This window comes from Arenibacter palladensis (assembly GCF_900129275.1).
GTDB lineage: Bacteria > Bacteroidota > Bacteroidia > Flavobacteriales > Flavobacteriaceae > Arenibacter > Arenibacter palladensis.
In genome coordinates this window covers 519041-576711 of the sequence record NZ_FQUX01000001.1, presented here as the reverse complement: position 1 = coordinate 576711, position 57671 = coordinate 519041, and the positions used below count along the sequence as shown (strand labels likewise).

General features: G+C 37.6%; 52 protein-coding genes (2 of these 52 running past the window's edge). 24 read left to right on the top strand and 28 right to left on the bottom strand.

Annotated features, from left to right (window positions below; all coding sequences use genetic code 11):
- The 4 genes from BUA60_RS02290 to BUA60_RS02275 form a co-directional block, all read left to right on the top strand.
- Positions 1-516, top strand: the 3' portion of a protein-coding gene (locus BUA60_RS02290; RefSeq protein WP_072860117.1) for a TIGR04282 family arsenosugar biosynthesis glycosyltransferase. 180 nt of this gene lie to the left of the window's left edge; only the last 516 of its 696 coding nucleotides appear in the window; its start codon lies beyond the left edge, outside the window; it ends in the stop codon at positions 514-516.
- Positions 517-716: 200 nt separating this feature from the next.
- Positions 717-1052, top strand: a complete 336-nt coding sequence (locus BUA60_RS02285) for an arsenosugar biosynthesis-associated peroxidase-like protein (RefSeq protein ID WP_072860116.1) — start codon at positions 717-719, stop codon at positions 1050-1052.
- 25 nt (positions 1053-1077) lie between these two features.
- Positions 1078-2133 (top strand): arsenosugar biosynthesis radical SAM (seleno)protein ArsS, encoded by a 1056-nt coding sequence (arsS, locus tag BUA60_RS02280; protein WP_072860115.1) that lies wholly within the window; start codon positions 1078-1080, stop codon positions 2131-2133.
- Between the two features lie 212 nt (positions 2134-2345).
- Entirely contained in the window at positions 2346-2960 is a 615-nt protein-coding gene (locus BUA60_RS02275) for a TetR/AcrR family transcriptional regulator (protein WP_072860114.1), read from the top strand.
- A gap of 251 nt (positions 2961-3211) precedes the next feature.
- Here the strand turns inward: BUA60_RS02275 and BUA60_RS02270 are convergent, their stop codons facing one another.
- The 3 genes from BUA60_RS02270 to BUA60_RS02260 form a co-directional block, all read right to left on the bottom strand.
- Positions 3212-4210 carry a glycosyltransferase family 9 protein gene (locus BUA60_RS02270; protein ID WP_072860816.1) on the bottom strand — a complete coding sequence of 333 codons (999 nt, stop codon included), beginning with the start codon at positions 4208-4210 and terminating at the stop codon, positions 3212-3214.
- Between the two features lie 162 nt (positions 4211-4372).
- A complete protein-coding gene (locus tag BUA60_RS02265; RefSeq protein WP_072860113.1) occupies positions 4373-4975 on the bottom strand; it encodes a DUF4254 domain-containing protein in 603 nt (200 codons plus the stop codon).
- A gap of 167 nt (positions 4976-5142) precedes the next feature.
- A complete protein-coding gene (locus BUA60_RS02260) occupies positions 5143-6081 on the bottom strand; it encodes a hypothetical protein (protein WP_072860112.1) in 939 nt (312 codons plus the stop codon).
- Positions 6082-6120: 39 nt separating this feature from the next.
- On the opposite strand from BUA60_RS02260, the gene BUA60_RS02255 reads away from it, so the two are divergent.
- Positions 6121-6342, top strand: coding sequence for a DUF6341 family protein (locus BUA60_RS02255; protein ID WP_072860815.1), 222 nt, complete (start codon positions 6121-6123; stop codon positions 6340-6342).
- A 152-nt stretch (positions 6343-6494) separates the two neighbouring features.
- On the opposite strand, the gene purD is transcribed toward BUA60_RS02255, so the two are convergent.
- From purD to BUA60_RS02150, 21 genes are all read right to left on the bottom strand, one after another.
- Positions 6495-7766, bottom strand: coding sequence for a phosphoribosylamine--glycine ligase (gene purD, locus BUA60_RS02250; protein ID WP_072860111.1), 1272 nt, complete (start codon positions 7764-7766; stop codon positions 6495-6497).
- Positions 7767-7813: 47 nt separating this feature from the next.
- Entirely contained in the window at positions 7814-8791 is a 978-nt protein-coding gene (locus BUA60_RS02245) for a UDP-glucuronic acid decarboxylase family protein (RefSeq protein WP_072860110.1), read from the bottom strand.
- A gap of 10 nt (positions 8792-8801) precedes the next feature.
- Positions 8802-10169 carry a sugar transferase gene (locus BUA60_RS02240; protein WP_072860109.1) on the bottom strand — a complete coding sequence of 456 codons (1368 nt, stop codon included), beginning with the start codon at positions 10167-10169 and terminating at the stop codon, positions 8802-8804.
- A gap of 183 nt (positions 10170-10352) precedes the next feature.
- Entirely contained in the window at positions 10353-11546 is a 1194-nt protein-coding gene (locus BUA60_RS02235; protein ID WP_072860108.1) for a glycosyltransferase family 4 protein, read from the bottom strand.
- A gap of 7 nt (positions 11547-11553) precedes the next feature.
- A complete protein-coding gene (locus BUA60_RS02230; RefSeq protein WP_072860107.1) occupies positions 11554-13146 on the bottom strand; it encodes an alginate lyase family protein in 1593 nt (530 codons plus the stop codon).
- The gene (locus BUA60_RS02225; protein ID WP_072860106.1) at positions 13128-15245 is read right to left on the bottom strand and encodes a bi-domain-containing oxidoreductase; all 2118 of its coding nucleotides are present in this window, start codon (positions 15243-15245) and stop codon (positions 13128-13130) included. Before BUA60_RS02225 ends, BUA60_RS02230 begins: the two co-directional genes overlap by 19 nt.
- 130 nt (positions 15246-15375) lie before the next feature.
- Positions 15376-16749 (bottom strand): O-antigen ligase family protein, encoded by a 1374-nt coding sequence (locus BUA60_RS02220; protein ID WP_143153107.1) that lies wholly within the window; start codon positions 16747-16749, stop codon positions 15376-15378.
- A gap of 456 nt (positions 16750-17205) precedes the next feature.
- A complete protein-coding gene (locus BUA60_RS02215) occupies positions 17206-18204 on the bottom strand; it encodes a glycosyltransferase family 4 protein (protein WP_072860104.1) in 999 nt (332 codons plus the stop codon).
- Positions 18205-18221: 17 nt separating this feature from the next.
- Complete coding sequence (locus tag BUA60_RS23480) at positions 18222-19202, bottom strand: glycosyltransferase family 4 protein (RefSeq protein ID WP_394333316.1); 981 nt, start codon at positions 19200-19202, stop codon at positions 18222-18224.
- Between the two features lie 97 nt (positions 19203-19299).
- Complete coding sequence (locus tag BUA60_RS02205) at positions 19300-20523, bottom strand: O-antigen ligase family protein (protein WP_178346951.1); 1224 nt, start codon at positions 20521-20523, stop codon at positions 19300-19302.
- Between the two features lie 13 nt (positions 20524-20536).
- Entirely contained in the window at positions 20537-21835 is a 1299-nt protein-coding gene (locus tag BUA60_RS02200; RefSeq protein WP_072860101.1) for a lipid II flippase MurJ, read from the bottom strand.
- A gap of 28 nt (positions 21836-21863) precedes the next feature.
- Entirely contained in the window at positions 21864-23075 is a 1212-nt protein-coding gene (gene wecC, locus BUA60_RS02195) for a UDP-N-acetyl-D-mannosamine dehydrogenase (RefSeq protein WP_072860100.1), read from the bottom strand.
- Positions 23076-23191: 116 nt separating this feature from the next.
- Positions 23192-24325 carry a non-hydrolyzing UDP-N-acetylglucosamine 2-epimerase gene (gene wecB / locus BUA60_RS02190; RefSeq protein WP_072860099.1) on the bottom strand — a complete coding sequence of 378 codons (1134 nt, stop codon included), beginning with the start codon at positions 24323-24325 and terminating at the stop codon, positions 23192-23194.
- A 19-nt stretch (positions 24326-24344) separates the two neighbouring features.
- Complete coding sequence (gene rfbD / locus BUA60_RS02185) at positions 24345-25145, bottom strand: dTDP-4-dehydrorhamnose reductase (protein WP_072860098.1); 801 nt, start codon at positions 25143-25145, stop codon at positions 24345-24347.
- Positions 25124-25669: a dTDP-4-dehydrorhamnose 3,5-epimerase gene (rfbC, locus tag BUA60_RS02180; protein WP_072860097.1), complete on the bottom strand. Its 546-nt coding sequence runs from the start codon at positions 25667-25669 to the stop codon at positions 25124-25126. Before rfbC ends, rfbD begins: the two co-directional genes overlap by 22 nt.
- Positions 25670-25698: 29 nt before the next feature.
- Entirely contained in the window at positions 25699-26556 is an 858-nt protein-coding gene (gene rfbA, locus BUA60_RS02175; protein WP_072860096.1) for a glucose-1-phosphate thymidylyltransferase RfbA, read from the bottom strand.
- 57 nt (positions 26557-26613) lie between these two features.
- Positions 26614-27621, bottom strand: a complete 1008-nt coding sequence (gene rfbB / locus BUA60_RS02170) for a dTDP-glucose 4,6-dehydratase (RefSeq protein WP_072860095.1) — start codon at positions 27619-27621, stop codon at positions 26614-26616.
- Positions 27622-27624: 3 nt separating this feature from the next.
- Entirely contained in the window at positions 27625-28683 is a 1059-nt protein-coding gene (locus tag BUA60_RS02165; RefSeq protein WP_072860094.1) for a hypothetical protein, read from the bottom strand.
- A gap of 3 nt (positions 28684-28686) precedes the next feature.
- Positions 28687-30372, bottom strand: coding sequence for a DUF6909 family protein (locus BUA60_RS02160; protein ID WP_072860093.1), 1686 nt, complete (start codon positions 30370-30372; stop codon positions 28687-28689).
- A 147-nt stretch (positions 30373-30519) separates the two neighbouring features.
- Positions 30520-32028, bottom strand: a complete 1509-nt coding sequence (locus BUA60_RS02155; protein WP_072860092.1) for a GH3 auxin-responsive promoter family protein — start codon at positions 32026-32028, stop codon at positions 30520-30522.
- Positions 32029-32034: 6 nt separating this feature from the next.
- Positions 32035-32904 carry a M23 family metallopeptidase gene (locus BUA60_RS02150; RefSeq protein WP_072860091.1) on the bottom strand — a complete coding sequence of 290 codons (870 nt, stop codon included), beginning with the start codon at positions 32902-32904 and terminating at the stop codon, positions 32035-32037.
- 198 nt (positions 32905-33102) lie between these two features.
- Here BUA60_RS02150 and BUA60_RS02145 point away from each other — a divergent pair, with 198 nt between their 5' ends.
- The 3 genes from BUA60_RS02145 to BUA60_RS23420 all read left to right on the top strand — a co-directional run bounded on the left by BUA60_RS02145 (position 33103) and on the right by BUA60_RS23420 (position 37106).
- Complete coding sequence (locus tag BUA60_RS02145; protein WP_072860090.1) at positions 33103-33288, top strand: Sec-independent protein translocase subunit TatA/TatB; 186 nt, start codon at positions 33103-33105, stop codon at positions 33286-33288.
- 584 nt (positions 33289-33872) lie between these two features.
- Positions 33873-36521: an OmpA family protein gene (locus tag BUA60_RS02135; protein WP_084532454.1), complete on the top strand. Its 2649-nt coding sequence runs from the start codon at positions 33873-33875 to the stop codon at positions 36519-36521.
- A 414-nt stretch (positions 36522-36935) separates the two neighbouring features.
- Positions 36936-37106 (top strand): DUF6747 family protein, encoded by a 171-nt coding sequence (locus tag BUA60_RS23420; protein WP_317043175.1) that lies wholly within the window; start codon positions 36936-36938, stop codon positions 37104-37106.
- 225 nt (positions 37107-37331) lie between these two features.
- Here the strand turns inward: BUA60_RS23420 and BUA60_RS02130 are convergent, their stop codons facing one another.
- The 3 genes from BUA60_RS02130 to BUA60_RS02120 all read right to left on the bottom strand — a co-directional run bounded on the left by BUA60_RS02130 (position 37332) and on the right by BUA60_RS02120 (position 41279).
- The gene (locus BUA60_RS02130; RefSeq protein ID WP_072860089.1) at positions 37332-38324 is read right to left on the bottom strand and encodes a DUF4837 family protein; all 993 of its coding nucleotides are present in this window, start codon (positions 38322-38324) and stop codon (positions 37332-37334) included.
- A 12-nt stretch (positions 38325-38336) separates the two neighbouring features.
- Entirely contained in the window at positions 38337-39974 is a 1638-nt protein-coding gene (locus BUA60_RS02125; RefSeq protein ID WP_084532453.1) for a lytic transglycosylase domain-containing protein, read from the bottom strand.
- A gap of 114 nt (positions 39975-40088) precedes the next feature.
- The gene (locus BUA60_RS02120) at positions 40089-41279 is read right to left on the bottom strand and encodes a phosphoglycerate kinase (protein ID WP_072860088.1); all 1191 of its coding nucleotides are present in this window, start codon (positions 41277-41279) and stop codon (positions 40089-40091) included.
- Positions 41280-41510: 231 nt separating this feature from the next.
- Between BUA60_RS02120 and BUA60_RS23505 the strand changes: the two genes are divergently transcribed.
- The 3 genes from BUA60_RS23505 to BUA60_RS02105 all read left to right on the top strand — a co-directional run bounded on the left by BUA60_RS23505 (position 41511) and on the right by BUA60_RS02105 (position 44283).
- Positions 41511-42662, top strand: coding sequence for a DNA polymerase III subunit (locus BUA60_RS23505; protein WP_072860087.1), 1152 nt, complete (start codon positions 41511-41513; stop codon positions 42660-42662).
- Between the two features lie 29 nt (positions 42663-42691).
- A complete protein-coding gene (locus tag BUA60_RS02110; RefSeq protein WP_072860086.1) occupies positions 42692-43090 on the top strand; it encodes a DoxX family protein in 399 nt (132 codons plus the stop codon).
- A 407-nt stretch (positions 43091-43497) separates the two neighbouring features.
- Positions 43498-44283 (top strand): patatin-like phospholipase family protein, encoded by a 786-nt coding sequence (locus BUA60_RS02105; protein ID WP_072860085.1) that lies wholly within the window; start codon positions 43498-43500, stop codon positions 44281-44283.
- A gap of 47 nt (positions 44284-44330) precedes the next feature.
- On the opposite strand, the gene BUA60_RS02100 is transcribed toward BUA60_RS02105, so the two are convergent.
- Positions 44331-45380 (bottom strand): ferredoxin--NADP reductase, encoded by a 1050-nt coding sequence (locus BUA60_RS02100; RefSeq protein ID WP_072860813.1) that lies wholly within the window; start codon positions 45378-45380, stop codon positions 44331-44333.
- A 128-nt stretch (positions 45381-45508) separates the two neighbouring features.
- Between BUA60_RS02100 and BUA60_RS02095 the strand changes: the two genes are divergently transcribed.
- The 13 genes from BUA60_RS02095 to BUA60_RS02035 form a co-directional block, all read left to right on the top strand.
- Complete coding sequence (locus tag BUA60_RS02095) at positions 45509-46981, top strand: DUF5687 family protein (RefSeq protein ID WP_072860084.1); 1473 nt, start codon at positions 45509-45511, stop codon at positions 46979-46981.
- Positions 46982-46993: 12 nt separating this feature from the next.
- Entirely contained in the window at positions 46994-47689 is a 696-nt protein-coding gene (locus BUA60_RS02090; protein ID WP_072860083.1) for an ABC transporter ATP-binding protein, read from the top strand.
- A gap of 246 nt (positions 47690-47935) precedes the next feature.
- On the top strand, positions 47936-50479 hold the full coding sequence (gene porW / locus BUA60_RS02085; protein ID WP_072860082.1) for a type IX secretion system periplasmic lipoprotein PorW/SprE: 2544 nt from the start codon (positions 47936-47938) through the stop codon (positions 50477-50479).
- A gap of 19 nt (positions 50480-50498) precedes the next feature.
- The gene (locus BUA60_RS02080) at positions 50499-50930 is read left to right on the top strand and encodes a bactofilin family protein (protein WP_072860081.1); all 432 of its coding nucleotides are present in this window, start codon (positions 50499-50501) and stop codon (positions 50928-50930) included.
- Complete coding sequence (locus BUA60_RS02075; RefSeq protein WP_072860080.1) at positions 50908-51138, top strand: AtpZ/AtpI family protein; 231 nt, start codon at positions 50908-50910, stop codon at positions 51136-51138. The genes BUA60_RS02080 and BUA60_RS02075 overlap by 23 nt, the downstream gene beginning before the upstream one ends.
- The gene (locus BUA60_RS02070) at positions 51138-51524 is read left to right on the top strand and encodes a DUF6168 family protein (protein WP_072860079.1); all 387 of its coding nucleotides are present in this window, start codon (positions 51138-51140) and stop codon (positions 51522-51524) included. Before BUA60_RS02075 ends, BUA60_RS02070 begins: the two co-directional genes overlap by 1 nt.
- A 124-nt stretch (positions 51525-51648) precedes the next feature.
- Positions 51649-52725 (top strand): F0F1 ATP synthase subunit A, encoded by a 1077-nt coding sequence (atpB, locus tag BUA60_RS02065; RefSeq protein WP_072860078.1) that lies wholly within the window; start codon positions 51649-51651, stop codon positions 52723-52725.
- A gap of 32 nt (positions 52726-52757) precedes the next feature.
- Positions 52758-52949: an ATP synthase F0 subunit C gene (atpE, locus tag BUA60_RS02060; protein ID WP_031446173.1), complete on the top strand. Its 192-nt coding sequence runs from the start codon at positions 52758-52760 to the stop codon at positions 52947-52949.
- Between the two features lie 90 nt (positions 52950-53039).
- Positions 53040-53540 carry a F0F1 ATP synthase subunit B gene (locus BUA60_RS02055; protein WP_072860077.1) on the top strand — a complete coding sequence of 167 codons (501 nt, stop codon included), beginning with the start codon at positions 53040-53042 and terminating at the stop codon, positions 53538-53540.
- 10 nt (positions 53541-53550) lie between these two features.
- Positions 53551-54090: an ATP synthase F1 subunit delta gene (atpH, locus tag BUA60_RS02050; protein WP_072860076.1), complete on the top strand. Its 540-nt coding sequence runs from the start codon at positions 53551-53553 to the stop codon at positions 54088-54090.
- 58 nt (positions 54091-54148) lie between these two features.
- Entirely contained in the window at positions 54149-55723 is a 1575-nt protein-coding gene (gene atpA / locus BUA60_RS02045; RefSeq protein ID WP_072860075.1) for a F0F1 ATP synthase subunit alpha, read from the top strand.
- Between the two features lie 108 nt (positions 55724-55831).
- Complete coding sequence (gene atpG, locus BUA60_RS02040; RefSeq protein ID WP_072860074.1) at positions 55832-56692, top strand: ATP synthase F1 subunit gamma; 861 nt, start codon at positions 55832-55834, stop codon at positions 56690-56692.
- Between the two features lie 226 nt (positions 56693-56918).
- Positions 56919-57671: the 5' portion of a lipopolysaccharide biosynthesis protein gene (locus BUA60_RS02035; protein ID WP_072860073.1), read on the top strand. Its footprint extends 711 nt past the window's final position; 753 of the gene's 1464 nt are visible here — the first part of the coding sequence; the start codon lies at positions 56919-56921; the stop codon falls past the right edge of the window.

Here is a 57671-nt window from a genome sequence, read left to right as displayed (position 1 = left end):
CAATATGGAAATTCTTTTGGGGAAAGGTTTGTAAATGCAATCAAATCCATTTTCGATAAGGGATATGATAATGTTATTACCATAGGGAACGATACCCCCCAATTAAAATCCTCCGATATCATTAAAGCGTCTAGGCTGCTTCAAGCTAAGAAAGCTGTTTTGGGGCCTTCCAGGGATGGTGGTTTTTATTTAATGGGACTCCATAAATCCCAATTTGATGTTAGGGCTTTTATTGAACTACCATGGAAAACAAATACACTTACAAAAAAAATAACCATACTAATTGAAGCCTCCAAGGTAGATGTAATTCAACTTCGTGTCTTGTTGGACTTGGATACTAGCGAGGATTTACAGAGGGTTTTAAAAGGGTTAAAAGATACTTCCAAAAAGATATTTCTACTAATCCTCTCCTTGGTTGCACCATTTAGAGAAATTATTGTTCAGGGTTTTGTTCCTTCAGTGTTTAACTTTAACAACACTTATTTTAATAAGGGTTCCCCCTTTCCACTTCATTAACTAGTTTGGTTAAGGAAATCCGTTTCCATAACATTCTTCTCCCATACCCTAAAAAATCTTAGTAGCCGGACATTACCCCGGAATAGTGGCTTGCTGCCCTGATCAAGGTTTTACCATTAAGATATGGGATAAAATAAATTATTAATAGAGGAAACCAACAAAACCTAGGTTTTCTAAAGTAACTATTTAAAATATATATCATGGCAGATTCTTATTATGACCCGGCAGATTTACGCAAGTTTGGAAATATAACCGAATGGAGCGAGGAACTTGGGACCAAGTTCTTTGATTACTACGGAAAGGTATTTGAAGAAGGAGCCCTTAGTGCTAGGGAAAAATCCTTAATTGCTTTGGCAGTGGCCCATGTGGTTAAGTGTCCCTATTGTATTGATGCCTATACTAAAGACGGTCTGCAAAAAGGGATAACCAAGGAGGAGATGATGGAAGCGGTACATGCAGGTGCGGCCATTGAAAGTGGCGCAACCTTAGTACATGGAGTTCAAATGATGAATAAGTACAATAAGCTTTCCATGTAAAAAAGTGCTTTAATACTATGTAAGAATGGCAACAAAATCTTTAAAGGCAAGGCACAATGCCCTTGTCACAGATAATAAACAATTGGAAATCCTTGAAAGCGGTATTTTTGAAAATGGGGAATTACCCTATTTTAAGGATAAAATTGCCCAAATAGGGCAGTTTCCATTGCGCCCAAAAAAATTGGAAATTCTACAGATCAATGTTGGGTATATGTGCAATCAGGTTTGTGAACACTGTCATGTGGATGCAGGTCCCGATAGAAAGGAAATAATGACTAGGGAAACCATGGAGCAATGCCTGGAGGTCATCCGCAATACGGGTGCCCATACTTTAGACCTAACAGGAGGTGCCCCGGAGATGAATCCTAATTTTAGGTGGTTTGTGGAAGAGGCTGCCAGAGCAGGGGTACAGGATTTTATTGTGCGTTCCAACCTTACCATCATTAGGGCCAACAAGAAATATTATGATCTTCCGGAGTTTTTTAAAAAGTATAATATCCATGTTATTTCGTCCATGCCTCATTACACCCGTGGCAAAACGGACAAACAGCGGGGAGAAGGAGTGTTCGACAAGTCGATCAAAGCACTTCAGGAACTGAACGCCGTTGGCTATGGTATGCCGGATAGTTCGTTGAGATTGGATCTAGTCTATAATCCCTCTGGCGCTTTTTTACCAGGAGACCAATCAGCACTGGAGCGCGATTTTAAAAAGGCACTGATGGAAGATTTTGAAATTCAATTCCATAATCTCTTTGCCATTACAAACTTGCCAATAGCCCGTTTTTTGGATTATTTGATGGCTTCGGGGAATTATGAAGATTATATGTATTCCCTAGTCGAGGCGTATAACCCTTCCGCCGTGGAAAATGTTATGTGTACCAATACTATTTCGGTGAGTTGGGATGGATGGTTGTATGATTGCGACTTCAATCAGATGTTAGGGCTTAAAGTGGCCAGTAAGATCAAACATATTAAGGATTATAACGAGGAGGTTCTTACAGATAGGAACATTATAGTTTCGCAGCATTGTTTTGGTTGTACGGCAGGAGCGGGTAGTAGTTGTCAGGGGTCGGTAACCTAAAATCGTTTTTTAATATTGTGCCAAAAAGGTTCCTTGCAAATTGGAGGTGAAAGGACCAATTGGTTTGTTGGGTTTTAAAAATGGGCTTAACTATAGTTTTTTTTAGCATTTTATCGATTTAAACATATTTTTAGCACTTTTTTTTAAATAAAAGGCCGGAATTGGAGTTAGGGTAACAGACTGAAAAGTCTGTTTACCCAAAACCAAATCTTATGGACAAACAATTGAAACGCATGGCTACCATGCAACGCATACAAACCACCGGCTTGGAGATTTTTTACCAAAAGGGATATTTTAATACAAGTATTGATGATATATTAAAAGAGCTCTCCCTTTCCAAAGGAGCTTTTTATTACCATTTTCAATCCAAGGAAGAGTATTTCATAAGTATTGTACAAAATCTACTTTTCAGGAAAGTCTATAGTAGTCTAATTGAGCCAATAGAAGGTCAAGAAGACCCCTTGAACAAGATTGTAGCCTGTTTTGATGATGCGTTGGAAACTGCAGAGCATAACTTTCTGGATTACGGATTCGTTTTGAGTAATTTTATTACTGAATTTAATGGGAAGAACCCCGACATAATGAATTACCTACAGGACATTTTGAAGGTGTGGGAAGTTAATTTGGTAACAGCCCTGCAAAAGGGAAAGACGGATGGATATGTAGACCGGCATATAGATAGTGAAGCCGTGGCTACTTACCTAATTTCGTCCTATATCGGGATAAGGACCTTAATGGTTGAAGGTAATAGTAAGATGTTGCGATATAAGTATATTCAACAGCTTCGTCAATACTTCAAATTAATAGAGTACAAAGAGCCGGCATAGTTTGTTGTTTTAGGGGGTGACTAGATTCCGTTTTGGAAGGTCCACCGATTTGGAGATCTCCAGTTTTACAAAGCGATTAAGAATAGAGGTGAAGTTAAAGCCTACCATGATCAACTTCCCATTATCAGTTTATTTATCTGTCGCATTTAATAGGCATTAGTGGGACTTATTGTCGCTCATGCTTCGCTCTGTCAAAGTGGCGAGGCCAGTCATCCACGCTGCCAAAATCACCCGACTAGTTATTGTGATAATTAATTATTTATCATTTCCTCAATTTTAGAAAGAACATCCTCAGGTGCTATGGTGCGCATTACATTTTCATACCCTGGAGGGTATTTGTTTCCATAGACCGATGTTGGGATCAGTGGAAATTGCCGCCTATCCGCCAACAAGGCATTTTGAGGATCTTGTTTAAACGGATAGAATCCCGCATACGGATGGGTTACACCCCATAAAGTAAGTGTAGGGATTCCAAATAATGCAGCTAAATGGGCATTGCCACTATCCATGGCCAACATTAGATTTAACCGTGAGATTAAAGCCAATTCCTCCTTGAAGGTCAATTTACCTACCAGATTAATACTGTTCTCGAAATTACGTTCCCATTTATCCAATATGGTTTTTTCCCTTTCCCCTCCACCAAATAACAATATTTTGTAGCCACTGGTTTTGTTTAGGCTATGAACTACCTTTTCCATCAAATCCAAAGGATACATTTTGCCGTCAAATGCTGCAAAAGGAGCAATACCTATACATTTCTGTTCCTTGCCCTTTAACAATTCCTTTGTGGAAGGGGCTATGGCCATTTTAGGAAGTGGATTTGCTTTTTCCATATCTATTGGCATGCCAAGTTTCCCAAAAACATCCGCATAGCGTTGGTGGGTAGTTTTCAAAGGTTCAAAAACTTTATGGGTAAGGGAGGTCAAAGCCTTCTTTCCTGCCCTGCCTTTATCCACTTGGACAAACGGAATTGATCCCAGCTTAAAATACAGCCTAAGGATGTTGCTGCGTAGTACATTGTGCATGTCGGCAACCATATCTACATGGAGACCTTTAAGTTCCTTATAGAGCTTCCAAAGTCCAAAAACGCCCTTGTGCTTCCCCTTTACATCTGCCTCATAAACCGTTACATTATTGAGTTCAGAAAAAAGGGGGCTAAAAAACGCTCTGGTAAGCACGGTAATTTTAACCTTGGGATATTGCTCCAATAAAGCGGCTATAATAGGAACTGCCATAGCTACGTCTCCCATGGCCGACAATCGAATTACCAGAATATGTAATCCTTCCCCAGCCGAAGTTGCAGGTTCTTCAATTCCATTTTTAGCGGTCTCAGTAGGGGCAATTGGAATTTTGGGCGCTATTTCCATCTATATATTGGATAATCCCTTAAATGTGGGAAGGCAAATTTGACTTTAGGGGGCTTTACGCAGAACAGGATTTAATTCATTATCATTATACATTTTCATCTGCTTGTACACTTTCATGTATTTTTTCCCAGATTCGATATCCTCTAATAATTGATCGATAGCAGAGCAAAGGTCTTTCTTCTGTTCCAAAAGGACATTCAGTTTATTTTGGCATTTTTGGATATGATCTTGAGAGGCATCCGTTCTATTAACTTCCTCCTGCATATGATATATTTTCAGGGCTAAAATGGAAAGTCGGTCTATGGCCCAAGCCGGACTTTCCGTATTTATTGTGGCATTTTTATCTTTTTCTACCGATTGGTATTTATTTAGGAAGTAACTATCAATAAATTCTACCAAGTCCGTCCTATCCTGATTACTGGCATCAATCAGTCTTTTTAATTTTAGCGCGGCCACTGGTTCAATATTGGGATCACGTATAATATCTTCATAATGCCATTGCACCGTATCTATCCAATTTTTGCGATATAACAGATGGGATATATCTTCCTTTGGATAGGGGTTGTTGAACTCCTGGGATACGTCATCTTTCTGATGATATTTTTCTATGCTTTCTTTAAATATTTTAAAGGCAAAATCACTGAACATATAGACAATATTTTACGGTAAAGATACCCTTTATTTAAAAAACAGGTTTTATTATGGGCCATTTTCTTGCCACTCGCATGACCTAACCAATGGTGTATTGGTAGCTGTTTTATTGATTTTCGATTACAGGACGGCAAATGAGCGTTGAGAAGGACGAGTTTGGTGCCTTACTTCATTAGCGCATTGGTCAAAAAAACTATAAAGGGAACTACAACGGATACCATTAAAATAATTTCACGGACACTGTCCTTTTTAATAGATTGAACATAGGTAGTTATAAAAACTACTGCAGGGAAAAAAGTAATTAAAATAGGGTGGGTGTCTGGAGCGGATTTCAATACTTTCACCAGCAATCCTATAAAAAAGAACAGGACTATGAGGCGCATTGTCACTATTTTCCCTACTCCTACACTACCCAGTTTTAAAAAAGCCAAAAAACCACAAAGCAAAACTATGGAAACATAAAGAAATAAAATGGTGCTATTGCTCCAGTCATAAAAATAAACGGCATTGAACTGAAAATCGAAAAAATAATGATTCCACAAAAATTCCATATTATTGCTCAGCGCCAACACTGCCAACATAATTAGTACCATAGCAATAATTGCAGCGAATGGGACCAGCCAATTTGTGAAGTTTTTTGGTTCGTAAAAGTATATGGCAACAAGTACTACTATGAGATACAATATGGCCCAGTCATAGAATAAACTAGCTATCAATATCCAAAAGGAGGCATCAAAAATTTTTAATTTAAGGTTTTTGAGACTACGGAAACTTAGGATTCTACGGATGGCGAGCAATAAAAAAAAACTGCAGAGAATGGCATTGGGGTCTATCAGTACTTCCGGGAAAAGTACAATTAAAAGGGTATAAAATAGGATCGCCAAGGAATTGCCTCCAGTAATCTTATTTCTTAGGGCAATAAAATTGACCACAAAAATACTGAACGATAAGAAGCCCAGAATAGCTGTTTGTCCTAATAATTGCTCTGGTGAATAGGATTTTTGGAATATGAAAAAATGGACAAACCAATAGAAAAAAAATAGGAATACCAGAAGTATTATATAATTTATTGGTTTTGTTCTTCCAAAAATGCTTGAAATCATCCTAGGTTTTTATATTTTTGCATGGTAAATATAATTAAGATGGATTCATTTTTTTACGGTATAGAGGATTTATTTGTAAATGTGCTTTTCGCTCCGTTTGACGCTATGCGTGCTATGGAGAATTGGTGGGGAGCCAATACATTAAATTGGATTTTTATGCTAATCGGTGCTGCTGCCTTTGTATATTGGATGTTGGAGTTGAAAAAGTACAATGATAGCGGGGAAGAAAATAAGGACGCAACCGCACACTCCTACCTATAAATATTAGTTGGATTTTCGTTAGGAAGATGGCTTCTTGTTGAAGCTGTGCATTTTCCTATATCAAAGTTAAGGAATAAGAGATCTATTGGATAAGAAAAAAGGGATAGCATTTGCTATCCCTTTACTTTTCATGATTAAAATAAAGTGGATTATTAAAGATCGAATCCCAGGTCTTTGCGATAGTACATTTTGTTGAAATGTAGCTTCTCCATGTTCTTATAGGATTTCTTGAGTGCTTCCTTGTAGTTGGAACCATAAGCAGTAACCGCCAAAACCCTACCACCATTGGTCAAAACCTTGCCTTCTTTTAATTCGGTTCCGGCATGGAATACCACGGCATCTTCTATATTGTCAAAACCTGTTATTTCCATTCCTTTCCCATAAGCTTCCGGATAACCACCGGATACCGCCATTACTGTGGTAGCGGCGCGCTCATCTATTTCCAGGTCGATGCTATCCAAGCTTTGGTTTGCAACGGCTTCAAAAACTTCGACCAGATCATTTTTTATTCTTGGTATTACTACTTCAGTTTCAGGATCGCCCATTCGCACGTTGTATTCAATTACTTTTGGTTCGTCCCCAACTTTTATCAAACCAATGAACACAAATCCCTTATATGGCAGATTATCCAATTTAAAGCCCTCTACGGTAGGTTTTACGATTCGCTCAAGTACTTTGTCCATAAAAACCTTATCGGCGAAAGGAACGGGCGAAATGGCGCCCATACCCCCGGTATTCAATCCGGTATCGCCTTCTCCTATTCTTTTATAATCTTTTGCGGTAGGCAGGACCTTAAATCCTTTACCATCAGTAAGCACAAAACAACTAAGTTCAATACCGTCCAAAAATTCTTCAATGACCACAGTAGTACTGGCAGCGCCAAATTTGGAGTCGATCAACATGGTTTTCAGTTCGGCCTTGGCTTCCTGTAGGCCATTTAAAATCAATACTCCTTTCCCTGCAGCAAGTCCGTCCGCTTTTAAAACATAAGGTGGTTTAAGGGTTTCCAAAAAAGCATAGCCGTTTTCCAAGGTTTCGGCCGTAAAACTTTCATAGGCTGCAGTAGGGATATTATGCCGCATCATAAATTCCTTGGCAAACTGCTTGCTGCCTTCCAGGGTAGCTGCTGCTTTTTGTGGTCCTATGACAGGGATATTTTTTAAGTCGATATCGTTGAGGAAAAAATCGTGCACTCCGTTCACCAAAGGATCTTCTGGCCCTACAATCACCATTTCGATATTTTCGGAAAGCACACATTTTTTAATGGCTTCAAAATCGTTTACACCAATGGGTACATTTTTCGCTATGGCAGCGGTTCCCGCATTTCCGGGAGCCACATAAAGATTTTTAAGTTTTGGACTTTGTTTTAGCTTCCAAGCCAAAGTATGTTCGCGCCCTCCGGCACCAAGTATCAAAATGTTCATTCTCAAAAAATTTCCCCAAAAATACGGTTTGAGGGGGAAATATCCAGTTATTTAGTCAAGAATTCCCGGTGTTCTTTTTTTTGTAGTTCTTCTGGGGAAAGGGATTTAAAATATTCGTAGACTTTCTTAAGTCCCTCCGCCCTGCTTACCTTAGGCTCCCAACCCAAGATTTCCTTGGCCCTGGTAATATCTGGTTCACGTTGCATGGGATCATCCTGGGGTAGGGGTTTGTATATTATTTTCTGGTCCGTTCCGGTGAGCTTAATAATTTCCTCAGCAAATTCCTTGATCGTGGTTTCATGGGGATTACCAATATTTATTGGATCGGTGTAGTCGCTCATCAATAAACGATAGATACCCTCCACCTGATCGTCTATATAACAAAAAGACCTTGTTTGTGAACCATCCCCAAAGACGGTAAGATCTTCTCCTCTAAGGGCTTGTCCCATAAAGGCAGGAACCACCCTCCCGTCGTTCAACCTCATTCTGGATCCATAGGTATTGAAAATACGGACTATACGGGTATCCACACCGTGAAATCGATGGTAGGCCATGGTAATGGATTCCATAAATCGCTTCGCCTCATCATAAACCCCACGTGGTCCAATTGGGCTAACATTGCCGAAATAGTCCTCACTTTGTGGGTGCACTAAGGGATCACCATACACCTCAGAAGTAGAGGCCACCAGTATCCTAGCTTTTTTTTCTTTGGCAAGGCCCAATAAGTTTAGGGTACCAAGGGAACCAACCTTTAGGGTTTCAATGGGAATCTTTAAGTAATCTATTGGACTAGCAGGTGAGGCAAAATGCAAGATATAATCCAACTTGCCTGGAATATGGACAAATTTGGAAACATCGTGGTGTTGAAACTCAAATTGCTCCAAAGGGAAAAGATGTTCAATATTTTTGAGGTCACCGGTAATGAGGTTATCCATGGCAATAACGTAATAACCTTCTTTTATAAAGCGATCGCATAAATGCGATCCCAAAAATCCGGCTGCGCCGGTGATAAGTACTTTTTTCATTAAATTTATTTTATACCCCTCTAGAAAACAGGACCGTGGTAACGGTTTTAAAAATTATTCTTAGGTCTAAGGTAACGGATTTATTTTTGATGTAGTAAAGATCGTATTCCAGCTTTTTGATCGAATCCTCTAAATTTTCACCGTACTTGTATTTGACTTGGGCCCAACCTGTAATTCCTGGTTTTATCAGGTGTCTAATATTATAGAAGGGAGTAATTTCATTTAGCTGTTTCACAAATATTTTTCTTTCGGGCCTTGGACCAATAAATTGCATATCGCCATTGATGACAGAGATTATCTGCGGTAGTTCATCTATCCTAAACAATCGCAGTATTCTACCAAATGGAGTAATTCTAGCGTCGTTTTTGGTAGCCATTTTGGCTCCGGTTTTTTCAGCATCGACTACCATGGAGCGAAATTTATAAATACTGAATTCCTTACCATGCTGTCCAACTCTTTTTTGGGTATAAAAGAGAGGGCCCCGGTTGAATATTAGATTTAATATAAACACGAATGGAGTAACCAAGGCGAATATAATACCAACAAAAAGGGCAAGGCAAAAATTAACCAAGAAATTAAATATCTTTATTAAATACCTTATTTTTTTATTCTTGAATTGAAGAATTTCATAAAAACTATCGTTGTGCGATTTTATGGGCAATGCTTCATAGGTGTTTTCATAAAAGGAAGTATAAGAAATAACCTCCTTACCCCTTAGCATTGATCGCAAAATTATTTTTTCGAGCTCCTTCGGTAAATTATTATAACTCTTAGTGTTTATAATCCAAGTGTCTATTTTTTCAGCAGCTGATAAAAAATATTTTTTATTGATCAAGGTATTTTGGTCTATAGAAAATGTAAGTTTCACTTTGTAAAAGGTTTCCATATCATTTCCGTTGATGGCAGCCATGTCTTGGCGCAAACTATCATAGGTAGCGTCCTCATAAATATAAATAACGTTTTTGGTTACGGGAATAATTTTAAAAACATTACTAAAAAATAAACGCCAAAGTCCAATTTCTACTGGGGTTAACAATAGAAAAATCAGTAAAGGCCCCCTCCAAAAGCTGATGTCAAAGAAAATCACACAGGACAGGAATACTACAAAGACGTACAAGGATGATATATATACGGATTGTGGCAAAAAGTATCTTCGTTTGGATACTTTTTCAAGATTGTAAAAGTCCAAGATATAGGCTAAAACCAAATAAGAGGTAATTCCAATAGCAAAGACAATGAATTTAAGTTTTAAGGAAATATACTTTTCATCTATGGCGTGATTCACCAATAGATTGAGGGAAGCCAAAATTATTAGGGTATCCCCTATAAGGAGAATAAATTTTCTTTCGACTGAGTTTAATATTGAGGGCTTGGCCATTAATAGTTTGGTTGATATTTAGATTGAAATTAATGTTAAATAAAACATTTATAATCTACAATTTCGGAACAAAGATAATTCAATTATGAAATAACTGTATATCAAACTGTTCTATGTAGGGATATTGTAATTAATTCCCAGTGTTTTATAATGCAAGAAGTAAATTTTTGTAATATGTAAATGTTATTTGCTATTATGCATTGTCTCTAATAATAAGACTAGATTTTGTATTTGTCGAGAAAAATCAAATTTTGTTCTCCCTGCTTCCTCACAGTTATTTAATAATTCTTTATATTCTTGATCTGATAAGTTTGCGGCAACTTCAATATTTTCGGATAGTTTTTTAAAGTCTCCTGGCTCAGAAACAAAACCAAGTTTCTCTTTATCTACAATTTCTGCACCTTCACCACCCCCACAGAAAATTATGGGCACATTTAAAAGTGTTAGTTCAAATATTTTTGAGGGAACAGCGCCATATATTCTACTCTTTAACGGAACAAGGGAATAATCGTATTTCATTAGTGCAATTCTAATTTCATCTGAACTAAGAGATCCCTTATAGTGAATACACTTATCTGAAATACTAATATAATCTTGAATTTCTTTTAACTCGTTTCCTTTGCCATAAATGTGGAATTCAACGCCTAATTTCTTAAAATCAATTGCTTTGCATATATCCAAAATGCCTTGGGCTACACCAAGTAGTCCGGCATATACTATTTTAACCGGGGTGTGTTTATGAATAGATTTTTCTTCTCTTATATTGAGAATAGGGATGTTTCTGTATAAAAAGTTTTGTTTGTCTCCAACTTTATGTTGTACATGATTTAGAATTTCATTGGATTGTCCTAAGATTAAGCAGGCATTCCTATAATTTAATAACTCTATTTTCTCCAATAGGCTATAAAATAGCCCTTTTTTAATTGCTCCAAGCTCCAGAGCAGAAAGAGGCCATAAATCTGAAACGTTTAATACAATTTTGGATGAGGTGAAAATTTTGGCATAGAAGATGGCAAAACATGATACTAACAATGGAGAATTTTGAACAATAATAAAATCGTATTTCTCTTTGTAAAGGTGTGGAATATCGAAAAACATCATAACTCCAAAAGACAACATGGAAATGACTCTTTTTATAGGATTCTTCGAGATGCTATTATAGGTTCTATATCTCCTAACATTAAAGCCTTTTATGTTTTCTTTCTTAAAAAGTCCAGAAGTATACCCGGGAAAAACTTTTCCAGTAGGATAGTTTGGAAAAGCAGTGGAGACGGTTACCTGATGATGTTTGGAGAGTTCCTCTGCCATTTGTGTGATCCTATTGGGAGCTGCTCCAGTTTCTGGATACAAGTAATTACTTACTATGAGTACTTTCATAAAAATGTTATTTGGAATTAAGGCATATATTGGTCTCGAGCCAATTATCAAAGCTAATTGTTAGCATATTAGCCGATTTAAATTTGTTGAACCCCAAAGAGTATTCATAGAGTCCTTTGGAAATTGCCCTTGTATTTTTAAATTTTATTGTAATATTCTCATTTAAAAGATCTACTAGGTTTTCCCCTACGGCTATTTCTTCAATTTGTGGATGAAAGTGTAAAAAGGCCAAATGGCTTAAGCTATTTTTTGCGGTTAGTGAGTCATGAATAACGATGTTTTGATGGCCAACATCAAACTTTCGGGTATGGATGATGCCAAGTTCCTTATAGCCATCATGTGAAGCTTCGATATGGTTGTCTTTTTCAATCAAATTAATAATATGGGCTCTTTTCGCCACGCGGAAAGCATCCCACATTTGTGATTGATCACATTGGTCTACCTCAACAGTATTATGGCTTTTAGTTGCTCTTTGTAGTTTTCTTAATTCATTGTTTTCATATGTTGAAATACCACTGTCAACAATAATGGGCTGACTTTTAAAGTAGAGTTCAAAACTAAATGTATCGGCATGGGCATGTCCACTTTGATAATTGGGGCCAATATTACCAACGTCCACAAAAAGTTCAAATTCGGATTTTTGGAATTTTCTATATCCCGAATCAGAGAGAGGTAATTTTTCCCATTTAAGATTCAATTTGTTGGCATATCCAAAAAGCTCTGATGAGGTTGGGGCTATGTCAAAAGCAGCATCATTGACCATCGGAATATTCCCATTGGAGTAGGTGATTCCACTTAACCAAGAAAGCATACTTTTTGCTTTTTCCTCTAGGAAGTGTAATAGATTATCCTGTTGCCATTTATTTAGGCGAATTAAATTGATGCAGTCCAATAATCGATACAGAATAATCTGATGATACATAGGGGAAAGCTCAAAATGTCCACCATCTTTCAATATCTCCTCATTCAGCTCATCTATAATGATTTTCTTTCCTTTAACATACAAGACTTCGTCTTTGAAATAATAAGAACCAAACAATAATGAAAATCCATTTTCCAATAAGTGATTTCCCAGTAAATGATATTCTAAATTATGTAATAAAGTTTGATAATGATTGTATAAAAATTGATCTATAATATTTTCGGAAATAGAATTTTTGGACAAAAACTTTATCCAATTAATTCCTCGAAGTGAAATAGGATAAGGCTCTAATCCGTCTTTCAGGATGTCTTCGTTTCCTATATAATCCTTTATGAGGGCAATCCCTTCCTGAGTCGTTATGTTGGATTGGTTTAGATAATCAAAGTAATTTAAATTGTACGTCCATAACTTTCCAAAATCGGATTTGTTCCAATCGATATGGTTTTCTTTGAATTTGAAATCAATATTTAAAAAACTAAAGGATTTACCTCCATTATAACTATGATTGTTAAAAAGCTGATCTTGCCATTGTATTGCTTCCAAGTTCTCAGGGAGCTCTTTTTTATAATTTCTTTTAAATAATTTATTTCTGAGTTTGTAATAAACCTGATAATACAATTGTCTTATTTTCAGGCGTTTTACGGTGTTTAGATATAAATTTAATCTATTTCTATCCATTTACCTTTTTTAAGTGATTCTATTGCGGCAAAGGAGGCTTTTGTCGTGTTGACAATTTCATCAAAAGATATTATTGGATAACCTCCATCACGCTGTTGGTCCAGAAGTTCCTTAAATTGGTTATAGTGGCCCTTATCCTGTTTGGATGATTGGTTTCCTCCTTTAAACCCAAATGCTTTTAGTTTACGCCAGTTATCCATTATTAACGTACGTTCCTGGCTATATACCTCCACCCTTTCTTTTGAGTAGGCTTTGCTACCATTTGAGAAATAGTTGATAACCGCATTGGTGCCGTTTTCATATTTTAAAAGAATACTTACATTATCCGTATTCTCTTCTGGGTTTGATCCCATGGAATTCATACAGACCGCTTTTACTGTACTTCCGGATAAATATGAGCAAAGATCAATATAATGGCAAGCCTCTCCAATTATTCTTCCTCCTCCTACTTCCATATCGTGTACCCATACATCCGAGGGTATAAAACCGGCATTCATAGTTGCAATAATATTCAGAGGAGTGTTGTCATTGCCTAGAAGCTTTTTCATCTTCTTGGCGATTGGGGCAAAGCGTCTATTAAATCCAACAGAAACAGAAACATTTTGCGATTTATATTCGTTTATGATTTGGTTTAGTTCATTGTTGTTAAGAGCAAGAGGTTTTTCTACAAATACGCTTTTTCCAGCTTGGAGGGCCTCTATAACCATTGGAGCATGCATATTGTGCTTAGTTGTAATAATTACCAAGTCTACTTCTTCATCTACCAGAATTTCTTTGTAGTCTGTTGTAGATTTAGCGATATTGTGGCGTTTGGCCATTATTGTAGAGGAGAGTCCTCCAGAACTAGCAATATATTTTATATCGGCGTTTAAGTTCTTCAGGTTAGGAAGAAGTGTTGAACTCGTAAAATTACCTGCTCCGATAATTCCAAGCACTCCTTTTTTTCCTTCAAATGACCTAGATGCTATGTTAACAGTAGATCTAGGAGAGGTGGTGCTATCATATTCAAGTATAGAGGCAATTGTTTTGGAATTCCTCATATCACCGTAAATCTGTTCAAAATTATTTATGGCAATACGCTCTGTAATTAAATCTTTTACCTTTAGAACACCTCTATCAATAGCGTTTAAAACGGCTTCGAAGTTTCTTTTCTCCGTCCACCTAACATAGCCAATAGGATAATCGTTGCCTTTTATTTCGTATTCCTCGTCATATCTACCTGGGCCATAGGAACACGAAACCTGAAAGGATATTTCCTTTTCATAGAAATCGGCCCTACTTATATTTAGTCCGATTACTCCAACCAAGACAACCCGCCCCCTTTTGCGGCACATATTTGCCGATTGGGAAATAATCTCGTTACTTTTGTTCGATGCGGTAATTATAACGCCATCCGCACCAATCCCATTGGTATAGGACTCCACAAATTTTACCTGATCCGACCCTTCTCCAGGATTAATGGCGGTGATGCCCTTTTTCTTTGCGATTTCTATTTTTTCCGGATCAAAATCAAACCCAATGACATTACAACCGTTAGCTAATAGTAGTTCTGCAGTAACCAGACCTATAAGACCAAGGCCAACAACTACAATAGTTTCCCCAAATGTAGGGTTTAGAAGTCTTAATCCTTGAAGACCAATCGAACCAATTACGGTAAATGCTGCTTCTTCATCACTTACATTGTCTGGGATCTTAGCAACAAGATTCTTTGGAACTAGTACATATTCTGCATGATTGCCATTAGAGGCTACTCTATCGCCAACATTAAACTCTGTAACGCCACGGCCCACTTTAACAACTTCACCTACATTACAATACCCTAGGGGCAATGGTTGGTTTAACTTATTCAATACAGCATCCATAGTTGGTTTTAGACCATCGGTTTTTACCTTGTTCAAAACCATTTTTACTTTGTCAGGTTGTTGTTGCGCTTTTTGGATAAAGTTAGCTTTTCCAAATTCGACCAACATTCTTTCGGTTCCTAATGATACTAAGGTTTTAGTAGTCTTGATAAGCACTTGTCCAGGTTTTATCATAGGTACTGGTACCTCTTCCAAGATGGTTTCACCATTCTTAAGATCTTGTATTATTTGCTTCATTTTATCTCGATTCTATTAAATTTATATTTTAAGGTTTTTAATAAAACTTTCTTATTAATAACAAGTGTACTAGGGCTAAATTAGAAAACGCTTAACAAAGAGCTGTTAATTATACCCTGTTTTTTGGCTTTTATTCGTTCTTAATTTTGAAATGGGGCATTGCAAAATAGACTTTGCCTTCCATTTTAGGAAACTCCCTTCGTAAATCGATCCTAACTCCGGCAGCAAAACTATTGGAAAAGGTTTTATCATTTAAAGATAAAAACTGCCAAGTTCCTTTTTTAGTAAGATCGTATTCATCTCGAAAAGAAACATTCACTCTGTCCCAGGCATAGGTGTAGGCCTCGTTAATGTTGGAATCTGTTGAAATATAACACCATATTCCGTATGTAAGTGACACTCTGACATCTATTTTTGTACTAAAAACTTCAGGTGCGAGAAAAACACCCCGTTCGTAGTTTGTAAAATTGTCATTAAGGGATATGCTGCATGCATCAGTTACCTTAGGGAGTTGATCTTTATTTGGGAGGTTATTGTAATGAACGTAATTAAATGGTGTGGTCATATAGGTTTTTGGGTCCGTACTATCAAAGGTCTTAAGCTTTGAAAAAAGAAGCATGGCAAATACCAGGCCCAATGTTAAAACAGTACTCGTTTTTAAAACAATATTTTTTAAATTCTTGTTATCCCTATAATTGGAAGTAGGGGAGATATTATCGGATAAAAGCAATATAAAAATCCAAAAAGTCAGAGGAAATACACCCAGGTTTCTCGAAAGAACGGATTCTATTAAGAAGCTAAATCCAAAGACTATTAGTACGGTTTGGACATAAATTCCTTTTTCTTTGGCACCTTGGTAGAATGAATACACAAAACATAAAAAGAGAAAGAATCCAATTAAACCGGATTCCAATATTATTTGTAAATACTGATTATGGACATTTAATTCATTTTGTAGCTCAAACGTATCCCCGTTCTTTTTATATGCATTGAACATTTCATTTTTGGAATCACCCAACCCCGTTCCAAAAACGGGCTGCTCAGATATTATTTTCAATGCATTGTCCCATGTAACCAATCTATTGTCCAATTTACTCAGAGGTTTATTTTTTGATAACAATTCCCAAGTGAGTTTTGTGCGGGGGTGAAAAGATAAAATGGTCAGTCCGGCTAATACGGAAACAAAAAAAACTGCAAAGAATACTCTTTTGTTAATTTTAGGTTTAATGTATTTGTATAATAAGATCAGTACTATCGCTATCATTGAAACCATAAGGATGCGTGAGCCTGAAGAATAAACCATATAAAATGATAATAGCAATATTAATATTTTGGAAATACGCAGTAGTATTTTCTTTTCTAGAACTATTTCTTCAAGTAGAAATGGTGTAATCATTAATATAGAAATACCAATATATAGTCGATGCTCAAAAATGTTCAATAGGTTTATGTTGGTAAATCCTTTTACCAGGGCCACAGCCAGATAATAATCTGTGAATAGCATATATGAGCTATAGATAATGCAAACTGTGACTACCGAAAGTAGCCCATAAAAATAATAGGAAAGTATTTTCCTTAAATTTATAGTCAGTCCATTTCCAAATAAGCCCAATATGCCAATTATTAGTAGAGGGATTTTTTTTTCCACTTGTTTTATTCCGTAGTATAGGTCTTCTGTGTATATCAGGGTAATTATATTCCATAAAACAAACAACAAAAGAAAAACATAAGGTGCTTTTTCTTTTGTTATTTTATTGATGCCCCATCCTTTTTCTATGGTTACTTTTAAAATGGAAATTCCGGTAAATACATAGAATATGAAATTAAATTCTGGATAACAGATGCTGAATGCCCATAGGCAAAAGATGATTTCCTGAATATGACGTAACTTTTGTGTGATAATCCCTCTCAAGATAACAACTGACTTTTGTGAATTTTAAACATTTGGGAATATTGAGACTTAACGGTTGATTTCCAGTAATTCTATTATTTCCCTTTTGCGACGCTCAACAGAAAACAAGTTCACAACTCTATCTCTGGCTTTTAATTGTAAGGAATTATAAGTTTCCGGTTCTGAAAGTAGTTCGGATATTGCACTAGAAATTGTATTGGGATTTGTTTCCTCTAACACATAAGCGGTATCACCCACTACGTTAGGTACTTCGCCAGCTTCACTGGTTACGATGGTGCATCCGCAACTCATTGCCTCTGCGATGGCTACACCAAAGCCTTCATAAATTGAGGGCTGAAGGTATAATTTACATGTAGACAATAGGTTTATTTTCTGGTCTTCGGTTATATCTACCATAACGTTTACATGCTCCGTTAATCCATTTTGATCTATATAATTTTGTAGTTCAGTAACGGCATCACCTCGCCTACCTGCAATTACGAGTTTTAAATTGCTCCCCCTTTTTCTTAAAATAGATAAGGCATCCACGGTTTGATATATACATTTTCTTATCATATTATGTTGTTCCAACCAACTAATGGTAAGCAAAAAATTAGAATCCCGATGGTAATTGGGCTTATAATTACTTACATATACACCATGTGGTATATACTTAATATTAGTCATTTTAAACTTATCCTTAAAGATGTCATATTCTCTTTCGGATACTAAAATATTTTTTGATGCAAACTTCAATGAAAACCATATTAGAGCTTTTTGCCACAGTGGTCTACTGTTAAAATTATTGGGTGATTTAGGGGCGTCGTAATTAAAGGTTCCGGTTATGATTACCCTTTTGCCCAATAGACGGCCAATAATCACGGGAATGAAGGCATATGTCCACCACCAAACAAATATGACGTCGGCCTTATAGTCAATTTGACTCCAGCGTGTTGCAATTACTAAGTTTGAATCAATGGACTTTAGTATATCGATGTCTTGAACATAAAATAAATTATGTTTAAGGGCTGTATGGTCCTCCGTTTTGCAAAAAAATGTTATTTTCAAAAGTTGCTAATTTTGTATTATTTATTCAGTTTATTGTAAAATGACTTGATATCTAAATCAAGGTCCTCATTACTCCTTGCATTCTTGAAAGTACTTAAAGCATTTCTATTGAATAGTTCTAATTTTTCAGGACTCCTCAACAATTCGTTTATTCGAATTCCAAATTCACTTGTATTCTTGTCTTCAATTAGGTATCCATTTTGATTGTTCTGAATAATGTAGGGCATTGAAGAGTTGTTAAAGGCAATGACTGGTAAACCATAGGACATAGCTTCTATAAGTACCATTCCATAGCCTTCATGTAGGGATGGAAAGACAAAAAGACTGGAATTGCTGTAATAGGAATGGAGATCTTGATCGGAAACCCTCCCTCGAAAGAATACTTTTTTCTCTAATTTAAAGCGCTTTAGCATGTCTATTAGGGACAAATAATATTGATCGTTCGGCACATATTTTCCAATTATGTTCAATTCGTATTCTCCTTTAACTTGATTTAGGGCTTCAAGCAATAGATGAATGCCCTTTCTTTTTTCTATGGTCCCTACATAAAGAAGTTTGTTGTGAGTTGTTTTATTTTGTAGACTATTGGTGTTTTTATCAAATCCTATTTCCAAGAGGTGGATTTTAGACTTTTCTAAAAATTGTTCAGAAAGACTTTTAACATATTTACTAGGAATGATAACACAATGAAACAGTTTTAAGAATTTAATTTCCAAAAACTTAATTATCACTCTCTTAATCCCTACTTGGGTTAAAAAATTGTAATGATGATGAATACAAATTAATTTTGTTTTTTTCCCAAGGCATTTCAGAAACAGAACAAAAAAGAACAATCTTGGGTAGAGCCGGCTGTTGGTAATTATTATATTTGCACTCAGAAAAGTTTTTAGTTGAAATAGGTAAATAATGTTGTAGAGTATAGAAATACCGGGGTTCCATGCTAATTTAGTGTCTGTAACAACCTCTGTGTTCGATTCAAACTGTTTTATTGTTTCCATAAAATGAATATCATACTGCTGCCCTCCAGTTGTGGGGTTTACTTCCTTAGGTAATAGAAAAACCGTTTTTTTCATTTATGTTTTATCCTTAGAAATATTAATAATTTGAAATTTCTTGGGTGTTTTTTATTTTGAATTGTTTGGAACGCAGAAAAACAACATATGTTACCCAAAAATAGATATCCGCAGTAATCCATCCTCTATTAATTATCCCATTGCTCTCAAATAGGCAGCGGACTAAAATACCCATGAATAAACCCCAAATTAAATAATAGAAATTTTTATCTGAGGGATCTACTTTTTTTATTCGACGATAATAGCGGAGTCCTATATTAATGATAATAAGTATAAGGACTCCGGCTCCTAAAAGCCCAATTTCTGCTGCTGTTTCAATAAAAACATTGTGCGAACTTTGTATGCCAATATCCAGTATGCTATTTTTTTGCCATTCCCCAATGGGGTAGGTTACTAGGTAATGTGGACCAACATCTTTTAGGTTGCCTAGGCCTATTCCCAAATAAGGATAATCCGCTGCAATGTCCAAACCAATGTTATAAAGTATTTGTCTTGCGGAAAGACCTCTTTCCAATCGTAATGCCGACAAAATCTTATCCTGAAAGAGAAGGAAGCCTAAAATGGTGAACAACAATGAGGAAACGCAAATGATGATGATTTTTTTGGTTAGTTTAAACCTTAGATTGTAAAACAGAACTGATACTGCCAAAGCGAGCATACTTGCCCTGGAACCAGTAAAAACAAGTGCTGTCAAAAAAAGTATAATATAAAGCCAATAGCGCTTTTTGTCTTTTTCCAAATACATTAAAAATGCATAGATAATGGCTATAAACAATACAAACCCAGCGCTGTTTACATTGGAAAATATTCCACCAGCTCTAATCGCACCCTCGTTTTCGACAATAACGGTTCCAAAAAAACGGCTGTAAATTATTGAAATGCTTAAAATTAGTCCACTTAAGACTATTGAACGTATTGTAAGTATATATTTTCTGTAGTCATTCATCCAATCGTACAAAGCAGCGATCACTAAAAAGAATATGAGAATTCGGAGAAAGAAAAAAAGACTGTTGAAAACGTCGTAGGCAAATAGGGCGGAAATTAGGCATATCAGAATATAGAGACTAATTAAGATGACTGGGGTCGTAGTTCTAGAAGTAAACTTCTTTCCAATAAAAAAAACGCCTATTATGAAAAGTGGGAAAACCAGGGAGATAATCTTTCTAATAGGGGAGTCCCAATATCCCGTAACGATGATAATAAAAATAAACACCGGAAAATAATATTTTTGAAATATTGCAGACATTCTCAAATCCATTTTATTTTACCATTTGGGCTTTGTTTTTATATAACAAAATACATAGAACCAGGACATTTACAAGGAAACTTATACTTGTAGAAAGGGAAAGACCCCAATAGAACAGGTTGCCAACAAAATAATGGCTTAAAGCTATTTTTAGTAATATCGCGAGGAATGTACTCGTTAATAGTATCTTTTCTACATGGAAAGCAAAACATATTTTTGCCAGTAAAATATGTATAAAAATAAAAGGTAGTCCAATGGAAAGTGCACTTAGATAACCACTGGTTATAACACTTGCATCCCTTGTAAAGGCTCCCCTTTCAAACATTAATATTATAATTTCTTTCCCAAAAATCATGAAGAAAAGGGTAAACGGGATAGCTACTGTGAAGGCTAAAATTAACCCTTTTTTTAAAAATTTCCATAACACCTCAAAACGTTTTTCCTGTACATACAAGGTTATTTTAGGAAAGAAAACTGTTCCAAATGTTAGCCCCAAGATCGTTACGGGTAAATTATTCAGAATACCGGCATAATACATGGAGGAGACATGTCCACTGGGTAATTGTTGTATAAATGATCGATCGATAAGAGTGTAGCTCTGGCCCAGGAATTCTATCAATATAATTATTACATATGAAGATAAGTCCAGATGGTTTGGTTGCAATGCAGGCTTTAAAAAAACCAAGTTCTTTTTCTGGGTCAAATCCCACACAAAAACTCCTATTTGTAGTATGGCTCCAACCAATAAGCCGTATGCAAAGGAATATACTCCATGTTCCTCATATAGGAACATTACGAAAAAAATGACAGAAAAATGTATTAGCAAAGGTGTAAAAGCGGGTAAAACAAATCGCTCCTTGGCGTTGTAAACTGCCTTTAAAATATTGAACAGAGAACTAAAAAAAACGAAAAACGAAAATATTATGGTTAAATTGGATACTAGTTGAATATGGTCAATAAATTCTGAAGTGGGAAAATATTTTATATATACCGTAAAAAAGATGTTGTATATAATTAGAATGGCAATCAGAAATATAATGTAAGGCCAAAAAAATTGTTTTGAGAAAACGGTATAAAAATTTGAGTTGGATTTCTCCCTTAGATCAAGTCGTGGAATAACAATATGTGGTATGGCATATAATAGAAGGCTAATTATCATATTGGGCACAACAAAAACGGTCAGTAAAATATCGAATTCATTGGATACACCAAATTTGGATGCAATGACAATCTCCCTTAAAAAACCTACTAATTTACTTAATAAAGTAGCAATCAATAAAATGCCAAAACTTCTTTTCCATGATTGCTTCATTATTTTCCAATATTCGTTGTAGTTCTTCCTAATTGGTTACCCCGCAAAAATCCAATATCACTTGATCTTGGTTGAATTCTAGAGTTTTAAACTCCTTATGGGCCACTAAAAAAACAATAATATCAGCTTTTTTTGCGGCATCCTCAAAAGGGGTGAGCTTAAATACCTTGTGTTCAACAATATTGGGTTCTACTATAAAATATTCTTCGTTATTGGCATTTTGCAATACCTTTTGGACAATATATTTTGCAGGTGATTCACGTAAGTCGTCAATGTTCGGTTTAAATGCCAATCCCATAAGGGCTATACTGGGCTTTCTGCCATGCTGCAGTTCAAATTGCAATTTGGCAGTTTGAACTTTTTCTGCACACCAAAAAGATTTGTAATTGTTTATTTCCCGGGCCTTACCTATAATTTGCGATTCCATGGGGTATTCCGCAACAATGAAATAAGGGTCTACGGCAATACAGTGCCCACCTACTCCACAACCAGGCTGTAAAATATTAACTCTTGGGTGTTTATTTGCTAGTGCAATTAATTCCCATACATTGATATCTGCCTTATCACAGATTAAGGACAATTCGTTAGCAAACGCAATTTGTACATCACGGGAAGAATTTTCAACCAATTTGCACATTTCGGCAGTTCGGGCATTTGCCTTGTGCAATTCACCTTTTATGAATTGTTTATAAAAGGCAGTTGCTTTATCTGTAGAGGCTTGGTTGACCCCTCCTATTACCCTGTCATTATGAACTAGTTCGTACATCACATTACCCGGCAGAACACGTTCTGGGCAATAAGCGATATTCAATTTTCCTTCTAATTCAGGGCGATTGTCATAAATAAGGCCCATCATTTTTTCGGTAGTTCCTACAGGTGAGGTAGACTCTATTATATAGAGGTCATCTTCTTTTAATAACGGAAGAACAGCCCTTGTTGCAGCTTCTACAAAAGAGATATCCGGTTCATTTTTGGCTTTAAATGGTGTAGGTACGACTATTAGGTAGGTATTGGCTTCTACAGGTGAAGTGGCGGCTTTAAGAAAGCCTTCGGCTACAGCATTGGCTACAGCCTCGTCCAATTCCGGTTCAATAATATGAATTTTACCAGCATTAATGGTTTCCACCACCTTGGGATTAACATCCACACCATGGACATATGTTTTATTTTGTGCTATTAACGCGGCAGTAGGAAGCCCAATATAGCCCAAGCCTATCATTACTACTTCTGGTTTGTTCATATTGAATGGAATTATTTCAGTTGAATGTGCTTTCTTTTCGAATATATAATTCTAATGTTTAATGCGGTATAGTGAGCGTGAAAAGCATAAGAATAATTATTATTTTTTATTGTTGCTCAGGCATTTATCTCCAATATATGATTTATTACCCTGCTACAAGCATTCCCATCTCCATAAGGGTTATGTAGTTTCCCCATTCGCTCATACTCCTGAGGGTCATTTAATAGTTTGTAAGTTTCAGAAACAATTTTCTCTTGGTTGGTACCTACAAGTACTACGGTACCCGCATTTACGGCTTCGGGACGCTCTGTTGTGTCGCGCATTACCAAAACGGGTTTTCCTAGACTAGGTGCTTCTTCCTGTACACCACCACTATCCGTAATGATTAGATAAGACTTCTCCATAAGCCAAACAAAAGCAGGGTAGGAAAGTGGAGCAATAAGCGAAATATTGGGGATATCCGCGAGTAACTCATATACGGGCTTCTGTACATTTGGGTTAAGATGCACTGGATATACAATTTGTGTTTCTGGATGGACTAAGGCTATCCGCTTTAGTGCGCCACATATATTAATAAAACCCTGACCATGATTTTCCCTTCTGTGTCCTGTCACCAATATTAACTTTTTATCTGGATAGATAAGTGACTTTAATTGAGATACTTCATTATCTTCAAATTCTTGACTATTCACTTTATTTACACTGAATAATAGGGCATCAATAACCGTATTTCCCGTAATGATGATGCTTTCTTCCTTTTTATTCTCCCGTAATAAATTATTCTTAGAAGTAGTCGTTGGAGCAAAATGTATGTTGCTCACTACTCCTGTTACACTTCTGTTCATCTCTTCGGGGAAAGGGGATTGCATATTAAAGGTTCTTAGGCCAGCTTCAATATGGCACACTTGTGCACCAAAATAAAAAGAAGCTAAGCTTGCGGCCATAGTTGTTGTGGTATCCCCATGGACATATACGTATTTCGGCTGAAACTCCTCCAATACTGGTTTAAGATTAGTAATAATGTCAGCGGTAAGTGAGTAAAGATTTTGATTTGGCTTCATTAAATTCAAATCAAAATCAGGTTCGATTTCGAAAAAATCCAATACCTGATCTAACATTTCCCTATGTTGGGCAGTAATGCAGACTTTAGTTTCAAAATTATCAGGAAATTTAAGAAATTCTTTTACTAGGGGTGCCATCTTTATGGCTTCTGGCCGAGTACCAAAAATTATTAGGTTTTTTATTTTCATTTTGAGAGTCAATTATACGTCACTTAATTCGTAATACACTAAATTTCGGCCTTATGGCAAAACTACGATAATTATTGTCCTTCACAATGTTTGTTGTATTTTTCAAATCGTTTTCTTTCAAAATGTTTTGTGCAAAACCGTACCAGCTCATAACTTGTCCGTCCGTAAAATGGTAAATGCCATACTCCTGATTTTCAGTTAATATATGCTTCAATAGATATTTGGCAAGGTTTGCAGCATTAGTTGGACAACCAATTTGTTCATCTGTAATTCGCAACACTTCCCCCTTCTTTGCCTTTTTCAATATGGTCTTATAAAAGTTGTTGCCATGTTTTTTATGATACAACCAAGAAGTACGGACAATAAAATACTTATCCAATATTTCCTGTATGTACTTTTCCCCCTCCCATTTAGATTTTCCATACATGTTGATGGGGTTGGGTTGGTCATCAACCGTATATGGCGATCCTTTTTCCCCATCAAAGACATAATCGGTGGATATGTGAATGAAGGTAACATTTTTAAGCTTGCAAGCCAAAGCTAAGTTTTTAACGCCTTCTGCATTCACTTTAAAGGCCATTTCCGAGCTTTTCTCTGCTTCATCAACTTTGGTGTAAGCTGCACAATTAATACAATAGTGAAAACCGCCTGTTGAGAAAATTTTGTTGACCTTATCCTTATCTGTAATGTTTAATTCAGTGGAATTTTTAAAAACGAAATCCATGTCTGGATATTCTGAAGCCAAATCCTGAAGGCTTAAACCTAATTGTCCAGCTGCCCCAGCAACCAATATCCGTTTTAAATTTTGCGATCCTTCCATAACGGCAATTTTAGATCTTTTGCGGAAAGGATCATTTTGGCTTCATTAAATTCCCATTCAATATCCAAATCCGGGTCATTAAACAAAATTCCTGCTTCGGATTGTGGATGATAATATTCATCACACTTATAAGCAAAAATGACCTCTTTGGTCAAGGCAAGGAAACCATGTGCCATACCCTTTGGTATAAAAATGGATTTATGATTTTCGGACGATAGCTTTAATTTGAAATGCGCTCCAAAGGTAGTACTCTGCTTCCTTAGGTCCACAACCACGTCCAATACTTCTCCTTTTAACACCTGCACTAATTTTGCTTGGGAATGTTCCCCAGTTTGATAGTGCAAGCCCCTCAACACTCCTTTTTTGGAAATGGAGATATTGTCTTGAACAAAATTGATCTTCTCACCAATATATTCCTCCAATTTCTTTTGGTGGTAGGACTCAAAGAACAAGCCCCTTTTGTCTTGGTGAACCAAAGGTTCCAAAACATAACATCCTTGCAATAAAGTGCTTGTAATTTTCACGATTAAACTTAGGGCTTTAAAGAATAGATTTATTTTAGATTAAGTAAATACTTTCCATAACCACTTTTTAAGAGGGGTTCTGCCAAACTGTGCAGTTGGTCTTTTGAAATATACCCCATGGTATAAGCAATTTCTTCTATAGCACCAATTTTAAGGCCTTGTCGTTCTTCAATTACCTCTACAAATTGTGAGGCCTGCATTAAGGAGGCAAAAGTACCAGTGTCCAACCAAGCTGTTCCCCTGTCCAAGATACTCACTTTTAGTTTGCCTTTATCCAAATATGCCTTATTGATATCAGTAATCTCAAGTTCTCCCCGATCACTAGGTTTTATACTTTTGGCAATTTCTATTACCTCGTTATCATAAAAATATATACCTGGAACTGCGTAGTTCGATTTTGGATGGGTTGGTTTTTCTTCTATACTTATGGCTTTACCATCTGCATTAAATTCCACCACGCCATAACGCTGGGGATCTTGAACATGATACCCGTAGATAATTCCACCATCCGGATCATTATTAGCTTGTAGTAGATCAGCTAAACCGGACCCATAAAAAATATTATCGCCCAAAATCAGGGCTACTTTATCCTTTCCAAGAAATTCTTCCCCTATAATAAACGCCTCTGCAAGCCCTTTTGGCTCTTTCTGACAGGCATACTTAAAATCGCAGCCCAATTGGGATCCATCTCCCAACAATTTTTCAAAGAGGTTCCTGTCTTGCGGCGTAGTAATAATCAGTATTTCCCTGATTCCGGCCGACAATAAGGTGGCCAATGGATAATAAATCATGGGCTTATCGTAGATGGGCATGAGTTGTTTGCTGATCGCAATAGTAATGGGGTATAATCTAGTTCCTGAACCTCCTGCCAATATGATGCCTTTCATCTTTTTGTTTTTATGTTACTCTACCCTTTTCTGCGAAGGCCAAAAACCGAGTTATTTTTAATTATATTTATTAATATACCAACCGACTGTCTTTTCCATTCCAGTATTTATATTTTGTATTGGATTCCAACCTAATTCTTCGGATACCTTGGAGAAGTCTATGGCATATCTAAAATCATGTCCGGGGCGGTCTGTTACAAAAGCCAATTGATCAAGATAACTTCCTTGTTTTTTAGGGAGTAAACGGTCCAATATTTGACAAATTTGATTAACAATTTCAATATTGGTTTGTTCCGAGTTTCCACCCAAAAGATAAGTTTCCCCTGTTTTGCCGTGCTTAAAAATAGTTGATATTCCTATACAATGATCTTCTACATAGAGCCAATCTCGTACATTGGTCCCATCTCCATATATTGGAATATCTTCCCCTTTCAAGGCTTTTCTAATGATAGTTGGTATCAACTTTTCGTCGTGTTGATGTGGTCCGTAATTGTTGGAACAATTACTGGTAACAACATTTAGGCCATAGGTGTGATGGTAACTTCTTACCAAGAAATCAGAAGAAGCTTTTGAGGCGCTATAGGGACTGTTGGGGGCATAAGGGGTCTTTTCGGTAAAAAAGCCTTCAGACCCTAAACTTCCATAAACCTCGTCGGTAGAAATATGGTGAAAACGGGAATTTGCATACCCTTCCTTGGGTTGATTCACGGATTTCATCCAAAAATTTTTAGCAGTTTCCAAGAGTACAAAGGTACCTTCAATATTGCTTTTAATAAAATTTTCAGGATTTTCAATTGACTTATCTACATGCGATTCGGCAGCAAAGTGTATAACATTATCAACTTTGTATTTTGTAAATACACCCTCAACTAAGGAAACATCGCATATGTTACCCTTAATGAAGTGATAGTTGTCATAACTTTCGACTCCTTTGAGATTTTCTAGATTCCCTGCGTATGTAAGAAGATCCAAATTGATAATTTGGTCATTGGGATTGGCGTTAAGAAAATATTGTATAAAATTACTTCCTATAAACCCAGCCCCACCTGTAACCAATATGTTCATGGATTATTCCTTTTTGTAGTTCTTTAAGTAGGTATTTAAGTCCAATAGACTAAGGATTAATAGGGTAATCCCGATAAATCCAAGGGGAATCCAAAATTTATAGCTATTCAGTATTCCCTTTACCTCTACACCCCTTCTAGGGAAGGCAGAGATAACATTTAGTATGCTTGATTTGTTGGCCCTTTCTTCATTGAGCAATACCAAGTTTTCCTTTAACTTATCCACTTGGTTGATCAAGGCTAATTCTTTATTTTCTTGTCCTCCGTTTTCCCCTAAACTAATATTGGTACCTTGTTGCGGTTTTTCAGCTTCCTTTTCCATGACCCTTTTATATAGACGCTGTAGAGAATCCACTTCCATTAGCTGTTTTTTGTAAAGACTGTCCTGTAAACTTATATTTTGGTCACTAATGCTCTGTTGTAGTTGAAAATATTCGTTTCTCGAAATCGACTTAATAATTGAGGGCTGAATCTTTTTTGCGACTGTACTATTAGTTGCCGTAACTGATATAGTATGGAATCTAGCATCCATGGAGTTGAAGTTTTTTAAATAGTTTTCCATGTCGATGGCCTTTTTTGTTGTGGAATCCAAACTACGTACAAACTTGTCGAACAATTGCACCTTTTGGTTTTCATCCGAATAGGACTCCACTACAAACTTTTTTAGTTTGAAAGCTTCGGAGACACTGACATCCAATGCTTCTGCTAAGGCGGTGGAGTCTTCTGCCGCCGCCAACTCATTATAAAAATTTACGTTATTGTATAATTGTTGCACACTGTTAAAATTGGGTTCAACAACCATAGTCGAAATAAATTTCGGCTTTTTTATCATATCCAAATAAATTCCCAAAGCCAAACCTACAACCGCAGTTATTACAAATTTTATGAAATGCTTTTGTAAAAAAAGCAGGAATAGTATAACCGTATGGAAAATACTTTTGAAAATATTACCTATAAAACGGAAAAATTTCTTGAACCCGTTTCCAATTAATTGAAACAGTTGCCCCAAATCTACTTCATCGGAAGAGGATGAGCTACTATTCGTCGGTTGTTGATTAGCCATAAACTAGGAATTAAATATTTGTGTTAGTATTTTATCGGTTATTAAATAGGTGGGTTTAACCCCTGTGGTTCCCAAACCACCGGATGCCAAGGTGCTCCCCGTTTCCAAAGGGTTATCGGAGGCATAATAGGCATAACGCACTTTAACATCTTCCCGTATACTTTTTCTAATTTTGGATGCGGATTGTATTGCCTTCTGATAATGCACCCCTTCCATTTCCAACCCAATTACGTTCCAAGTGGATTCATGAAAGAATTTCAGGATGTCCCTGTTTTGCAAAGAGGTTCCCAAGACGGTCACCATAGCTCCTTGTAAAACTTTTAGTCCGTTGCCTTCAAAATCTTCTTTTCGCAATTCATTGTCAAAAGGGTAATTATCTGCCGTTCCTTCAAAAATGTGGGCGTCGGGAATCATTATATCCCCTTTGCCACCTTCCAGAATTCCTGCCTTTCCCATAATGGTAATGGAAGCCACATTTAAAAATACCTCTTGGTTTTTTTTAACTCTATATGGCTTTAATAATTCATCAATGGTTTCATAAGCCTGTTCCCCAAAGGCGTAATCCATAACAAAGATAACAGGTTTTTCATTTTCTGGACAGTTTGCAGGCAAATCGTAACAACAGGCACCTTTACCCAATTTTGACATGTCAAAAATTTGTACATCTATATTGGTGCCGGAAACGTCATCAATGGCGATCATACCGTTTTTTTTAGCTTGGGCAATCACCTTTTCCCTTAAGTGGGAATTTTTGGGGATGCTCAAAGCCTCATATGTCTCCAATTTTGTCTTTCCCGCCAAAGTCTTGGACAAGGCTTTTTTGGCGAACAATGAATTCATTACGCTGTGCATATTGGCACTTATAATATGGATGGGACGTTCCATAAGTCCGTTTTCCTGTAATACCGCTTTAATCCTGTTGGCCCAACGTTCCCCATGAATGTGATGTCCCAAACGTTCTCGTAACATGGGACTAAAAGTAATGGCCCTTTTATTCCCAGTGGTTTCTTCTTCAATGGCTAGTTTCCCCAACCAATAGATGATCTTTAAAAATCGCTCTGGCTCCAAAGCCGTTGAGAGTTTTTTGTGGATCGCCATTACCTCAATAAACGGCCTTCCCAAAATATTGGCCATATGTATTAGGGCTACTTCCCTTTCCCTCTGGCTAAGTTCCTCCTTATTCGCGGCCTGTTCCAATTTTACCCAGTCACGTATAGTTTTATCCGTATCCTCTATAAGGACCTTTTTACTAATTTTCTCGGATTCGATGAACAAAAAGGTGAGATGGGTCAGAATATCGTAAATATCAGATCTGCCTCGGGTAATCTCTATGTTCATCTGTTCATCATCGATCCTGTAACAGTTTCTCCGTCTTTTGGGTGGAATAATAGGTTTAAATTGGGAACCAGCATAGCCTTCGTCTGAGGTGAGGTTTATAAACCGACATTGTTCTATTCCTTCCGGCAATCTTTCCAAAACATACATAAGTCCATTAAGCTCTGCCTTTTCCTCGGCAATGGAACCATATATTTCTGGACGTAATTGTAAAAGGGATTGTCTTAAGGTTGCTCCGGAAACACCTGAAGGCTTGTAAAATCCACGGTTAAAAAGATGCCGCATTGTTATGTACAAGCGCTCAATGGCATTGGTGGAATCTTGTGCCCTAGTAGTGTTAACGGATTTACTCATAAGCGGATTTCGTGCAAAACTACAATTTATATTGTTTATTTTATTTCCTGTGTAGCTTTTATCAGTTTCTTGCCAATGCTAAATTTATAAATTTAGACTTTTAGGGTATCAATAATTGTAAATGTTGAAAAATAATGGCTGGCTTTTTTATGAGTTCTTCATTATTGACCAGCTTCTTAATCCATCGGCTACTTTTCGGTCATTGGACAAGCGCTGTACTTTGTTCTGACCTCCTAACTTTCCAATGGACTTCATATATTCTTGAAACCCATCTTTTTTTATTTGGGTAATTTTTAAAGTCTGGAGAATTTTGCCTTCAATTAAATCAAAATAATAAGTGTTTTGCTGCTGTAAGGACTCGTCCAAGATGGCAATGAATTTTTTAATGTCTGATGGGGGGCGTTCAAATTCGATCAGCCATTCGTGAAATGGAAGTTCTTTTTCATCCGGATTAATTTGGGGGGCTACTGTAAATTCGTTTATGCTGGCATCTGTTCCCTCTATAGCCTGTTTCATTGCTTCTTCCACTTCCTTGCCAATAACATGTTCCCCAAAGGCGGAGATAAAATGTTTAATTCTTCCGGAAACAATGATTTTAAAGGGCTTCAATGAAATAAACTGAATGGTATCTCCGAGATTGTAAGCCCATAAACCGGCGTTGGTAGATATGATCATGACGTAATTTACTCCCAGTTTAACATCTTTAAGGGTAATACGTTTGGGATTTTCAACAAAGAATTCATCGGCCTTGACAAACTCATAGTAGATGCCCGAATTCAATAACAAAAGCATCCCATTTTCCTTTTGGGAATTTTGGTAAGCGAAAAATCCTTCACTGGCGGGGAAGAGTTCTATACTGTCTACGCGGCGCCCGATGAGGTTCTCAAATTTTGCACGATAGGGCTCGTAGTTAACCCCTCCATAGATGAATAGTTGAAAATTTTTGAAGAGATCTCCTATTTTTTTGTCCGTTTTTTTGTTCAGCTTTTCAAAATACATTTGAACCCAAGAGGGTATTCCCGCAATAACGGTCATGTTCTCGTTTACGGTTTCCTCTACAATTTTGTTCACTTTGGTGTCCCAGTCCTCCAAACAATTGGTTTCCCAACTTGGCAATCGGTTTTTTTGTAGATAATTGGGAACATAGTGCGCGGATATCCCTGATAATCTACCAATCTTTATCCCATTTTTTTCTTTCATTTCGGGACTTCCTTGAAGAAAGATCATTTTTCCATTCACAAAATCAGCATTTCCTGTTTCATGGATATAATTCAAAATGGCATTTCGGGAAGCTTCAACCTGGTACTTAATGGATTCGTGGGTAATGGGGATGTATTTAACCCCGGATGTGGTCCCCGAAGTTTTTGCAAAGTAGGCAGGTTTACCAGGCCATAATACATCTTTCTGGCCTGCTACCACCTTCTCCACATATCCCTTTAACTCTTCATAGTCCCTTATGGGTACGTTTTCAACAAATTGGGCATGGGTTTTTATATTGGAAAAATGATGATCCTTGCCAAAGTCGGTATTTTTGGCAGTAGCTATGAGCGATTGGAATACCTTTTCCTGGGTTTGAATAGGATTATTTACCCAATCGGCAGTTTTTTTAGCGATATTCTTGGCAAATATTTTTGCGGCAAATGATTTTAAACTCATTTAAAATTATTTAAAATCTATAAAATTTAGTGGATCTATTGGGCTACCATTGCTCCATAGCTCAAAGTGAAGATGTGGACCTGTGGTCAACTCCCCCGTATTTCCTACCGAAGCAATTACCTCTCCTGATCTTACTACATCGCCTTGCCCTTTGTTTAGGGATCCATTGTGCTTGTATACGCTTAAAAGTCCGTCCATATGCTCCAAGATAATTACATACCCGGTTTCCGCCGTCCATTCGGCAAAAATTACGGTGCCATTGGCTACCGCTTTAATGGGGCTGTCCATAGGAGCCACCACATCTACTGCAAAATGTTTGTTTTCGGTATTAAATTCTTGGGAAATGGTGCCAGAAAGGGGAGAAAAAAGTACCTGTCCGGGATTATTAATGTTTCTTTCAAACAAATTGTATTTATCCTCCAAGGCTACTTGCTTCCTCAGCAGTGAATCTTCCCTGATCGGTGTTAAATCTATGGTAGAGGGATCCAGTTTGTATTGATCGAATAGGGAGTCCCTATTAATTTCATTATTTTCAATATCACCTTTCAGCACCTTTCTTATATTGTCTAAATACCTATTGGTATAATTTAGTGTGGCAACCAAAGAATCGGTCCTATAGGTAAGTTCTGTGGCCTGTCGCTTTAATTTAGTGGAAGAGTACCCTGGGATATATTCCCGTAAAGGTGTAAATGCTATCAACAGTATGGTGAATCCAATCAGCCCAATTATGAACAGGGAACCAGTAACAAAAACATTCATCCTGCTCAGCTTAAACGAAATTTTTTCTTCAAAGGTACTTTCATTCAAAATCACCAGACGATACTTATGAAGAAGTTTCTGTTTAATTTCCTTTCTTTTCTTTACCTTTTTGGCCATAATGAACAAAGATAAGCTTAGTAATTAACTTTAATTCTACTATTACTCAAATTGATTTTCAATACTTTTTTCAGTGCAAAAGTATCTATTAACGAAAGATATACTAAATTAGAATAATTAAAATATCTTAGAAGCTTTAAAATTAACAGCATTCTAACAACTTTTTTAGTACCTTTGTTTTTCTTAAATCATCATACTATGATATCTTTAAACACATTTTTAGCCATTGGGCCAATGCAAATCGCTTTGGTTGTGGCCATCGTCCTACTATTATTTGGAGGTAAAAAAATTCCGGAATTGATGCGTGGATTGGGAAGCGGCATTAAAGAATTTAAGGATGCTTCCAAGGAAGACGATAAATTGGAAGAAAAAAAAGAAAAATAGATCATCTTTAAAATATTTTGAAAGAACATCTGGCATTAGGCAGGTGTTTTTTTGTTTATACAGCTGTGTATATTCACATTCCCACTAAATTTAGGTACCTGGCAGAGCCGGATAGGTAAATAATTTTGGCTCCTAAATTTTTCATTTGAAGATTTAAATGAACTGTTTTTAAAAGGTATTTCATTTATACAGATAGCCTAAAAAAACCAATCGGAATTTTAATTTTGGATGTGCCTTCTAGCTCCTTAAACAAGACTGAATCACTATATCCTTCAAGTATTCAGAAATGGACCAATGTTAGGGAAAATCGTATAAATTAAGAGCTAACTTCAATATATTTCTATCTAAAATGTAGTGGCCTTTTCCTTTATATTGCTATATAAATCCCTTTAAATGGCAATTACACCATTGAAAACAATGGATTCACAACAAATAATTTTATAACGGTACTAACCGCTCTAGTTTTAGCGTTGGTAATAAAATATATGGTGTTTGCAATTCACTATGGAAGTTAATGTCGATTTTACATTTGCCGCTATATTGTTTTTAAAATTGGACCCCCAAGATTTTTTAATAGTTTAAACATGAAACAACTTCTAACAGCCTTCTTTCTATTTCTTGCTATTTTTGGCAGTGCCCAAGGAATTAGGAATAACGTTGCCTCCGATATGGATAAACGGTTTGCGGATATAGATATAAGCATCAATAATAATTCCAATGCCTCCAACACTAGGGTTACCCCTGAAATGTTTAGAAAGCGGGCTGCATCAAACCAGATAAAAAGCAGGACTTTTAAAAACCTTAAGGGGATAGATGAAGGCTTTTATATTGTCTCTGGTGTATTTTCCGATATAGGGAATGCTCAAAATCTGGTACAAAGTTTAAAGGGCAAGGGTTTTGATGCAGGATATATTAGCAATCCCGGTAATGGTCTTAACTATGTCTATTTGAATAAGTACGATAATTTGGATAGCGCTATAGCTGCTTGTAATTCCAAGTTGAATGGCACCTATAACGATCCATTTTGGCTAATGAATGTTGATAATGGCGGTACATCAAAAAAAATAGGGATAAACGGCAATGGAACGGTTTCAAATTTGCCTTTACCCAAAACAGCATTGGATAATAACTCAGGTCAAGAGGTAAAGGATTACCCTAAAGGGGTTAAAACTCCGGAACAAGATGAAAAACCCGAGCCAAAGACCAATAACGCCGAGCCAAAGGAGGAATTGTCCTTAGAAGAGGTTACTTATGAAATGCTCAGTCCTATTGAGGATGAACCACTGCTAAATAATATTGAAAGGGGAAACGGCTCAAATGAAAAATCAAACCCCAACGCCACAAGGCTTATTCAAAAAGCTGACCAATATTTTGATAAAATGTGGTATGCCGAAGCTGCCGAATTATACGAGGAGGCACTTAAAAAAGACTCCAATAATTATTCCCTTGAAATACTTCAAAAAGCAGGAGACTCCCATTATTACAATACAAATATGGAAAGGGCTTACTATTATTACAATATCATATTTGAAAGATATGAAGAGGAAGTGTCGCCCGACCAAATTTTTAAATATGCCCATACCTTAAAAGGTACCGGTAAATATTCCAAATCCAAAAGAATGATGCGGCTTTATGACAAGCAGGTGGAGAAAGGAAATGTAGGTTCCAAGTTGGATTTTAGGGCAGACCAAAAAGAAGCCATCTTGGACAATATTTTAAATATGGAACTTAAATATGGACTTAAAAACTTGGCCATAAATACCAAGTATTCAGAGTTTTCACCTATGTTTTATAACGATGACGAGATTGTTTTTGCATCGGCCAAAGACTCTTCCATTTTTAATACCAGAAGGTATAAATGGAACAATCAACCTTATTTGGACCTCTATGTCTCCAAGGTTAATAAGGAATCCCAAGACCTTAAGGCTGCAATTAGGTTTTCGAAAAAAATAAATTCCAAGTATCACGAAGCATCTGTAACCTTTACTCCCGATAATTCTACCATGTACTTTACTAGAAATAATTATGGTAAAAAACTAAAAAGGGATAAAAATGGGGTCAATCATTTGAAAATATATGTTTCCAAGAAAGTTAATGGAGAATGGACTGAAGCCGAAGAAGTACCCTTTAACAGTGATGATTATTCTACCGGGCATCCAGCGTTAAGTCCTGATGGGAAAAAGCTGTATTTTGTTTCGGATATGCCTGGAACCATTGGGGATACCGATATTTTTGTGGTAGATGTTTTGGATAATGGTAGTTATTCGGAGCCCAAAAATTTAGGTCCTGGTATAAATACGAAGCAGAAAGAAATGTTTCCGTTTATCAATGATAAGAAGTTATACTTCGCTTCCAATGGTCATGTTGGACTTGGAGGACTGGATGTATATGAAGTGGCTTATGACGAGGAAGGTTTTAAAGAGGTAACCAATATGGGTCAGCCCATCAACAGTAATAAGGATGATTTTTCTTATATCGTTAATGAAGAAAACCAAAAAGGATATTTTGCCTCCAACAGGCGTGGTGGTAAAGGAGACGACGATATTTATTCTTTTGAAAGACTGGTACTTGAAGAAGTGGAAAAGAATGCCATTTCGGGTGTGGTTACCGAGTTGATTACCGGCGATTTAATGCCTAAGGCCTTGGTCACCCTCTTGGATGAGAATAACATTAAATTAAAGGAAATGGTTACGGAAGATGACGGTTCATTTGTCTTTGAAGATTTGGATTCCAATACCAAATACACCATTAAAGCAACTAGGAGCGAATTCTTTGAAAATGTAGTTACGGCCGAAACAAAGAAAAATGAGGTGGTAAATGTGGATATTACTATGAAAAAGTTAAAGGAACTCATAGTCATTGAAGACGGAATTAAAAAGCTTAAGACCGATATGATTTTCTTCGATTTTGATAAATCCTATATAAGAAAGGATGCATCGTTGGAACTTGATAAATTGGTGGAGGTGATGACCGAGTATAAGGATATGGTAATAAAGATTGAATCCCATACAGATTCCCGAGGTCCTGATGTCTACAATAAATATCTATCGGATAAAAGGGCCAAGTCTACAAGGGCCTATCTTATTTCCAAAGGTATTTCGGCAGACCGTATTGAAAGTGCCATTGGATATGGCGAGGAGCGTTTGATCAACGAATGTGGAAACGGAGTTCGTTGTAGTAGGGAGAAACACGAACTTAATAGACGTTCAGAATTTATTATAGTAAAGATGTAATGTAGGAGATACACTAAATCAATTGTACAATAGCCGCCTTTTCTTTATGGACAAGGCGGTTTTTTTGTACTTAGCATTTCAATAAATATACTGTTGAGTATTTTTTTGGATTTACCAATAATATCCGTTAAAGTAAACGAAATCAGATTAATATAATTTTGCTACTTTGGAAAATTGCAAGGTAATGTTAGGGTTCTTGTCTCCAATGGTTGGATATTATCTAGGAGGAATCTTCTTTGTTTCCGTTGGATACAAGCCGTTACTTAGGTGATGGTAGTAGTTCTTAATTAAAGGTTAAATCCATTTTCACAACGCATAAGGGTCTATTTACAACAAAAAAGTCCGATGAAATACCTAACTGTAAGATTTTGAGTTATATATCTAATAACCAACCAAATAACCAAACCAAATATTATGAAAAACGTTCTATTAGTTAGAGAAATTTATTTAGAGGCATTTAGAAACCTAGGTCACGCTTTTGTTAAAACTTTTTTTAAGGCGATGAGCTGGTTTTGTTTTGCAAGTTTCTTAATCGTACTATATGCCTTTATATTCAGAATTACTACGGGCTTTGCCTTTGATTAAAACCATAACCAACCAACCAAACCAGAAAACGCCCGTGAGGGCGTTTTTTTGTTGCCTATAGGCCCTAATCATCCCCTCTATAGTTTAGATTAACTTGAGAAGCGGGGTTTAATGTTGTTTTTATACGTTTTATTGGCGATTGTATTATTATGTGGTCAAGTTTATGCCCAAAAAAATAGGGCCCGTTAGAGGGCCCTATACAGTGTATTTTTGTTGCCGATGTATTTATTTATCGTCCAAGAACTTCACGGTTTTCAAAATGGCTTCAAGCTGGAACATATCGTCCCTTTTTTCTGTAGCGGGAGCAAAAACAAAACCTTCAATAACCACTTTCCGATTGTTTTTATCGTCGTTGATGATATAAGTCAGAAAAGGTCCTGCCATGGGATATCCGTTGATCTCCCATATCCCTCTAACTTCGGCAGCCTTTCTATTGGCGACTTCCACGGGGAAAACATAAGGCGCAAAGGCCTTTTCGGTCATCATATAGGTTATTTTTCCAGGTACATCTGGCCCAGGGATATATTGTTTTCCTATAGAATCACGCATGGCCACAATATCCTTGACAAAGGTGGAGTCGTTTTTAAAATAATCATTCGGAATATCGTAGGCGATAATATTCATACTCCCTTTTTGAATCTGTCTATCGATCCAGATAAAATTGTTCTCCTGTTTTCCTACTTTATAAATAGAGGGTAGGGACAGGGTTATGCCCAATTTATCGTTCAATACTGTTTCCTTGCTAAGGGATTTTAAGAAACGCTTTTGTGATTCTTGGATTTCGACTTCCTTAAAAGCTTTGACAATCTCATTGGCTTTGGCATCCAAATTTGAAATAATTTCTTCATCCGTTCTTCCCTTAATGACACCAACTTTTTGGGGAGTGGCATAGACATCGGTTTTAATGTGGGCAAGGCTCAATGTATCCTTGTCTATAAAAAGTACAGAACGGGTTTGTAAAATGGTACCAGAGAAGACTTTTTGGGGCATTTGATTGATAGTGAACAGGGGTTCCTCCCAAGATAGACCCAAAACAGGTGCTGCAAAATGCTGCCTTACACGATCCCCGACTTTTCCTTCCCAAAGCTCATTTTCCATTACAATGGCCAAAGAATTTATGGCACCAATGGATTCTGGCAGATATTTCTTTTTCTCTTTTTCTTCACAAGAGACAATAATTAAAGAAAGTAATAATACTACTGCGCCAATTTTTTTCATATAGTTATTTATTTACGAAGAACAATCGCACAATTTTAACTTTGTGCCCGGTTTTATGTCATTACCACTAATACCGTTCCATTTTCGTAAATTATCTATACTAATTCCAGGATATTTTTTGGAAATGGTCCAAAGAGAGTCACCGCTTTTAACCGTATGTACCTTGGCACCTGCCGCAGCTACTGAATTTGTTGAGCTTTTGCTAGTAGTTGTTGCACTTACTGATGAAGGAATTTTTCTTGGATAAATAGTTAATCTTTGACCTATTCTAAGGTTGTTGCTTCGTAGACCGTTCCAATTTTTAATTTGGCTAACACCCACTCCGTACCTTTCTGCGATCTTTCCCAAGAAATCGCCACTGCGAACCTTGTATGTAATTTGATCTTTAGATTGTACTATTTGCGGTAATGGCTCTTCCTTGGATTTTAGTTGATTCTGTACATGGGCATAGATTGCCTCCTCATTGGCAACAAATTTCCCCAATGCATCTACTGGGAGCCGTAGGGTATAATTCTTGCCCTTTACATATGGTATTACCTTTAATTTGTAGGCCGGATTCAAAAACATGAGTTCTTCTTCGCTAACATCTACCAATTCTGAAATTTGATTAAAGGTAATAGTGCTCTTCACATGTATGGTATCGGTCTCAAAATATGGACGATCTGTGACTTGTCTTGTAAAACCATGTTCTTCCGCATATTCAAAAATATACATGGTAGCCAAAAATGCCGGTACATATCCCGCGGTTTCCCTGGGAAGGTTTCTTCTTATATTCCAGTAATTCTTGTAGCCTCCAGATCTTCTAATAGCCTTGTTTACGTTACCAGGCCCAGAATTATATGCCGCTAGAGCCAAATCCCAATCGTTAAAGATATCATGTAGCTTTTTAAGATATAAACTTGCAGCCTTGGTAGAATTAATGGGGTCGCTGCGTTCATCTACATAACTGCTAACATCCAAATCGTACATTTTCCCGGTACCGTACATAAATTGCCACAATCCAGTGGCACCGACCCGTGAACGGGCCCTCGGATTTAGTGCAGATTCAACAATGGCCAAATATTTAAGTTCCAAGGGTACATTTTGATTGTCCAATTCCTGTTCGAACAAAGGGAAATAAAATTGGCTAATAGTCAACATTCTACTCATCATATCCCTTTTACGGGTTAGAAAGTAGCGTATTACATTCTCCAATGAAGGATTGTAAACAATGTTAAAGGGTGTTTTCTGGTTTAAAAGCTTCAGTCTGGCTTTTAAGGTGTCCGTATCTACATTGAAATGATATACGGAATCTATTTCCAAGGTAGTAATGTCCTGATAAATGGAATCAAATAAAGAGGAACTGTCGTACAATTCCTTCATCCATAGGCTATCGAACTTGGCAGTTTCCGGACGGTCCTTTAAATCGTACTTTTTCTGCCCTTTCACCAAAAGCAACGGATTGTCCTGAATTTCATCCTGGGCCTCCATTGTTTCCATCTGCTCAACACCTTCCATATCCATGGCAGTAGTATCCACTGAAATTTCCTGTAACTTTGGGGCGTTTAAGCCTTTTTTTGCAGTAGGTATTGAATCAAATTCCTGTGCTACGCCTGTAACCAAGAAACCCATAGACAAGACTCCCAATAAAATATATCTGGATGTTTTCATAAGGTTTGTTTTTTTAAGCGGGGCAGACTAAAATCGTGAATTTTTTCTAAACTTTAAAATTTAATTTTTAAAAGCAGATAAAAAACAGATAACCCATATTAAATAACGTCGTATTTATGCCAATATTGCTGCTATTCCGGGAAGGGTTTTGCCTTCAAGGCTTTCCAACATGGCACCTCCACCAGTAGAAACATAGCTTACCTTGTTTTCGAAACCAAATTGCTTGACCGCAGCAACAGAATCTCCGCCACCCACTAAAGAAAAGGCGCCTTTTTTTGTTGCTTCATCAATATAATTTCCAATGGCAATGGTACCTTTGGCAAAGCTTTCCATTTCAAAAACGCCAATAGGACCATTCCATAATATGGTTTTCGATTTTAAGATTACCTCTTTAAATATTTCCAAAGTTTTGGGCCCTGCGTCCAAACCTTGCCAGCCATTAGGTATCTCGTTGGAATTAACCACTTTGGTCTGGGCATTGTTGTTAAAGTCGTCCGCTGCCAATACATCTACAGGGATATGCACTTCTACTCCTTTTTTCTTGGCCTGCTCAAGAATTTCCAAGGCTAATTCCATTTTATCATCCTCACAGATAGAATCTCCAACCTTTCCCCCTTTGGCTTTAACAAAGGTATAGGTCATTCCACCACCAATAATAAGATGGTCTACTTTATCCAAAATGTTTTCGATGATCGTAATTTTTGATGATACCTTTGCTCCTCCCAAAATAGCGGTCACTGGCTTTTCCCCTGTTCTCATTACTTTTTCTATGGCCTCAATTTCTTTGGCCAACAAGAACCCAAAACATTTCTTTTCTGGAAAAAATTGGGCAACTATGGTAGTGGAGGCATGGGCCCTGTGAGCAGTTCCAAAGGCGTCATTTACATAAATGTCCCCTAGTTTGGATAATTGCTCAGCGAAGTTCTTATCTCCTTTTTCCTCTTCGGCGTGAAACCTAAGGTTTTCCAACAAAAGAACTTCACCGCTCTTTAATTCGGCCACAGCCTTTTCGGCTATTGGTCCAATGCTTTCCGTTGAAAATTTCACCTTTACTCCAAGTACTTCGGATACCTTGTTGCAAATATGTTTTAGGGACAGATCTGGATTTACTTTTCCGTCGGGCCTTCCTAAGTGACTCATTAGCACGGCACTTCCGCCATCTTCCAGTACTTTAATGATAGTAGGCTTTGCTGCTTCAATCCTATTGTCGTCGGTTACATTAAAATCCGCGTCCAATGGAACATTAAAATCTACCCTTATTAATGCTTTTTTACCTTTAAAATTAAAATCGTTGATGGTTTTCATTTGCCACTTATTTTTAGAGAGTGACAAATGTAAAGATTTATAGGTAGTGTTTAAAGAGACTATTCCATTTATTTACATGTATTAGGGCACAATATTGATTTTAGAATTGTAAATAGTTGCATGTCAGGTAAAATGTGGAGTGGTATTATGAAAAGTAATATCGTTTATTGCTATAATTGACATAGACTGTGGAGCAAGTAAATATCGGATAAAAACCGCTATATTTGGGCCATGCTATTCAAGGATATTTTAGGACTTTCCCATATAAAGAATCATCTGGTATCCAGTGCCGATGCAGGTCGTATACCCCATGCCCAATTATTCGTTGGCCCAGAGGGCTGTGGCACCTTGCCAATGGCTTTGTGTTATGTGCAGTACTTGCTTTGTGGCAACAGTGATGGCGAAAATATTAATGGCAATAGCGCCTGTAACACCAAATTTAACTCCTTGGCACATCCCGATGTGCATTTTGCCTTTCCGGTATCCAATTCGGATAAGGTAAAAAGTCATGCCGTTAGTGATCATTATTTGGAGGAATGGCGGCAATTTATAAAAGAACAGCCGTATGGAAATCTTTTTGATTGGTATAAATTAATAGGGATTGAAAATAAGCAGGGACAGATTGGCGTGGATGAGGCTCAGGATGTTGTAAAGAAACTTTCATTGAAATCATACGAAGGCGGTTATAAGGCCCTGATTATTTGGATGGCCGAAAAAATGAATACCTCTACCGCCAACAAACTTCTGAAATTAATTGAAGAGCCACCGGACAAAACGGTATTGATTTTAATTGCTGAAGATGAAGAACAAATTATTCAGACGATACGATCTAGGTGCCAAATATTGCATTTTCCAAGGCTGTCGGAAGAAGCTATTTCACAAGCACTTATAGACAAGGGGGTTTCCACGGAGGATGCCCTTAGAATATCTCATGAAGCCAATGGCAATTTTAATAAGGCCCTAGATTTCATGAATAACGATTCCGAGGATTTGGTATTTGAAAAGTGGTTTGTGCAATGGGTGAGAAGCGCCTTTAAGGCCAAGGGCAATAAGGCCGCGATCCACGATCTTATTTCTTGGAGCGAAGTGGTGGCAAAGACCGGTAGGGAGACCCAAAAAAAGTTCTTGAGTTATTGCATGTCCGTCATGAGGCAGGCCCTTATGATTAATTATAATACCCGTGAATTGGCATTTATGAGGATACATGTGGAGGGGTTTCAACTGGAGAAATTTGCGCCATTTGTGCATGAAAATAATATTGTTCCCATTGTGAAGGAATTGGAGGATGCCATTTATCACATTGAAAGAAATGGCAATTCCAAACTAATATTGATGGATTTATCTATAAAATTAACGCGATTGCTACACAAAAAAGCCGCGTAAAGGAATTGTATAATCTTAAAGTCATTAACATGGACAACGTATTGAACTATCCCACAGAGTTACTTCTTCTTCTTTTTTTAATTATAACCTTTCTTCAAAGTGCATTGGACAAAATTTTGGATTGGAAGGGCAATCTATCATGGCTAAAAAGTCATTTTTCAAAAACGCCTTTTAAGAATATGGTTCCCTTCTTATTGGGTACGGTAATGGTAACGGAAATTGTTGCAGGAATACTGTGTACCATAGGATTATTTTTGCTCATCGTTCAAGGGGATGGTTCTATTGCCTTGGCCGGGGCTATTCTTGCATGTCTGGCCTTGTTGATGTTGCTATTGGGTCAGCGTATGGCAAAGGATTACGATGGGGCAAGAACCATTGCCATTTATTTTATGCCGGCTGTTTTCCTAGTGTTTTTGTTGCATTCCTAAATTTTTCTGCTCAGGTATTTTTTCTTGCCAGAGCCAACAAAAAAATACAGTATTCCACCAATTTAAATTCGGCTTATATTATTTCTTGGGCACTACAGTGTCTTTTCTTTTTCTGAAAATTGAATTATAGCAATACTTAAGCTGCACATACTGCATGGTCGGTTTTATACACTTAAACCATGAGGTGATCACCATAAAAATCCGATTTAAGGACCTAATGGGTCGATTAAAAGTGGAAATTTGTCAAAATCGGTTTGGCCAGAGCCAGTTTACCAACTGTCTAGTTTGTGGAACAGTATTTATTTCTAATTGAAATTTTTAAAGTTAGGGTTGTTATAGGTAATTTTGAGCTTATGTTCGGCAGGGATATTCTTGTTTTAAAACAGCTATAATAAACTAGGACTGAAATGGATTTATCGCAAATTAAATCAAAATCGGTCGGACTGGTATTGTCCGGTGGGGGTGTAAAGGGGATGGCACATATAGGGATGATCCAAGCCCTTAACGAATTTGGAATTAGTACCCATTCCGTTTCGGGGACCAGTGTTGGTGCCTTGGTCGGGGCATTGTACGCCAATGGTAACTCTGTTGAAGAAATGCTACAGTTCTTTAAGGAAACACCCTTGTTCCGTTATCATTTTATGACGATTTTAAAGCCTGGTCTTTTGGATACTGAAAGATACTTTGATCTTTTGGCTCGATACCTTCCCGGAAACACCTTTGAGTCTTTGGAGCGCAAACTTTTTGTAGTGGCCACCGATTTGCAAAAAGGGGATGAAAAAATTTTTTCTGAAGGGGAATTAATCAAACCATTGTTGGCTTCTGCGGCACTGCCGCCCGTCTTTAGTCCGGTAGCTATCAATGGGCGCTTATATGCCGATGGAGGTATTATGAACAATTTCCCCTATGATGAAGTTGCAGTTTCATCAGATTTTGTCATTGGTAGTAATGTTTCCGGGATCAAGGAGATTCCTAAAGAAGGTATAAAGTCATCCTTGCAGTTGGCCAATAGGACCACCTCTTTAATGATTTATGCCATTAACAGGAACAAGGTCAATAAATGTGACCTATTATTTGAGCCAAAAGCCCTGGAACTTATTGGTATATTGGACAAAAAGGGAATTGAAAAAGCCTATACCATTGGTTACGAACATGCCGTAAGGGTTATGGAACAGTTGTTTAAGCAGTCTTAGTTGTCCATATAGCGAGGCATTGGAAATAGGCAATCATCCCTAAATGTTTAGACATCGTCGTAATCCACTGTTAAAGTAGGGGTTGTGGGATGCGCCTGACATGTAAGGATCAATCCTTCCGCTATTTCACTATCCGTTAGAATTTGATTTTTTACCATGTCGGCCTTTCCTTCCTTAATACGGGCAATGCAACTACTGCACACACCACCTTGACAGGAATAGGGTGCGTCTATATTCTCCTTTAATACGGCATCCAGTACCAAAGTATTTTTGTCCATGGATAGGGAAAATTCCTCATCATCTACAATGACCTTGAGTTGGGTCTTTCCTTCCGGTTTTTCCGGGAGTTCGTCCTTGATCTCTGTGGAGGTAAACAATTCAAAATGAATCTTATCTTCAGAGATGCCCTTTTCCTTTAAATTTTCGGTCACCAACTGTATCATTGCTTCCGGTCCACAGAGATAGTAATCGTTAAACTCTAGATTTTTATGCTTGTTTTTGAGCACGTAATTCACCGTGGAGGCTTCTATACGTCCAAAAATGGTTTCATCCTCTTGGGTTTGACTCAAAATAAAATAGATATGAAACCTATTGGTATATTCCAGCTGAAGCTTTACCAAATCTGTATAGAACATGGTTTCCTTATAGGATTTATTCCCATATACCAACACAAAATTATTCTTGGAATTGGATTCCAAGACGGTTTTGGCAATACTCATAATTGGAGTAATACCGCTACCAGCAGCAAAGGCCACTATGTTCTTTGGATTAGGAGAGGGTTTAAAAATAAATCGGCCTTCCGGAGGCATTACCTCCAATACATCCCCTACCTTAAGTTTGTTGTGTGCAAAATCTGAAAATCCCCCCTTATCCACTTTCTTTACGCCAATCGTAATGCCCTCACATTTTGGAGAGGAGCTGATAGAATAGGCCCTTCTCAATTCCTTGCCCTTTATTTCCTTTTTAATGGTGATGTACTGACCTGCGGTAAAGGCAAAGGTCTGGATCAGTTCTTTAGGAATGGCAAAAGTTATTGCAACTGAGTTTGGGGTAAGCGGTTTAATTTTTTGAACGGTAAGCGAATGAAAGTGGGCCATATTAAATCTTTGGTGCAAAATTAAGCAAAGCAGGGAGGATTTAAAACGGGAAATTAAAAAAATAAGGGCTGTTTGTAACAAATACCCTAAATTGGGCACTAATCTGTCAGGTTTAACTATCCCAAAGCATGCTAAAGCACTTTCTTACGCTTGAATGGAAATCCTTTTTTAGATCCGCCTCTTTTAAAGCCAATCTTGCCATAAAGATTTTTATGGTTTTTGGGGCACTTTATTTTATGGTCGTATTCCTGGGTCTTGGAATAGGGGCTTTTTATATTATTGAAAAGCAAGGTTGGGGAGACCCCCTTTTGGTAGTTAATGGGTTCCTGATTTATTATTTGGTGGGAGATCTATATATCCGGTACATGCTTCAGAAAATGCCGATTACCAATATTAAGCCTTTACTCTATCTTCCTATTAACAAAAGTAAGATAGTGGGGTATTCCTTGGGGAAAACGGTAGTTTCATTTTTTAATTGGTCACATGCTTTTTTCTTTGTGCCCTTTTCTATAATACTATTGGTTGAGGGTTACTCGCCCTTAGGTGTCATTGGTTGGCATTTGGGAATCATGGCGCTCTTTTTCTGCAATAATTTCATAAACGTACTGGTCAATAACAAGGACAATGTTTTTTATTTGTTGTTAGGCCTATTTTCGATTCTTGGAATTTGTCAGTACTATGGATTGTTCAATATAACAACCTACACCTCGCCATTTTTTGATGCGCTTTATGCGCAACCTTGGATAGCCCTTTTTACATGGGGTTTGCTAATAGCACTGGCAACTTCCGCTTTTACCTATTTTAAAAGGCATATGTATCTGGATGCCGGACTGGCCGGAAAGAAATCTTTAGCCAAAACAGAGGACTATGCCTGGCTGAACCGTTTTGGGAATTTGGGTACGTTTTTAAAGAACGATATAAAATTGATAAGAAGGAACAAGCGGTCCAAAACCTCCGTAATCATGAGTTTTTTCTTCATTTTCTATGGTTTGCTCTTCTTTACGGGGGGTATAGAAGCCTATGACGGACCGGTATGGAAGATATTTGCCGGGATTTTTATTTCAGGGGGGTTCTTGTTTAGTTTCGGTCAGTTTGTTCCCAGTTGGGACAGCGCTTATTATCCCCTAATGATGAGTCAGAATATTAGTTATAGGGAGTATTTAACTTCAAAATGGTATTTGATAATTATAGCTACCGCGGCAAGTACTATTCTAGCTTCCTTCTATATATACTTTGGCTGGGATGCCTATTTGGCCGTCATTGTAGGGGCTATTTATAATATTGGCGTTAATTCCTATTTGGTGCTGTGGGGTGGCGCCTATATTAAAACACCCATAGATCTTACATCCAATAAAAAAGCGTTTGGGGACAAGCAGGCGTTTAATTCAAAAACCTTGCTGTTGACCATGCCCAAATTAATTCTACCCTTGGGGGTATATGCTCTAGGACATTATTTAATTAGTCCAACCGCAGGCTATATTTTTGTGGCTATGGCAGGCATAATAGGATTTGGATTTAGGAATAAGGTGTTTGCCATGATTGAGTCCATCTACAAGAAGGAAAAGTATAAGACACTTGCAGCCTACAAACAAAAAGCATAAAAGAAAATAACCATGATCACAGTCCAAAATTTAACTAAAAAGTACGGGGATGCCATTGTTCTGAATATTGAAAATTTGGAAATCCCAAAAGGTCAGAGTTTTGGTTTGGTGGGCAATAATGGTGCTGGTAAAACTACTTTCTTTAGTTTGATGCTCGATTTAATTCAGCCGACCACGGGACATATCGTTAATAATGGGGTGCAGATAGATTCCAGTGAGGCATGGAAGCCTTTTACATCAGCATTTATTGATGAAACATTTTTGATAGGGTATTTGACCCCGGAGGAGTATTTTTATTTTATCGGGGAAATAAGGGGACGGAAGAAGGCCGATGTAGACCATCTATTGGAGGGGTTCAAGGATTTTTTTCACGATGAAATTTTGGGTCAGAAAAAATATTTGAGGGACTTGTCCAAAGGAAATCAGAAGAAGGTAGGTATTGTTGCTTCCTTAATTGGTGATCCCGAAGTAATTATATTGGACGAACCTTTTGCCAACTTGGATCCAACTACCCAGATTAAGCTAAAAGGCATTATCAAGGACTTGGCGGCCAGTAAAGAAGTTACCGTTTTGGTTTCCAGTCATGACCTTATCCATGTTACTGAGGTTTGCGAGCGGATTGTTGTTCTTAATAAGGGAGAACTAGTAAGGGATATACAGACTTCTAAGGAAACCCTTAAAGAGTTGGAGGTTTTTTTTGGAGGATAATATGTCTTGTCTTCCATGACGGTATTACCAATCTTCCCAATTTTCGCTTTCACCTTTCAATATGGTTACTGTCCGTTTTAAGTACGGCAAGTGCAAGGAGCATTTTTTACCAGAATATTTTCCCTTATGATTTCTTTGGCCATGGTCGGAAATGTCCAATAACTTAAAATATTACCGTTTTTGTCGACCAACTACATAATAATCCGGCCGTTTTTAAGTTAAGGATACGTACGAATACATAGAATTTTGAAGCTTCGCAATAAACTTATATTTTCGGTTGTTTTTGGAGGATTGGCGTTTAATGCCTGTTCCACCAAAAAGGACGCTCTTTTAAACCGTAACTGGCACGCGTTAAATACCAAATACAACACCTTGTATAATGGGAACATTGCTTTCGAAGAAGGGCGCGAAGGTCTCAATGCTGTTTATCAGGATAACTATTGGGAAATATTGCCCGTGGAAAGATTGGAGGTCACCGAAGATATAAAGTTGGACTCCGAGGACAACAATCCCAATTTTCTAATTGCCGAGGAAAAAGCTACCAAAGCCATACAAAAACATAGTATGGATATAAAGGACGAAGAGCGCAATCCGCAGACCGATGAGGCCTTTTTGCTTTTGGGCAAGGCCAGGTATTTTGACCAGCGTTATATGCCCGCCTTGGAATCCTTCAATTATATTCTAAATAAATATACTCAGAGCGATAAGCTTAACGAGGCAACCATTTGGAGGGAAAAGGTAAATATTCGTCTCGAAAATGAAGAGCTTGCCCTGAAGAATTTAAAGCGTTTAATAAAACAGGAGTATTTAAGCGACCAAGAATATGCCGACGCCCGTTCCATGATGGGTCAGGCGTACATCAATCTTAAGATTCCGGATACGGCCATTCAGCAGTTAAAGATTGCATCGGTTTATACTAAAAAGAATCCAGAAAAAGGCCGCTACTTATACATAATTGGCCAATTGTACAATCAATTGGGATATAAGGACAGTGCCAATTATGCCTTCGATAAGGTCATCGATCTAAATAGGAGATCGCCCAGGGTATATATGATCAACGCCCATCTACAAAAAATTCAGAATACAGAACTTACCGATGACAACAGGGAAGAAATGTACGAGTATCTTACGGAACTGGAAGAGGACAGGGAAAATAGGCCCTTCCTGAATAAAATATACCGTCAGGTAGCAGAATTCCATTTAGCAAATAAATCCGATAGCTTGGCATTGGTGTATTATAACAAATCTTTGAGGGCCACTCAGAATATGCCCCAATTGAACGCCCTGAACTATGAAAATTTGGCTATTTATAATTTTGACCAAAACCAGTATAAACCTTCCGGGGCTTATTATGATAGTGTATTGCAAAATTTGAATGAAAACACCAAGAAGTATAGGGAGGTTAAAAAGAAACTTGATAACCTGGAAGATGTTATTAAATATGAGGAGGTGGTACAGTACACAGATAGTGTAATCACCTTGTATGAGTATTCAATTGATGATAGGATAACCTATTTCGAGGATCATATTGCCCAATTAAAGTCAGTTGCCGAAAAAGAGAGAAAGAAAGAGGAGAATATGGCCAATGCCGGGTTTGCGGCCTTTAGTAAAACAAAGGGAGGAAAGGAAAACAAAGGCAAGTTCTATTTTTATAACATAACCACATTGGGTTACGGCAAGAACGATTTTAAGGCGAGATGGGGGAAGAGGGCCTTGGAAGACGATTGGCGCTGGTCCAACAAATCCAAGGCGCAAAATCTGGAGGTAAATGGTGAAAACCCTTCAAACGCAGCAGGGAATAATATTGCAGCAGTAGGGGAAGAGGAAAAGTATAGCGTTGAGTACTATCTTAGTCAAATACCTACGGATCCTATGTTAATAGATAGTTTAAGGACCGAGCGTAACTTTGCCAATTATCAATTAGGCCTGATCTATAAGGAAAAATTCAAGGAAAACCTTTTGGCGGCCGGTAAATTGGAGAGCGTGTTAAAATCCAATCCGGAGGAAAGACTAATAATCCCATCAAAATACAACCTGTACAAGATCTATGAGGAGTCTGGGAGTTCGTTGGCAACGGATATGAAATATGATATCATTAAAAACCATCCCGAATCCAGATATGCTGAAATCCTTTTAAACCCACAGGCCATATTAACGGGAAGTGCCGATAGTCCGGATGCCAAGTACCAACGCCTGTACAAGATGTTTCAAAATCAGGAGTTTTTACAAGTAATTACAGGGGCCGAAGAAAATATCAGCAAATACACCGGGGACCCTATTGTTCCAAAATTTGAAATGCTAAAGGCCAATGCCATTGGTAGGTTACAGGGGTTCGAGGATTTTAAGGAGGCACTGAATTATGTGGCCCTAAACTACCCCAATAGTCCCGAAGGCAAAAAGGCACAGACCATGGTTGCGGAGCAATTGCCAAAATTGGAACCAAAGGTGTTTTCCACCGAAACCGAATCTACGGGTACAGGAAACTGGAAGGTAGTATTTCCGCTTAAAATTAAGGACGATAAAAAGGCGCTTAGACTCAAGGAACTGTTGGAAAAATCCATAGTGGAGCTTAAGTATAAGAATGTGGTATCCAAGGACATCTATAATCTGGAAGATCAATTTGTAGTGGTTCATGGATTTAAATCCAAGGACTTCGCTCTGGGCTATGCCGAATTGATAAAAAACAACAAGGATTACCGGATCGATGATGAGAATTTCGTAATTTTATCCAACAACTATAAAATAATACAAGTACATAAGAATATAGCAGATTATAAAGCTCAGCAATAAACCCCAAAACCTTAGCAAAATGTTTTCAGACAACAAAAAACCTCGTGTTATGACAGAATTAGGCGGACAACCCAACAGAATTGAAAAAAACACCAAAATAAAAGGCGACATAGTTTCCGAAGCCGATTTTCGTATTGATGGAAAATTGGACGGTAACGTAAAAACTTCTGGAAAAGTGGTGATTGGTATCGATGGTTATATTCATGGCAAAGTGGAGTGTGTCAATGCCGATATTGAAGGTAATTTTAATGGAGAGTTGATCGTGGCCGATCTCTTATCCTTAAAGTCTTCCGCTGTAATTGAGGGAACAGTTATAGTTTCTAAATTGGCGGTTGAGCCCGGTGCCACCTTCAATGCATCCTGCACCATGAAGGGCAAGGAAGGGAAAGGTGCTGTCCATAGCACAACAAAACACTCAGCAACCACCAATGAGCCAGCAAAAGCCTCCTAAAAATAATAATGGATTAAAAAATGCGGCAATCCTTACCGGTGTTGCCATTGAAATGGGCGGAATAATTTTTTTGGCTGCACAGGGCGGAAAATGGTTGGATGAATATTTTGAAATGGAATCCAAAACCTTTGTTATCGTGCTAACTCTTCTGGGAGTAGCCGTTGCTATTTATTTGGTTTTACAGCAATTGAAACGCATAAAGTATTAATGTCCAAGAATAAATTTCTTTTTACTTTTTACCTTTCCTTAATACTGTTGAGCCTTTTGGTTTTTTGCCTTCACCTTCTCATACTTTATTTTTTCGGATTTCCTTTATTGGACCATATGATCGTTTTGGCCTATTTGCTCAATGTGGTACTGGCTTTGATCATATTTTCAGTGCTTTATTGGTTCCGGGAGAAATGGAGGGATCAGATAGGATTTCTTTTTTTAGGGGGAAGTATGCTCAAGTTTTTATTTTTCTTTCTCGTTTTTTATCCCTTCTATAACGCTGATGGGAACATGGAATCCTTGGAGTTTACCACTTTTTTTGTTCCCTATTTGGTATGCCTTCTTTTGGAGACATTCTTTACTGCCAGAATGCTAAATAGTTAGCTTCAATTTTGTTTTCCATATTACTTTTAAGTTATGGTCCAAAATAAACCGATTAATGCTTTTTTCTTTTTGAGATAAAAGCGTACATTTGCACGGATTTTTTGAGACCGATATTTTAAGCGATATGCAAAAACCATTTTACGTCAAAGTTCTTTTAGTTGTTACACTTCTTCTGGGTATCAATGCTTTCGCACAAGAAAAGGACCATTCGTCCAGTGAGGAAAAAGGAAGCCTAAAAACCGAAATCAAGGAATTTATTGGACATCACTTGTTGGATTCCCATGATTTCACCCTTTTTACCATAGATGAAGAAAAAAATGAACACGTAGGTTTTCCATTGCCGGTTATAATTTGGGATGACGGTCTAAAGGTGTTCTCTTCCTCAAAATTTCACCATGGGGAATCCGTGGCAGAAGTGGATGGGAACTATTATGCCCTCTACCATGGCAAAATAGTAAAAACGGATGCGGAAGGAACCATCAATTACGATGAAGATCATCATGCAACCAATGTAAAACCTCTGGATTTCTCCATTACAAAAAATGTTGTTTTTATATTTTTGGTGTCTGCCCTAATGTTGTTTTTGTTTGGCAGAATGGCCAAATCCTACAAAACAAGTGCTTTGCCCAAGGGTATAGGACGTTTGTTGGAGCCTATTGTACTTTATATTCGTGATGATATAGCTATTCCAAACATAGGCAAGAAGCATTACAAGAAATACATGAGTTATTTGTTAACGGTGTTTTTCTTTATTTGGATCATTAACCTTTTGGGGCTTACTCCGTTAGGGGTGAATGTTACCAACAATATAGCGGTAACCTTTGCTTTGGCCATCCTTACTTATTTGATCACTACGTTTACAGCCAATAAGAATTACTGGAAGCACATTTTTTGGATGCCGGATGTACCTGTATTTATGAAGATTGTTTTGGCACCGATAGAGCTTTTGGGAACCTTTATTAAGCCTTTTTCCTTAATGATTCGTTTGTACGCCAACATTACGGCTGGTCACGTGGTATTGATGAGTATTTTGGGAATGATGTTTATCTTCAAAAACTGGATAGGAAGTCCATTGTCATTTGGTTTGGCATTTGCACTTTCATTGCTGGAGTTGTTGGTAGCGGCCTTACAGGCTTATATTTTTACGATGTTGTCCGCGCTATATTTCGGTTCGGCCGTTGAGGAGCATCACGATCACTAAAATAGAATGTTTAATAATTAATTATATATATTATGGAAATCCCAACTATTGTAGGAGCTGGTTTGATCGTTATCGGTGCTGGTTTAGGTATTGGTAAAATTGGTGGATCTGCTATGGATGCCATCGCTCGTCAGCCAGAGGCTTCAGGTAAGATTCAAACAGCAATGTTGATTGCTGCGGCTCTTATTGAAGGTATTGGTTTTGCTGCGCTTTTCGCATCTTAATCAAACACAACAAAGCAACAGCTATAACGGTTGGTTATAGCTGTTCTTTTACAATTAAAAATTAAACGTTTACATTTCATATATTAGGACATGGAAAAATTAATAGAGCAGTTTTCATTTGGATTGTTTTTTTGGCAATTGTTATTGTTTATAGCAGTGCTTCTCTTGTTGCGTAAATTTGCGTGGAAACCAATTCTTGATGCCGTTGAGGATCGTGAATCGGGTATTAAGGACGCCTTGGCTGCAGCGGAGAACGCCAAAAAAGAAATGCAGAATGCTACTGCCGATAGCGAAAGACTTTTGCAAGAGGCAAGGGTAGAGCGTGAGGCTATGATCAAAGAGGCCCGTGAGATGAAAGAGAAAATAGTTGCAGATGCTAAGGATTTGGCACAGGCAGAGGCCGATAAAATGATCAAGCAGGCACAACTTGCCATTGAAAGTGAAAAGAAAGCAGCCGTAGCCGATATAAAGAACGAAGTGGCTACCCTATCCTTGGAGATTGCGGAAAAAGTCATTAAAGGACAGTTTTCCGATAAGGCCAAACAAATGAAGTTGGTCGAAGAAATGATCGGGGACATTAAGCTAAATTAGGAATAGGGATATGAACGAAGCTAGAGCAGCCGTACGTTACGCAAAGGCAATATTGGATCTGGCGGTAGATAATAAAGCTACCGAACAGGTGGAGAAGGATTTCCGAAGTATACTATCTACTATTGCTGATAGCAATGAACTACAGGAAATGTTGGGGAGCCCTGTTATAAAAGGCGAACTTAAAAAGAAGGCCTTATCCGAAATCTTCAGTGGAAGCAATAGCGTTACTGAGGGACTTATTTCCACCTTGGTGGATAACAAGAGAATTTCAATTCTGAACGATGTTGCTGAGAAGTTCATCATTTTGAATGAAGCTCGTAAGGGTCAAGGTGTGGCTATGGTGACTACTGCGGTTCCTTTAAGCGCCGATCTCGAGAAAAAGATATTGGGCAAAGTTGTTGAACTTACCGGAAATGAATCTACTATTGAGAACAAAGTGGATGACAGCATTATCGGAGGGTTTATTTTGCGTGTTGGGGATTTGCAGTATGATGCAAGCATAGCCAACAAATTAAGTAATTTGAAAAGAGAGTTTACAAATAGTCTATAAATAATTTTTTTGGACGACGTTGGGTTTCAATGTGGTCCTAATCTTATATCTATAACAAATGGCAGGAGTAAAAGCCGCTGAAGTATCAGCAATATTAAAGAAGCAGTTATCGGGGTTTGAAGCATCAGCTTCATTAAACGAGGTAGGTACCGTTCTACAAGTAGGTGATGGTATCGCTAGGGTTTATGGATTGTCTAATGTCCAATACGGAGAATTGGTGGAATTTGAAGGTGGACTTCAGGGGATCGTTCTAAACTTGGAAGAGGATAACGTTGGTGTGGTATTGTTGAGCCCATCCAGAAATATTAAGGAAGGTTCTGTTGTAAAACGTACCCAGACCATTGCCTCCATTAAAGTTGGTGAAGGAATTATAGGTCGTGTTGTGGATACATTGGGAGCGCCAATAGATGGTAAGGGACCCATAACAGGTGAATTATATGAATTGCCATTGGAGCGTAAGGCTCCTGGGGTTATTTTCCGTCAGCCGGTGACAGAGCCATTGCAAACGGGAATAAAGGCTATCGATGCCATGATTCCTGTTGGTAGGGGTCAGCGTGAGTTGGTTATTGGTGACCGTCAGACAGGTAAGACTACCGTTTGTGTGGATACCATTTTGAATCAAAAGGAATTCTATGATGCGGGTGAGCCTGTATATTGTATATATGTTGCTATTGGCCAAAAGGCCTCTACGGTAGCAAACATTGCAAAAACTTTGGAAGATGCAGGGGCTTTGGCCTATACTACCATTGTAGCTGCAAATGCTTCCGACCCTGCTTCCATGCAGGTATATGCTCCCTTTGCAGGAGCTGCGATCGGTGAATATTTTAGGGATACTGGTAGACCAGCTTTGATCATCTATGATGATTTGTCAAAACAAGCAGTGGCTTATCGTGAGATATCTTTATTGTTAAGACGCCCACCGGGACGTGAGGCGTATCCTGGGGATGTATTTTACCTTCACTCCAGATTATTGGAGCGTGCTGCAAAAGTAATTGCAGATGATACTATTGCAAAGAATATGAACGATTTGCCAGAGGTTTTAAAGCCAATGGTAAAAGGAGGAGGATCCTTAACTGCCTTGCCAATTATTGAGACCCAGGCGGGTGACGTATCTGCATATATTCCTACCAACGTAATCTCTATTACTGATGGACAGATCTTCTTAACCCAGGATCTTTTCAACCAAGGGGTTCGTCCAGCGATCAACGTAGGTATTTCAGTATCGCGTGTTGGGGGTAATGCCCAGATAAAATCAATGAAAAAAGTAGCAGGTACCTTAAAATTGGACCAGGCACAATTCCGTGAATTGGAAGCTTTTGCAAAGTTCGGTTCTGATTTGGATGCAGCTACCTTGAATGTTATTGAGAAAGGACGTAGAAACGTTGAAATTCTTAAACAGGCACAGAACGATCCATTTACAGTAGAAGATCAGGTAGCTATTATTTACGCAGGTTCCAAGAACTTGTTGAGCAAGGTTCCTGTAGAGAAAGTAAAGGAGTTTGAAAGGGACTATATTGAGTTCTTGAATGCCAAGCACAGAGACGTTTTGGATCAGCTTAAGGCAGGAAAGTTAACAGATGAAGTAATAGATGTTTTGAGCTCAGTAGCCAAAGATCTATCCGCTAAATACTAATACAGTTGTTTTTCTGTCATATTCCTGGCCCAGGAATATGACAGAAGAAATTGAATAAATAAATGTCTAACACAGTATTCCTCTCCTAGGGGAGCTTAAGTGGAGCCTATGGCCAATTTAAAAGAAATACGTAATAGAATTGCTTCGGTATCTTCAACGATGCAGATTACCAGTGCCATGAAAATGGTATCTGCCGCTAAGTTGAAGAAGGCTCAGGATGCCATTACCGCAATGCGCCCATATTCCGATAAATTGTCGGAGCTTTTGCAGAGCCTTAGTGCTAGTTTGGATGCGGATTCCGGAAGCAAGTTTGCCGATAATCGTGATGTAAAAAAGGTTTTGATCGTTGCCATAACCTCGAACCGGGGCTTATGTGGTGCCTTTAACACGAACATCATAAAGCAAAGTGCACTGTTGGCAAAGGAAACCTATGCTGGCAAACAGGTAGATTTTGTTGCTATTGGTAAAAAAGCCAATGATATTTTAAAGAAAAAGAACAAGGTTATTGCAAACCATAGTGCGGTTTATGATGATTTAACTTTTGATAATGTAGCAGCAATTGCAGAGGAATTGATGGATCTCTTTACCACAGGGGCATACGACAAGATTGAGATCGTATATAACAAATTCAAGAATGCCGCTACCCAAATAGTGATGACAGAACAGTTTTTACCAATTGTTCCCGTAGAGGGGGAAGCCAATTCGGCGGCTGATTATATTTTTGAGCCTTCCAAGGCCGAGATTGTGGAGCAATTGATTCCAAAATCCTTAAAAACGCAACTATATAAAGGGGTGCGCGATTCCTTTGCAAGTGAACATGGTGCTCGTATGACCGCTATGCACAAGGCAACGGACAATGCAACTGACTTGAGAAATCAGTTGAAACTTACATATAACAAAGCAAGACAAGCTGCAATCACCGGCGAAATTTTAGAAATTGTTGGTGGAGCGGAGGCTCTGAATAATTAGGCGTAGCGATAGCGGAGCCAAATTTCAACTAAGCATAAGCGTTGAACAATTAGGCGAAGCCAAATTTCAAATAATAGTCCTGTCAATATTGATAGGTTTCAAAATATATAACCCCACATTATGGTGGGGTTTTTATATTTATGGAGTTATTTGTCGCATAAGCTAATTTACTAACTTTGCCCGCATCGATTAAATGCCTAATTTTAAAGCTAATTCATAGATTTCTTTGAATCCACTTAAAAAACTATTTAAACAGACGTTTATCTATGGCTTAGCTACGGTCTTGCCCCGGATGCTATCGTTTCTTTTAACGCCTTTATATGTCACTGTCCTGCCCACCGATGGATATGGGGAGGTTTCCATTATTTTTGCCTGGTTTGCTATTTTTAATGTGTTACTGGCATATGGTATGGAAACGGCATTTTTTCGTTTTTACAACGATACATCCCTTAATAAGAAAACAGTTGTTACCACTTCCTTGATTTCCATTGGGGTTTCTTCCTTTATTTTTATGCTCCTAGCTTTTATATTTAAAGGGGCTATTTCATCAATAAGTGATATAGATCCGCAGTTTATCACTTATGCCATATTGATTCTCGTTTTGGATGCTTTGGTTATCATTCCATTTTCCTGGCTTAGGGCCAACGAAAAGCCGATGCGCTATGCACTGGTCAAGATTGCCAATGTGGTAATCAACCTAGGCTTGAATTGTTTTTTCTTATTGATTCTTCCAATTCTGGCGGAAAGCAATCCAAATGCGTTTTTAAGCGGCCTATACAAGCCTAACTTTGAAATCTCCTACATATTCATCTCAATGTTGATTGCGAGTGGCATAACCCTCCTTTTGATGTTGCGACTCTATTTAAGAAGGCCTTACGTATTCGATAGATTTATATGGACCAACATGATGAAATACGCTGCTCCTGTTCTAGTGGCTGGTATTGCATTTACCATCAATGAAGTGTTTGATCGGATTATG

What these genes read in the sequence shown, in the direction of transcription:
- BUA60_RS02105 (WP_072860085.1), top strand. Translation starts at nt 43,498, where the DNA reads ATGGATTTATCGCAAATTAAATCAAAATCGGTCGGACTGGTATTGTCC.
- wecB (WP_072860099.1), bottom strand. Translation starts at nt 24,325, where the DNA reads ATGAAAATAAAAAACCTAATAATTTTTGGTACTCGGCCAGAAGCCATA.
- atpE (WP_031446173.1), top strand. Translation starts at nt 52,758, where the DNA reads ATGGAAATCCCAACTATTGTAGGAGCTGGTTTGATCGTTATCGGTGCT.
- BUA60_RS23505 (WP_072860087.1), top strand. Translation starts at nt 41,511, where the DNA reads ATGCTATTCAAGGATATTTTAGGACTTTCCCATATAAAGAATCATCTG.
- BUA60_RS23480 (WP_394333316.1), bottom strand. Translation starts at nt 19,202, where the DNA reads ATGGAAACAATAAAACAGTTTGAATCGAACACAGAGGTTGTTACAGAC.
- BUA60_RS02275 (WP_072860114.1), top strand. Translation starts at nt 2,346, where the DNA reads ATGGACAAACAATTGAAACGCATGGCTACCATGCAACGCATACAAACC.
- BUA60_RS02285 (WP_072860116.1), top strand. Translation starts at nt 717, where the DNA reads ATGGCAGATTCTTATTATGACCCGGCAGATTTACGCAAGTTTGGAAAT.
- arsS (WP_072860115.1), top strand. Translation starts at nt 1,078, where the DNA reads ATGGCAACAAAATCTTTAAAGGCAAGGCACAATGCCCTTGTCACAGAT.
- BUA60_RS02100 (WP_072860813.1), bottom strand. Translation starts at nt 45,380, where the DNA reads ATGGCCCACTTTCATTCGCTTACCGTTCAAAAAATTAAACCGCTTACC.
- BUA60_RS02130 (WP_072860089.1), bottom strand. Translation starts at nt 38,324, where the DNA reads ATGAAAAAAATTGGCGCAGTAGTATTATTACTTTCTTTAATTATTGTC.
- atpB (WP_072860078.1), top strand. Translation starts at nt 51,649, where the DNA reads ATGCAAAAACCATTTTACGTCAAAGTTCTTTTAGTTGTTACACTTCTT.
- BUA60_RS02125 (WP_084532453.1), bottom strand. Translation starts at nt 39,974, where the DNA reads ATGAAAACATCCAGATATATTTTATTGGGAGTCTTGTCTATGGGTTTC.
- BUA60_RS02090 (WP_072860083.1), top strand. Translation starts at nt 46,994, where the DNA reads ATGATCACAGTCCAAAATTTAACTAAAAAGTACGGGGATGCCATTGTT.
- BUA60_RS02095 (WP_072860084.1), top strand. Translation starts at nt 45,509, where the DNA reads ATGCTAAAGCACTTTCTTACGCTTGAATGGAAATCCTTTTTTAGATCC.
- BUA60_RS02145 (WP_072860090.1), top strand. Translation starts at nt 33,103, where the DNA reads ATGATATCTTTAAACACATTTTTAGCCATTGGGCCAATGCAAATCGCT.
- BUA60_RS02165 (WP_072860094.1), bottom strand. Translation starts at nt 28,683, where the DNA reads ATGGCTAATCAACAACCGACGAATAGTAGCTCATCCTCTTCCGATGAA.
- BUA60_RS02155 (WP_072860092.1), bottom strand. Translation starts at nt 32,028, where the DNA reads ATGAGTTTAAAATCATTTGCCGCAAAAATATTTGCCAAGAATATCGCT.
- rfbB (WP_072860095.1), bottom strand. Translation starts at nt 27,621, where the DNA reads ATGAACATATTGGTTACAGGTGGGGCTGGGTTTATAGGAAGTAATTTT.
- BUA60_RS02075 (WP_072860080.1), top strand. Translation starts at nt 50,908, where the DNA reads ATGAGCCAGCAAAAGCCTCCTAAAAATAATAATGGATTAAAAAATGCG.
- atpG (WP_072860074.1), top strand. Translation starts at nt 55,832, where the DNA reads ATGGCCAATTTAAAAGAAATACGTAATAGAATTGCTTCGGTATCTTCA.
- BUA60_RS02270 (WP_072860816.1), bottom strand. Translation starts at nt 4,210, where the DNA reads ATGGGAGACGTAGCTATGGCAGTTCCTATTATAGCCGCTTTATTGGAG.
- BUA60_RS02055 (WP_072860077.1), top strand. Translation starts at nt 53,040, where the DNA reads ATGGAAAAATTAATAGAGCAGTTTTCATTTGGATTGTTTTTTTGGCAA.
- BUA60_RS02160 (WP_072860093.1), bottom strand. Translation starts at nt 30,372, where the DNA reads ATGAGTAAATCCGTTAACACTACTAGGGCACAAGATTCCACCAATGCC.
- purD (WP_072860111.1), bottom strand. Translation starts at nt 7,766, where the DNA reads ATGAACATTTTGATACTTGGTGCCGGAGGGCGCGAACATACTTTGGCT.
- atpA (WP_072860075.1), top strand. Translation starts at nt 54,149, where the DNA reads ATGGCAGGAGTAAAAGCCGCTGAAGTATCAGCAATATTAAAGAAGCAG.
- BUA60_RS02200 (WP_072860101.1), bottom strand. Translation starts at nt 21,835, where the DNA reads ATGAAGCAATCATGGAAAAGAAGTTTTGGCATTTTATTGATTGCTACT.
- BUA60_RS02265 (WP_072860113.1), bottom strand. Translation starts at nt 4,975, where the DNA reads ATGTTCAGTGATTTTGCCTTTAAAATATTTAAAGAAAGCATAGAAAAA.
- BUA60_RS02220 (WP_143153107.1), bottom strand. Translation starts at nt 16,749, where the DNA reads ATGCTATTCACAGATTATTATCTGGCTGTGGCCCTGGTAAAAGGATTT.
- BUA60_RS02240 (WP_072860109.1), bottom strand. Translation starts at nt 10,169, where the DNA reads ATGGCCAAGCCCTCAATATTAAACTCAGTCGAAAGAAAATTTATTCTC.
- wecC (WP_072860100.1), bottom strand. Translation starts at nt 23,075, where the DNA reads ATGAACAAACCAGAAGTAGTAATGATAGGCTTGGGCTATATTGGGCTT.
- BUA60_RS02135 (WP_084532454.1), top strand. Translation starts at nt 33,873, where the DNA reads ATGAAACAACTTCTAACAGCCTTCTTTCTATTTCTTGCTATTTTTGGC.
- BUA60_RS02205 (WP_178346951.1), bottom strand. Translation starts at nt 20,523, where the DNA reads ATGTCTGCAATATTTCAAAAATATTATTTTCCGGTGTTTATTTTTATT.
- rfbA (WP_072860096.1), bottom strand. Translation starts at nt 26,556, where the DNA reads ATGAAAGGCATCATATTGGCAGGAGGTTCAGGAACTAGATTATACCCC.
- atpH (WP_072860076.1), top strand. Translation starts at nt 53,551, where the DNA reads ATGAACGAAGCTAGAGCAGCCGTACGTTACGCAAAGGCAATATTGGAT.
- BUA60_RS02255 (WP_072860815.1), top strand. Translation starts at nt 6,121, where the DNA reads ATGGATTCATTTTTTTACGGTATAGAGGATTTATTTGTAAATGTGCTT.
- BUA60_RS02150 (WP_072860091.1), bottom strand. Translation starts at nt 32,904, where the DNA reads ATGGCCAAAAAGGTAAAGAAAAGAAAGGAAATTAAACAGAAACTTCTT.
- BUA60_RS02080 (WP_072860081.1), top strand. Translation starts at nt 50,499, where the DNA reads ATGTTTTCAGACAACAAAAAACCTCGTGTTATGACAGAATTAGGCGGA.
- BUA60_RS02070 (WP_072860079.1), top strand. Translation starts at nt 51,138, where the DNA reads ATGTCCAAGAATAAATTTCTTTTTACTTTTTACCTTTCCTTAATACTG.
- BUA60_RS02235 (WP_072860108.1), bottom strand. Translation starts at nt 11,546, where the DNA reads ATGAAAGTACTCATAGTAAGTAATTACTTGTATCCAGAAACTGGAGCA.
- BUA60_RS02225 (WP_072860106.1), bottom strand. Translation starts at nt 15,245, where the DNA reads ATGAAGCAAATAATACAAGATCTTAAGAATGGTGAAACCATCTTGGAA.
- BUA60_RS23420 (WP_317043175.1), top strand. Translation starts at nt 36,936, where the DNA reads ATGAAAAACGTTCTATTAGTTAGAGAAATTTATTTAGAGGCATTTAGA.
- BUA60_RS02120 (WP_072860088.1), bottom strand. Translation starts at nt 41,279, where the DNA reads ATGAAAACCATCAACGATTTTAATTTTAAAGGTAAAAAAGCATTAATA.
- BUA60_RS02230 (WP_072860107.1), bottom strand. Translation starts at nt 13,146, where the DNA reads ATGGATAGAAATAGATTAAATTTATATCTAAACACCGTAAAACGCCTG.
- BUA60_RS02260 (WP_072860112.1), bottom strand. Translation starts at nt 6,081, where the DNA reads ATGATTTCAAGCATTTTTGGAAGAACAAAACCAATAAATTATATAATA.
- BUA60_RS02110 (WP_072860086.1), top strand. Translation starts at nt 42,692, where the DNA reads ATGGACAACGTATTGAACTATCCCACAGAGTTACTTCTTCTTCTTTTT.
- rfbD (WP_072860098.1), bottom strand. Translation starts at nt 25,145, where the DNA reads ATGGAAGGATCGCAAAATTTAAAACGGATATTGGTTGCTGGGGCAGCT.
- BUA60_RS02245 (WP_072860110.1), bottom strand. Translation starts at nt 8,791, where the DNA reads ATGAAAAAAGTACTTATCACCGGCGCAGCCGGATTTTTGGGATCGCAT.